The organism is Kitasatospora sp. NPDC022785 (assembly GCF_055561295.1).
The window spans coordinates 1-55,959 of sequence record NZ_JBVHHB010000039.1; the positions used below are offsets into that span (position 1 = coordinate 1).

Annotated in this window: 54 protein-coding genes, 1 rRNA gene and 2 pseudogenes (1 of these 57 only partly in view); 38 read left to right on the plus strand and 19 right to left on the minus strand. The window is 71.9% G+C overall.

Going from position 1 to position 55,959, the window contains the following annotated elements:
* The 9 genes from rrf to pstB all read left to right on the plus strand — a co-directional run.
* Positions 1 to 74, plus strand: a 5S ribosomal RNA gene (gene rrf / locus ACZ3YO_RS37245); the annotation flags it as partial.
* 75 nt (positions 75 to 149) lie between these two features.
* Positions 150 to 1,178: a mycothiol synthase gene (gene mshD, locus ACZ3YO_RS37250; RefSeq protein WP_465578375.1), complete on the plus strand. Its 1,029-nt coding sequence runs from the start codon at positions 150 to 152 to the stop codon at positions 1,176 to 1,178.
* 289 nt (positions 1,179 to 1,467) lie between these two features.
* Entirely contained in the window at positions 1,468 to 3,645 is a 2,178-nt protein-coding gene (locus ACZ3YO_RS37255; RefSeq protein WP_465578462.1) for an RNA degradosome polyphosphate kinase, read from the plus strand.
* Positions 3,646 to 3,868: 223 nt separating this feature from the next.
* Positions 3,869 to 4,954, plus strand: a complete 1,086-nt coding sequence (locus ACZ3YO_RS37260) for a CHAD domain-containing protein (RefSeq protein WP_465578377.1) — start codon at positions 3,869 to 3,871, stop codon at positions 4,952 to 4,954.
* Positions 4,955 to 5,036: 82 nt separating this feature from the next.
* Complete coding sequence (locus tag ACZ3YO_RS37265; protein ID WP_396325444.1) at positions 5,037 to 5,495, plus strand: NUDIX hydrolase; 459 nt, start codon at positions 5,037 to 5,039, stop codon at positions 5,493 to 5,495.
* 227 nt (positions 5,496 to 5,722) lie between these two features.
* The gene (gene pstS / locus ACZ3YO_RS37270; protein WP_465578379.1) at positions 5,723 to 6,856 is read left to right on the plus strand and encodes a phosphate ABC transporter substrate-binding protein PstS; all 1,134 of its coding nucleotides are present in this window, start codon (positions 5,723 to 5,725) and stop codon (positions 6,854 to 6,856) included.
* A 145-nt stretch (positions 6,857 to 7,001) separates the two neighbouring features.
* Positions 7,002 to 7,982 (plus strand): phosphate ABC transporter permease subunit PstC, encoded by a 981-nt coding sequence (gene pstC / locus ACZ3YO_RS37275; protein WP_465578381.1) that lies wholly within the window; start codon positions 7,002 to 7,004, stop codon positions 7,980 to 7,982.
* Complete coding sequence (pstA, locus tag ACZ3YO_RS37280; RefSeq protein WP_465578383.1) at positions 7,979 to 9,055, plus strand: phosphate ABC transporter permease PstA; 1,077 nt, start codon at positions 7,979 to 7,981, stop codon at positions 9,053 to 9,055. The genes pstC and pstA overlap by 4 nt, the downstream gene beginning before the upstream one ends.
* 70 nt (positions 9,056 to 9,125) lie before the next feature.
* Positions 9,126 to 9,902, plus strand: a complete 777-nt coding sequence (pstB, locus tag ACZ3YO_RS37285; RefSeq protein WP_465578385.1) for a phosphate ABC transporter ATP-binding protein PstB — start codon at positions 9,126 to 9,128, stop codon at positions 9,900 to 9,902.
* 141 nt (positions 9,903 to 10,043) lie between these two features.
* Here pstB and ACZ3YO_RS37290 read toward each other — a convergent pair whose 3' ends face one another.
* Complete coding sequence (locus ACZ3YO_RS37290; protein ID WP_465578387.1) at positions 10,044 to 11,039, minus strand: inorganic phosphate transporter; 996 nt, start codon at positions 11,037 to 11,039, stop codon at positions 10,044 to 10,046.
* Between the two features lie 5 nt (positions 11,040 to 11,044).
* A complete protein-coding gene (locus tag ACZ3YO_RS37295) occupies positions 11,045 to 11,665 on the minus strand; it encodes a DUF47 domain-containing protein (protein ID WP_329489086.1) in 621 nt (206 codons plus the stop codon).
* A gap of 385 nt (positions 11,666 to 12,050) precedes the next feature.
* Between ACZ3YO_RS37295 and ACZ3YO_RS37300 the strand changes: the two genes are divergently transcribed.
* Positions 12,051 to 12,458: a metal-sensitive transcriptional regulator gene (locus tag ACZ3YO_RS37300; RefSeq protein WP_465578390.1), complete on the plus strand. Its 408-nt coding sequence runs from the start codon at positions 12,051 to 12,053 to the stop codon at positions 12,456 to 12,458.
* Positions 12,459 to 12,531: 73 nt separating this feature from the next.
* Here the strand turns inward: ACZ3YO_RS37300 and ACZ3YO_RS37305 are convergent, their stop codons facing one another.
* Together ACZ3YO_RS37305 and ACZ3YO_RS37310 are read right to left on the minus strand one after the other, a co-directional pair.
* Positions 12,532 to 12,735: a hypothetical protein gene (locus ACZ3YO_RS37305; protein WP_465578392.1), complete on the minus strand. Its 204-nt coding sequence runs from the start codon at positions 12,733 to 12,735 to the stop codon at positions 12,532 to 12,534.
* A gap of 172 nt (positions 12,736 to 12,907) precedes the next feature.
* On the minus strand, positions 12,908 to 13,816 hold the full coding sequence (locus ACZ3YO_RS37310; protein WP_465578394.1) for an SCO4651 family lipoprotein: 909 nt from the start codon (positions 13,814 to 13,816) through the stop codon (positions 12,908 to 12,910).
* Between the two features lie 159 nt (positions 13,817 to 13,975).
* On the opposite strand from ACZ3YO_RS37310, the gene ACZ3YO_RS37315 reads away from it, so the two are divergent.
* The gene (locus ACZ3YO_RS37315) at positions 13,976 to 14,167 is read left to right on the plus strand and encodes a hypothetical protein (RefSeq protein WP_465578396.1); all 192 of its coding nucleotides are present in this window, start codon (positions 13,976 to 13,978) and stop codon (positions 14,165 to 14,167) included.
* A 67-nt stretch (positions 14,168 to 14,234) separates the two neighbouring features.
* On the opposite strand, the gene ACZ3YO_RS37320 is transcribed toward ACZ3YO_RS37315, so the two are convergent.
* Both ACZ3YO_RS37320 and ACZ3YO_RS37325 read right to left on the minus strand, forming a co-directional pair.
* Entirely contained in the window at positions 14,235 to 14,942 is a 708-nt protein-coding gene (locus tag ACZ3YO_RS37320) for a phosphatase PAP2 family protein (protein ID WP_396325428.1), read from the minus strand.
* A 193-nt stretch (positions 14,943 to 15,135) separates the two neighbouring features.
* Complete coding sequence (locus tag ACZ3YO_RS37325; protein ID WP_465578398.1) at positions 15,136 to 16,341, minus strand: C40 family peptidase; 1,206 nt, start codon at positions 16,339 to 16,341, stop codon at positions 15,136 to 15,138.
* Between the two features lie 239 nt (positions 16,342 to 16,580).
* Here ACZ3YO_RS37325 and ACZ3YO_RS37330 point away from each other — a divergent pair, with 239 nt between their 5' ends.
* The 6 genes from ACZ3YO_RS37330 (at position 16,581) to ACZ3YO_RS37355 (ending at position 24,178) form a co-directional block, all read left to right on the plus strand.
* On the plus strand, positions 16,581 to 16,931 hold the full coding sequence (locus ACZ3YO_RS37330) for a hypothetical protein (RefSeq protein WP_241002623.1): 351 nt from the start codon (positions 16,581 to 16,583) through the stop codon (positions 16,929 to 16,931).
* 167 nt (positions 16,932 to 17,098) lie between these two features.
* Entirely contained in the window at positions 17,099 to 17,914 is an 816-nt protein-coding gene (locus ACZ3YO_RS37335) for a DUF8175 domain-containg protein (protein ID WP_465578401.1), read from the plus strand.
* Positions 17,904 to 19,178 (plus strand): hypothetical protein, encoded by a 1,275-nt coding sequence (locus ACZ3YO_RS37340; protein WP_465578403.1) that lies wholly within the window; start codon positions 17,904 to 17,906, stop codon positions 19,176 to 19,178. The genes ACZ3YO_RS37335 and ACZ3YO_RS37340 overlap by 11 nt, the downstream gene beginning before the upstream one ends.
* A gap of 7 nt (positions 19,179 to 19,185) precedes the next feature.
* Positions 19,186 to 20,760, plus strand: a complete 1,575-nt coding sequence (locus ACZ3YO_RS37345; protein ID WP_396325424.1) for an SCO6880 family protein — start codon at positions 19,186 to 19,188, stop codon at positions 20,758 to 20,760.
* An 18-nt stretch (positions 20,761 to 20,778) separates the two neighbouring features.
* Entirely contained in the window at positions 20,779 to 22,128 is a 1,350-nt protein-coding gene (locus ACZ3YO_RS37350) for an ATP-binding protein (protein ID WP_396325423.1), read from the plus strand.
* Positions 22,129 to 22,384: 256 nt separating this feature from the next.
* Positions 22,385 to 24,178 carry a bifunctional metallophosphatase/5'-nucleotidase gene (locus ACZ3YO_RS37355; RefSeq protein ID WP_465578406.1) on the plus strand — a complete coding sequence of 598 codons (1,794 nt, stop codon included), beginning with the start codon at positions 22,385 to 22,387 and terminating at the stop codon, positions 24,176 to 24,178.
* Between the two features lie 68 nt (positions 24,179 to 24,246).
* Here ACZ3YO_RS37355 and ACZ3YO_RS37360 read toward each other — a convergent pair whose 3' ends face one another.
* The 5 genes from ACZ3YO_RS37360 to ACZ3YO_RS37380 all read right to left on the minus strand — a co-directional run bounded on the left by ACZ3YO_RS37360 (position 24,247) and on the right by ACZ3YO_RS37380 (position 29,948).
* On the minus strand, positions 24,247 to 25,806 hold the full coding sequence (locus ACZ3YO_RS37360) for a sensor histidine kinase (RefSeq protein WP_465578408.1): 1,560 nt from the start codon (positions 25,804 to 25,806) through the stop codon (positions 24,247 to 24,249).
* 73 nt (positions 25,807 to 25,879) lie between these two features.
* Positions 25,880 to 26,653 (minus strand): response regulator transcription factor, encoded by a 774-nt coding sequence (locus ACZ3YO_RS37365; RefSeq protein ID WP_396325420.1) that lies wholly within the window; start codon positions 26,651 to 26,653, stop codon positions 25,880 to 25,882.
* 99 nt (positions 26,654 to 26,752) lie between these two features.
* Positions 26,753 to 27,952, minus strand: coding sequence for a S1C family serine protease (locus ACZ3YO_RS37370; RefSeq protein WP_465578411.1), 1,200 nt, complete (start codon positions 27,950 to 27,952; stop codon positions 26,753 to 26,755).
* 89 nt (positions 27,953 to 28,041) lie between these two features.
* A complete protein-coding gene (locus ACZ3YO_RS37375; protein ID WP_465553619.1) occupies positions 28,042 to 29,094 on the minus strand; it encodes a LacI family DNA-binding transcriptional regulator in 1,053 nt (350 codons plus the stop codon).
* Between the two features lie 122 nt (positions 29,095 to 29,216).
* Complete coding sequence (locus ACZ3YO_RS37380) at positions 29,217 to 29,948, minus strand: response regulator transcription factor (protein ID WP_396325417.1); 732 nt, start codon at positions 29,946 to 29,948, stop codon at positions 29,217 to 29,219.
* Positions 29,949 to 30,672: 724 nt separating this feature from the next.
* Between ACZ3YO_RS37380 and ACZ3YO_RS37385 the strand changes: the two genes are divergently transcribed.
* The 7 genes from ACZ3YO_RS37385 (at position 30,673) to ACZ3YO_RS37415 (ending at position 35,266) form a co-directional block, all read left to right on the plus strand.
* Positions 30,673 to 30,966 (plus strand): MoaD/ThiS family protein, encoded by a 294-nt coding sequence (locus tag ACZ3YO_RS37385; protein WP_465578414.1) that lies wholly within the window; start codon positions 30,673 to 30,675, stop codon positions 30,964 to 30,966.
* Positions 30,967 to 30,971: 5 nt separating this feature from the next.
* Complete coding sequence (locus ACZ3YO_RS37390; RefSeq protein ID WP_465578416.1) at positions 30,972 to 32,330, plus strand: hypothetical protein; 1,359 nt, start codon at positions 30,972 to 30,974, stop codon at positions 32,328 to 32,330.
* A 175-nt stretch (positions 32,331 to 32,505) separates the two neighbouring features.
* The gene (locus ACZ3YO_RS37395; RefSeq protein ID WP_396325414.1) at positions 32,506 to 33,222 is read left to right on the plus strand and encodes an LmeA family phospholipid-binding protein; all 717 of its coding nucleotides are present in this window, start codon (positions 32,506 to 32,508) and stop codon (positions 33,220 to 33,222) included.
* A 221-nt stretch (positions 33,223 to 33,443) separates the two neighbouring features.
* Positions 33,444 to 33,524 (plus strand): Ms5788A family Cys-rich leader peptide, encoded by an 81-nt coding sequence (locus ACZ3YO_RS37400; protein WP_350517234.1) that lies wholly within the window; start codon positions 33,444 to 33,446, stop codon positions 33,522 to 33,524.
* A gap of 233 nt (positions 33,525 to 33,757) precedes the next feature.
* Positions 33,758 to 34,591, plus strand: a complete 834-nt coding sequence (locus tag ACZ3YO_RS37405; protein WP_465578418.1) for a sulfurtransferase — start codon at positions 33,758 to 33,760, stop codon at positions 34,589 to 34,591.
* Positions 34,592 to 34,631: 40 nt separating this feature from the next.
* Positions 34,632 to 34,922: a DUF1416 domain-containing protein gene (locus ACZ3YO_RS37410; protein ID WP_093861460.1), complete on the plus strand. Its 291-nt coding sequence runs from the start codon at positions 34,632 to 34,634 to the stop codon at positions 34,920 to 34,922.
* Between the two features lie 68 nt (positions 34,923 to 34,990).
* Positions 34,991 to 35,266, plus strand: a complete 276-nt coding sequence (locus ACZ3YO_RS37415; protein WP_396325412.1) for a DUF3099 domain-containing protein — start codon at positions 34,991 to 34,993, stop codon at positions 35,264 to 35,266.
* A 14-nt stretch (positions 35,267 to 35,280) separates the two neighbouring features.
* Here ACZ3YO_RS37415 and ACZ3YO_RS37420 read toward each other — a convergent pair whose 3' ends face one another.
* Positions 35,281 to 35,664 (minus strand): DsrE family protein, encoded by a 384-nt coding sequence (locus tag ACZ3YO_RS37420; RefSeq protein ID WP_465578421.1) that lies wholly within the window; start codon positions 35,662 to 35,664, stop codon positions 35,281 to 35,283.
* Positions 35,665 to 35,938: 274 nt separating this feature from the next.
* Between ACZ3YO_RS37420 and ACZ3YO_RS37425 the strand changes: the two genes are divergently transcribed.
* The 3 genes from ACZ3YO_RS37425 to ygfZ all read left to right on the plus strand — a co-directional run bounded on the left by ACZ3YO_RS37425 (position 35,939) and on the right by ygfZ (position 38,054).
* Positions 35,939 to 36,523, plus strand: coding sequence for a heme-binding beta-barrel domain-containing protein (locus ACZ3YO_RS37425; RefSeq protein WP_465578423.1), 585 nt, complete (start codon positions 35,939 to 35,941; stop codon positions 36,521 to 36,523).
* Positions 36,524 to 36,616: 93 nt separating this feature from the next.
* The gene (locus ACZ3YO_RS37430) at positions 36,617 to 37,081 is read left to right on the plus strand and encodes a Fur family transcriptional regulator (RefSeq protein WP_396325409.1); all 465 of its coding nucleotides are present in this window, start codon (positions 36,617 to 36,619) and stop codon (positions 37,079 to 37,081) included.
* Between the two features lie 10 nt (positions 37,082 to 37,091).
* Entirely contained in the window at positions 37,092 to 38,054 is a 963-nt protein-coding gene (gene ygfZ, locus ACZ3YO_RS37435) for a CAF17-like 4Fe-4S cluster assembly/insertion protein YgfZ (protein ID WP_465578425.1), read from the plus strand.
* Between the two features lie 3 nt (positions 38,055 to 38,057).
* On the opposite strand, the gene dtd is transcribed toward ygfZ, so the two are convergent.
* Positions 38,058 to 38,498, minus strand: coding sequence for a D-aminoacyl-tRNA deacylase (dtd, locus tag ACZ3YO_RS37440; protein ID WP_465578427.1), 441 nt, complete (start codon positions 38,496 to 38,498; stop codon positions 38,058 to 38,060).
* 563 nt (positions 38,499 to 39,061) lie between these two features.
* On the opposite strand from dtd, the gene ACZ3YO_RS37445 reads away from it, so the two are divergent.
* The 3 genes from ACZ3YO_RS37445 to ACZ3YO_RS37455 all read left to right on the plus strand — a co-directional run bounded on the left by ACZ3YO_RS37445 (position 39,062) and on the right by ACZ3YO_RS37455 (position 41,039).
* The gene (locus tag ACZ3YO_RS37445; RefSeq protein WP_465578429.1) at positions 39,062 to 39,685 is read left to right on the plus strand and encodes an RsiG family protein; all 624 of its coding nucleotides are present in this window, start codon (positions 39,062 to 39,064) and stop codon (positions 39,683 to 39,685) included.
* 74 nt (positions 39,686 to 39,759) lie between these two features.
* Complete coding sequence (locus tag ACZ3YO_RS37450) at positions 39,760 to 40,719, plus strand: asparaginase (protein ID WP_465578431.1); 960 nt, start codon at positions 39,760 to 39,762, stop codon at positions 40,717 to 40,719.
* A gap of 104 nt (positions 40,720 to 40,823) precedes the next feature.
* Positions 40,824 to 41,039 carry a dodecin gene (locus tag ACZ3YO_RS37455; RefSeq protein WP_396325403.1) on the plus strand — a complete coding sequence of 72 codons (216 nt, stop codon included), beginning with the start codon at positions 40,824 to 40,826 and terminating at the stop codon, positions 41,037 to 41,039.
* Between the two features lie 48 nt (positions 41,040 to 41,087).
* On the opposite strand, the gene ACZ3YO_RS37460 is transcribed toward ACZ3YO_RS37455, so the two are convergent.
* From ACZ3YO_RS37460 to ACZ3YO_RS37475, 4 genes and pseudogenes are all read right to left on the minus strand, one after another.
* Complete coding sequence (locus tag ACZ3YO_RS37460) at positions 41,088 to 41,240, minus strand: hypothetical protein (RefSeq protein ID WP_465578433.1); 153 nt, start codon at positions 41,238 to 41,240, stop codon at positions 41,088 to 41,090.
* Positions 41,241 to 41,272: 32 nt separating this feature from the next.
* Positions 41,273 to 41,491, minus strand: a pseudogene (locus ACZ3YO_RS37465) (iron chelate uptake ABC transporter family permease subunit); the annotation flags it as partial.
* Positions 41,492 to 41,755: 264 nt separating this feature from the next.
* Positions 41,756 to 41,971, minus strand: a pseudogene (locus tag ACZ3YO_RS37470) (biliverdin-producing heme oxygenase); the annotation flags it as partial.
* Positions 41,972 to 42,298: 327 nt separating this feature from the next.
* A complete protein-coding gene (locus tag ACZ3YO_RS37475; RefSeq protein ID WP_148643392.1) occupies positions 42,299 to 42,790 on the minus strand; it encodes an inorganic diphosphatase in 492 nt (163 codons plus the stop codon).
* 76 nt (positions 42,791 to 42,866) lie between these two features.
* Between ACZ3YO_RS37475 and dacB the strand changes: the two genes are divergently transcribed.
* The 6 genes from dacB to folE all read left to right on the plus strand — a co-directional run bounded on the left by dacB (position 42,867) and on the right by folE (position 50,905).
* Positions 42,867 to 44,525: a D-alanyl-D-alanine carboxypeptidase/D-alanyl-D-alanine endopeptidase gene (dacB, locus tag ACZ3YO_RS37480; protein WP_465578436.1), complete on the plus strand. Its 1,659-nt coding sequence runs from the start codon at positions 42,867 to 42,869 to the stop codon at positions 44,523 to 44,525.
* A 133-nt stretch (positions 44,526 to 44,658) separates the two neighbouring features.
* On the plus strand, positions 44,659 to 45,840 hold the full coding sequence (locus tag ACZ3YO_RS37485; protein WP_465578438.1) for a zinc-dependent metalloprotease: 1,182 nt from the start codon (positions 44,659 to 44,661) through the stop codon (positions 45,838 to 45,840).
* A gap of 299 nt (positions 45,841 to 46,139) precedes the next feature.
* A complete protein-coding gene (gene tilS / locus ACZ3YO_RS37490) occupies positions 46,140 to 47,267 on the plus strand; it encodes a tRNA lysidine(34) synthetase TilS (RefSeq protein WP_396325400.1) in 1,128 nt (375 codons plus the stop codon).
* 71 nt (positions 47,268 to 47,338) lie between these two features.
* A complete protein-coding gene (gene hpt, locus ACZ3YO_RS37495; RefSeq protein ID WP_030059589.1) occupies positions 47,339 to 47,893 on the plus strand; it encodes a hypoxanthine phosphoribosyltransferase in 555 nt (184 codons plus the stop codon).
* A gap of 244 nt (positions 47,894 to 48,137) precedes the next feature.
* Positions 48,138 to 50,189, plus strand: a complete 2,052-nt coding sequence (gene ftsH, locus ACZ3YO_RS37500; RefSeq protein ID WP_465578440.1) for an ATP-dependent zinc metalloprotease FtsH — start codon at positions 48,138 to 48,140, stop codon at positions 50,187 to 50,189.
* Positions 50,190 to 50,299: 110 nt separating this feature from the next.
* A complete protein-coding gene (gene folE / locus ACZ3YO_RS37505) occupies positions 50,300 to 50,905 on the plus strand; it encodes a GTP cyclohydrolase I FolE (protein WP_465578465.1) in 606 nt (201 codons plus the stop codon).
* A 30-nt stretch (positions 50,906 to 50,935) separates the two neighbouring features.
* Here the strand turns inward: folE and ACZ3YO_RS37510 are convergent, their stop codons facing one another.
* Together ACZ3YO_RS37510 and ACZ3YO_RS37515 are read right to left on the minus strand one after the other, a co-directional pair.
* Complete coding sequence (locus ACZ3YO_RS37510; RefSeq protein WP_465578442.1) at positions 50,936 to 51,724, minus strand: ferritin-like domain-containing protein; 789 nt, start codon at positions 51,722 to 51,724, stop codon at positions 50,936 to 50,938.
* A gap of 134 nt (positions 51,725 to 51,858) precedes the next feature.
* Positions 51,859 to 53,019 (minus strand): alpha/beta hydrolase, encoded by a 1,161-nt coding sequence (locus ACZ3YO_RS37515; RefSeq protein WP_465578444.1) that lies wholly within the window; start codon positions 53,017 to 53,019, stop codon positions 51,859 to 51,861.
* Between the two features lie 373 nt (positions 53,020 to 53,392).
* Between ACZ3YO_RS37515 and ACZ3YO_RS37520 the strand changes: the two genes are divergently transcribed.
* The gene (locus ACZ3YO_RS37520) at positions 53,393 to 55,228 is read left to right on the plus strand and encodes a phosphatidylglycerol lysyltransferase domain-containing protein (RefSeq protein ID WP_465578446.1); all 1,836 of its coding nucleotides are present in this window, start codon (positions 53,393 to 53,395) and stop codon (positions 55,226 to 55,228) included.
* A gap of 86 nt (positions 55,229 to 55,314) precedes the next feature.
* Positions 55,315 to 55,959: the 5' portion of a dihydropteroate synthase gene (gene folP / locus ACZ3YO_RS37525; protein WP_465578448.1), read on the plus strand. The gene runs 261 nt beyond the window's last position; only the first 645 of its 906 coding nucleotides appear in the window; its start codon is at positions 55,315 to 55,317; its stop codon lies off the right edge, out of view.

Below are 55,959 nucleotides of genomic sequence, written 5' to 3' on the forward strand. Positions count from 1 at the left end.
ACCCGGAAGCTAAGCCTCACAGCGCCGATGGTACTGCAGGGGGGACCCTGTGGGAGAGTAGGACGCCGCCGAACAATCATTCACAAAGAACCCCCGATCCGTCACGGATCGGGGGTTCTTTGCGTTTCCGGTTGACGTATCGTCAGGGCATGGACGATCAGGACGCTCAGCAGGAACGGGTCTACGACGGAACACCGGCGACCGGCGAGGGCGCGGTGGTCGCCCGTGAGGTGCTTTCGCCGGGTGTGCGGGACGGCGCACTGCGCGTCCTGGCGGACGCTCAGGCGGTGGACGGCCGGGAGGCGGTCTCTGAGCAGGGGCGGCTCCGGTTGCGTTCCTCCGACTCCGCCCGCCCCGGGGTAGTCCACCTCGTCCAGCACGAAGGCCGTGAAGCCAAGGGCATCGCCGGCTACGGCCAGCTGGAGGTCCCCCAGGCCGGTGATGCCAACCCCTCCGCCGAGCTGGTGGTCGTTCCGGCCGTGCGCGGCCGGGGCTACGGTCGCCCGCTGGTGGACGCGGTTCTCGCCGAGGCACACCGCGCCGGCCGGGACCACGTGGACTTCTGGGTGCACGGCGGCCACCCGGCTGCCCGCCATCTGGCCGAGCGGTACGGCGCCGAGCTGGTCCGGGAGCTGCGGCAGATGCGCCGGACCGGGCCGCAGACCGAGGAGGTCGCGCTCCCCGACGGCGTCGAGCTGCGGACGTTCCGTCCCGGCGTCGACGACGCGGAGTGGCTGCGGCTGAACGCGTCGGCCTTCGCCCACCACCCGGAGCAGGGCGCCTGGACGCAGCGGGACCTCGCCGACCGGCTGGCCGAGCCCTGGTTCGACCCGGCGGGCTTTTTCCTCGCCACCCGTGGCGGCAAGGTCGTGGGCTTCCACTGGACCAAGGTGCACCCGGCGACGGCCACCGAGCCGGCGCTGGGCGAGGTGTACGTGGTCGGGGTGGACCCGGCGGAGCAGGGCAGCGGCCTCGGCCGGGCGCTGACCGCGGCCGGCCTGCGGCACCTGACCGGCGGCGGCCCGGGTGAGCGGGGGCTGGCGACCGTACTTCTCTACGTCGATGCCGACAATCCGGCCGCTGTGCGGGTATATGAACGACTGGGGTTCATCATTCACGAGGTGGACCTGATGTACCGCGCCGAGTACCGCACGCACCAGGAGCCGAGCGGGGCATAGCGGAGAGCCGGGGCCGGAGGCAACCGGTCGGTCGTACGACACCGGTCCGGCCCCGGCCCCGACCGACTCAGCTTTCCTCCTGGCCATGCGGTGTTTACCGTGGATTCAATTGCTGCCGCGAAGATCACAGGATGAAGTCCGCAGTGTCTCGTTCGTGCAGCGTCGGCGACGCCTGCCGGCCGGTCCCGTGTTGACCGCGCCGGGCGGGTGGGCGTTGGCGCTGGGCGAGAACGAGGGCCCGCAGAGCCTGTCGCGTCCGGACGCCGTCCTGCTGGAGGAGCTGGAGCCCATGAGCATCCCCCGCCCCGTCTCTGCCCCGCTGTCGCCTCCGGCCAGAATGTCCAGTGCCCTGGGGATACCGCCGGAGCTGCCGGCCGCCGACGGGCAGGACCAGGAGGAGCTGCCCCAGGGCCGCTTCCTGGACCGCGAGCGCAGCTGGCTCGCGTTCAACGAGCGGGTCCTGGAGCTGGCCGAGGACCCTGCGATCCCGTTGCTGGAACGGGCCAAGTTCCTGGCGATCTTCGCGAGCAACCTGGACGAGTTCTTCATGGTCCGGGTGGCCGGCCTGAAGCGCCGGATCGCCACCGGAGTGGCCCAGCGCAGTGCCTCGGGCCTTCAGCCGCGCGAGGTCCTGGATCTGATCTGGACCCGTTCGCGCGAGCTCATGGCCCGCCACGCCGCCGCCTTCCAGCAGGAGGTCCTGCCGGACCTCGCCGCCGAGGGCATCGAGCTGGTCCGCTGGCCGGAGCTGGCCGAGAAGGAGCAGGCCCGGCTGCACACCCTGTTCCGGCAGAAGATCTTCCCGGTGCTCACCCCCTTGGCGGTGGACCCGGCGCACCCCTTCCCGTACATATCGGGGCTCTCCCTCAACCTCGCCGTGGTCGTGCGCAACCCGGTCTCGGGCCACAAGCACTTCGCCCGGGTGAAGGTCCCGCAGTCCCTGGCCCGGTTCCTGGAGGCGTCGCCGCAGCGGTACGTGCCGCTGGAGGACGTGATGGGGGCGCACCTGGAGGAGCTCTTCCCGGGCATGGAGGTGCTGGCGCACCACGCGTTCCGGGTGACCCGCAACGAGGATCTCGAGGTGGAGGAGGACGACACCGAGAACATCCTCAAGGCCCTGGAGAAGGAGCTGATGCGGCGGCGCTTCGGCCCGCCGGTGCGGCTGGAGGTCGAGGAGTCGATCGACCCCTACATCCTGGACCTGCTGGTGCGGGAGCTGAACATCACCGAGGCGGAGGTCTTCCCGCTGCCCGGCCCGCTCGACCTGACCGGCCTGTTCGGCATCGCCGACCTGGACCGTCCCGAGCTGAAGTACCCGAAGTTCGTGGCCGGTACGGCGCGCGGGCTGACCGACGTCGAGTCGGCCTCCCAGCCGGACATCTTCGCCGCGATGCGCGAGCGGGACGTGCTGCTGCACCACCCCTACGACAGCTTCTCCACTTCGGTGCAGGCCTTCCTCGAGCAGGCCGCGGGCGACCCGGACGTGCTGGCGATCAAGCAGACGCTGTACCGGACGTCCGGTGACTCGCCGATCGTGGATGCGCTGATCGACGCGGCGGAGTCCGGCAAGCAGGTGCTCGTCCTCGTCGAGATCAAGGCTCGCTTCGACGAGCAGGCCAACATCAAGTGGGCCCGCAAGCTGGAGGAGTCCGGCTGCCACGTCGTCTACGGTCTGGTGGGGCTCAAGACGCACTGCAAGCTGTCGCTGGTGGTCCGCCAGGAGGGGGACACCCTTCGGCGCTACTCGCACGTGGGCACCGGCAACTATCACCCGAAGACCGCCCGGCTGTACGAGGACATCGGCCTGCTGACCTCGGACCCGCAGGTCGGCGCGGACCTCTCGGACCTCTTCAACCGGCTCTCCGGCTACTCGCGCCGCGAGTCGTACCGCCGGCTGCTGACCGCGCCGCGCGGGCTGCGGGACGGGCTGATCTCGCGGATCCACAACGAGATCGCCCACCACCGCGCCGGTCGTCCGGCGTACGTGAAGCTCAAGGTCAACTCGATCGTCGACGAGGCCGTGATCGACGCGCTGTACCGGGCGTCCCGGGCCGGCGTGCCGGTGGACGTCTGGGTGCGCGGGATCTGCGCGATCCGCCCGGGGGTGCCAGGGCTGAGCGAGAACATCCGGGTGCGCAGCATCCTCGGGCGCTTCCTGGAGCACTCGCGGATCTTCGTGTTCGGCAACAACGGCGATCCGGAGGTGTGGATCGGCAGCGCCGACATGATGCACCGCAACCTGGACCGCCGGATCGAGGCGCTGCTGCGGATCACCGACCCGGCGCACCGGGCCGAGCTGTCCGGGCTGATCGACCTCGGGGTGTCGGACGAGACGGAGTCCTGGCACCTGGGGGCGGACGGGGCGTGGACGCGCCACGCCCAGGACGCGGAGGGGAAGTCGCTGCGGCACGTCCAGGACCTGCTCATCGACTCGCGCCAGCGCCGCCGGGCCGCCGCGGCCCGGTGACGGTGCGCCGCTGCCCCGGCGCCCGGCCACGACCACCGACGCGGGCCGCTGAGACCGAGGCCGGCGAGGGCGGCGGCCACTGATGCGTGCCACTGATGCGTGCCACTGACGCGTGCCACTGACGCGAGCCACTGATGCGAGCCGCTGAGCGGTCGGGACCCGCCGCAGCGGTCGGCCACCAGCCCCGGGGGACGGCCCCGGGGGAACGGGGATCTAGCTAGTCATGACCGATGCGCCGATGACGGCCCTGGCGGCCTCGACCGCGACCGCCGGGGACATCCTCTCCAGCCATCTCACCGCCCAGGCCGGCGTGTTCCTGCGCGCGCTGCCGCAGGCGGTGGGCGAGGTCGGCGCCAGACCGGGGACGGCCGTCGTCCCGTCCGTCGGCACGGCCGACCTGCTGCGGGCGGTGCGGCGGATCGGCGGGCTGCTGCACACCTTCGGCGGCACGTTCGAACAGACCTGGGCGCAGGAGTCGCGCACCGAGCTTCGCTGGCTGCTCAACCTGCTGGCGCTGGAGCCGGGGTACGTCCGCCGCTCGGCCCGGCTGCTGGGCGCGCTGGACGCGCTGAGCGGCAGCGAGGCGGACGGCGCGGGGATGCTCGCCGGCCACGCCGGGGTCCCGAAGGCGCGGGCGCTGCTCGACCGCCAGCTGACCCTGGCCCGGACCAGGGCGCACACGTCGGTGCTCCAGGAGCTGCGTTCGGCGCGGCTGCACGCGCTGGCGGACCGGATGACGCTGCTGGTCGCCGAGGCGCCGATGCTGGACGCGGCGGGCGGCCGGGCCGCGGCGGTGCTGCTGCCGCAGGCGGGGGCGGCGTTCACCGCGCTGGCCGCGAGCGCCCGGCAGCTGCCGTTGCAGCGGGCCGCCACTCCGTACGGCGGGGACGGGCTGCGCCGGCTCGGCTCGGTGCCGACGGCCCGGGGCGCGGTGGACGCGGACGCGGCGCTCGCGGCGGACGACGCCCCGTGGCACCGGGTGCGGATCCTGGTGAAGCGGGCCCGGTACGCGTCGGAGGTGTGCGGCCGGCCGGCCGTCGAGCTGGACGAGCTGGACGAGGTGCTGGGCCGGCACCAGGAGGCGGCGGACGCCGCGGTCACCGCGGCCACCGCGGCACGGACGCCGAGGATCACGCCCGCCACGGCGTACGTGCTCGGTGTGGTGCATGCTGATCAACGACTGGAGGTGGAGGCGGCGCGGTACGCCTTCGGCCACCGGTGGCCCGAGCTCCCGTCCGGCCTGGACGGTGGGCTGGAAATTCCCCCGGCCGAGGGCTGGGGGTCCGACCCCGCACCCCGGATGGCATGAGTTGCGCAACCGCCTGAGCACCGAGCAGGCCGATGGCCCCTTCACGAGCAGCAGCCCCGGCGGCGGGCGGTCGCCGGTCGTCCTGGCGGCGGGCGCGGTGCTCTGGCTGCCCGGGCGGCCCAAGAAGAGCGGCCGGCTGGGGCGGCCGCGGATCGCGGTGATCCACCGGCCCAAGTACGACGACTGGAGCCTGCCCAAGGGAAAGCTCGACCCGGGCGAGGGCGTGGTCGAGGCGGCGCTGCGCGAGGTGCGTGAGGAGACCGGGTTCAGCTGCGTCCTGGGGGATGAGCTGCCGGCCCAGCACTACCTGGCACAGGGGCGGCCGAAGGAGGTCAGGTACTGGGCGGCGGTGCCGTCCGCCGGGGCGTTCCGGCCGAGCCGGGAGGTGGACCGGCTGGACTGGCTGCCGGCCGGGAAGGCGCGGGCGCGGCTCACGCACGAGCGGGACCGGGTGCTGGTGGACGCCTTGCTGGAGCTGCTGGGCGCCCGGCCGGTGGCCGGTGGGCGGGGCCGGCCGTCGGTGAAGGAACAGTGGAAGTGATCTCCCCGCGCCCTTGCCGTGACGCAACCGTTACTACCTGACGTAGTTTCCTGCCATCCGTTCGAGGTTCACTCGCCGTTCACTTCCGACCGGCTGTCGTGTCACTTACCCGGCCTAACTTCGGGGATACCGGAGGGCCGCACGGGCCCCGGACCACAGCAAAACCCGCGCTCCGCCGTCTTCGTACGGCCCGCGCGCCGGGCAATGCCACAGAAAGGGACACCCCTGTGAAGCTCCAGCGGAACGGCCGCTCCAAGGCCCTCGCCATCGGTGCCATGGCGCTCGTCAGCTCGCTGTCGCTCGCCGCCTGCGGTTCGGACGAGAACAACAACACCAACGCCGGCAGCGGTTCCAGCGGGTCCGCTCCGGCCGCGATCAACTGTGGCAGCAAGCCCACCGCCCTGCTCTCCGCGGGCTCGACCGCCCAGGGCACCGCGATCGACGTCCTGAAGACCAACTTCGGTGCGGCCTGCAAGGAAGCCTCCATCAACTACGGTGGCGGCGGCTCGGGTGCCGGTGTCCAGCAGTTCAACCAGGGCAAGATCCAGTTCGCGGGCTCCGACTCGGCGCTGAAGCCGGCCGAGGTCGAGGACAGCAAGAAGGTCTGCACCGGCGGCCAGGGCATCAACCTGCCGCTCGTCGCGGGTCTCGTCTCGATCGTCTACAACGTGGACAACGTCGACAACCTGGTCCTGGACGGCCCGACCATCGCCAAGATCTTCGACTCGCAGATCACCAAGTGGAACGACCCGGCGATCGCCGCGCTCAACCCGGGCGCCAAGCTGCCGGACGCCGACATCCAGGCCGTCCACCGCACGGACGACTCCGGCACCACCGAGAACCTGACCAAGTACTTCGCCAAGGTCTCGGGCGGCGCCTGGTCCTACCCGGCCGGCAAGGCCTGGGCGGGCAAGGGCGGCCAGGGCGCCAACGGCTCCGCCGGTGTCGCGGCCCAGGTGAAGCAGGTCAAGAACTCGATCAGCTACGCCGAGCTGTCGTACGCCCAGACCAACAACCTGAAGAGCGCCGCGATCAACACCGGCGCCTCCAAGCCGGTCGAGGCCACCGCCGCCAACGCCGCCACCACCTTCGCCAAGGCGAAGATCGCCGGCACCGGCAGCGACCTCGCGCTGACCCTCGACTACGCGACCAAGGACGAGGGCGCCTACCCGCTGGTCCTGGTCACCTACGAGATCGTCTGCGACAAGGGCAACAAGGCCGACACCCTCGACACCCTGAAGGCCTTCCTCGCCTACGGCATCAGCGACGCCGGCCAGAAGGCCATCGGTGAGAAGGGCTACGTGCCGCTCCCCAAGGAGCTGACCGACAAGGTCAACGCCGTCATCCCGACGCTGGCCTGACCCAGTAGGACCTCCGGTGGAGCGGCCCCGTGAACGAGGGGGGTCGGGGCCGCTCCACCGGGAGCAGAGACCGAGAAGCACGTCCGGGGCACCGCCGCCAGGGTGCCGCCCCCTCGGGGCAGCACCACCAGACCGGAGTAGACCAATGACTTCATCCACCCCTGCCGCCCCGCGAGGCAGGGAACGCCGCAAGCGCGACAGCCGGCTCGGCGACAAGATCTTCATGAATGCCGCGCGAGGCTCGGGCATCCTGCTGCTGGTCGTCATGGCCGCCATCGCAGGGTTCCTGACCTGGCGCTCCGGCATCGCCCTCGGCAAGAACCAGGGCAACTTCCTCACCACCTTCGAGTGGACGCCGGACGCCCCGAAGCCGGTCTTCGGCATCGCCGTCCTCGCGTTCGGCACCATCGTCAGCGCGGTCATCGCGATGGCGATCGCCGTGCCGGTGGCTATCGGCATCGCGCTGTTCATCTCGCACTACGCGCCGCGCCGGATCGCCCAGCCGTTCGCCTACCTGGTGGACCTGCTGGCGGCCGTGCCCAGCATCATCTACGGCCTCTGGGGCGCGCTCTTCCTGGTGCCGCACCTGTACGGACTGACCAGCTGGCTGGACGAGTACCTCGGCTGGACGTACGTCTTCGACCAGTCCCGGACCGGCACCGTGCCGCGCACCCTGTTCACCGTCGGCATCCTGCTGGCCATCATGATCCTGCCGATCATCACCGCGGTGAGCCGTGAGGTCTTCCGGCAGGCGCCGCGGATGCACGAGGAGGCGGCGCTCGCGCTCGGCGCGACCCGCTGGGAGATGATCCGCACCGCGGTGCTGCCGTTCGGCCGCCCGGGCATCATCTCCGCCTCGATGCTCGGCCTCGGCCGCGCGCTCGGCGAGACCATCGCGGTCGCGGTGGTGCTCTCCTCCAACAACGTCCTGTCGCTGCACCTGCTCGACCCGGGCGGCGGAACCTTCGCGCAGAACATCGCGCTCAAGTTCAACGAGGCCCAGCCCTTCGGCCGGGACGCGCTGATGGCCTCCGGCCTCGTCCTGTTCGTGATCACCCTGCTGGTGAACGGTGCCGCGCGGCTGATCGTCGCCCGCCGCAAGGAGTACTCGGGGGCCAACGCATGAGTGCCGCTACGACATCGGTTCCGGCGGACGCCCGCCCGATCGGCCGCCCGCTGACCGCCAACCGGCTGCCCAAGTGGGCCCCGGCCGCCGTCGCCGCCGGCTCGATCGCCCTCGGCTGCGCGATCGGCGTGCTCGGCGGCCTGGAGAGCCACCTGCAGTGGGGTCTGATCTCGGCGCTGCTGTTCCTGGCGGTCAGCTACGGACTCGCCGCCCGGGTCGAGGGCCGCCGCCAGGCCAAGGACAGGTTCGCCACCTCGGTGGTCTGGGTCGCCTTCATCCTGGCCGTGGTCCCGCTGGTCGCGCTGACCGTCTACACCGTCCAGCAGGGTGCCGGGGTGGTGGACGGCTACTTCCTGTCGCACTCCATGAAGGGCGTCCTGCAAGCGGGCCCCGGCGGTGGTATCTACCACGCGCTGATCGGCACCGTGGAGCAGGTCCTGCTGGCCACCGCGATGGCCGCCCCGATCGGTCTGCTGACCGCCGTCTACCTGGTCGAGTACGGCCGTGGCCGGCTCGCCAAGGCGGTCACCTTCTTCGTCGACGTCATGACGGGTGTCCCGTCGATCGTCGCCGGTCTGTTCATCCTCTCCCTGTGGAACATCGCCCTCGGGTTCAACTACTCCGGCTTCTCGGGCGCCCTCGCACTGGCGATCCTGATGATGCCGGTGGTGGTCCGCTCCACCGAGGAGATGCTGAAGCTCGTCCCGAACGAGCTGCGCGAGGCCTCGTACGCGCTCGGTGTGCCGAAGTGGAAGACGATCCTGCGGATCGTCCTCCCCACCGCGATCGGCGGTATCACCACCGGTCTGATGCTCGCGGTCGCGCGCATCACGGGTGAGACCGCCCCGGTGCTGATGCTGGTGTTCGGTGCCGACTACATCAACAGCAACCCGTTCGACGGGCCGCAGCAGTCGCTGCCGATGTACATCTGGCAGCAGTACGCCGTGGTGAACAACGACTACGGCTACGCCCGTGCCTGGGGTGCCGCGCTGGTGCTGATCGCCTTCGTGATGGGGCTCAACCTCATCGCCCGTGGCATCGCACGCTGGCGCTCGCCCAAGGGCGGACACTGAGCCTCCGACTGACGTACGACACAGAATTCATCAGCGGCCCCCGGCCGCGGGCGAGAGAAGACGAAAGATCATGGCCAAGCGCATCGACGTCAGCGGACTGTCCGCCTTCTACGGCACCACCAAGGCCATCGAGGACATCTCGATGAGCATCGAACCCCGTTCGGTGACGGCCTTCATCGGCCCCTCCGGCTGCGGGAAGTCCACCTTCCTGCGCACCCTCAACCGGATGCACGAGGTGATCCCGGGTGCCCGGGTCGAGGGCAAGGTGCTCCTGGACGACGAGAACCTCTACGGCGCCTCGGTCGACCCGGTCGCCGTCCGCCGCTCGGTCGGCATGGTCTTCCAGCGTCCGAACCCGTTCCCGACCATGTCGATCTACGACAACGTGGTCGCGGGGCTGAAGCTCGCGGGTGTGCGCAAGAAGTCCGTCCTGGACGGCGTGGTGGAGAAGTCCCTCAAGGGCGCCAACCTCTGGAAGGAGGTCAAGGACCGGCTGAACAAGCCGGGCGCCGGCCTCTCCGGCGGTCAGCAGCAGCGCCTCTGCATCGCCCGCGCCATCGCGGTCGAGCCGCAGGTCCTGCTGATGGACGAGCCCTGCTCCGCGCTCGACCCGATCTCCACCCTCGCCATCGAGGACCTCATCGGCGAGCTGAAGTCCCAGTTCACCATCGTCATCGTCACGCACAACATGCAGCAGGCGGCCCGCGTCAGCGACCGCACCGCCTTCTTCAACCTGGCCGGGGTCGGCCAGCCGGGCAAGCTGATCGAGCTGGACGACACCCAGCGGATCTTCTCCAACCCGTCCGTGCAGGCGACCGAGGACTACATCTCGGGCCGCTTCGGTTAGTCGGGCCGCTCCTCCCGAGGAGCCCCCGACCCACAGACTGCTTCGCGGTGCTGCATGGCGGTGCCGCCGCGAAGTATGAAGAAGGGCCCGCCCCCGAGATGTGGGGGCGGGCCCTTGTCAGTTCCAGGGGCGTCCGGAGGCTCAGCCCCAGAACAGGTGGATGAACCAGTACACCAGCGCTGCGACGATGGCGGCCGCCGGCATCGTGATGAACCAGCCGAGCACGATGTTCTTCGCCACGCCCCAGCGGACCGCGCGGATCCGCTTGGTGGCCCCCACGCCCATGATCGCCGAGGTGATCACGTGGGTGGTGGAGATCGGCGCCTTGAAGACGAACGACGTGATGTACATGACGGTCGAGGCGGTGGCCTCGGCCGCGAAGCCCTGCGGCGGGTCCAGCTCGATGATCTTGCGACCGAGGGTCCGCATGATCCGCCAGCCACCCGCGTAGGTGCCCAGCGAGAGCATCGTGGCGCAGGAGATCTTCACCCAGACCGGGATGGCGTCGGTGCTCTGGTGGCCCGAGATGGTGAGGGCCATCACCACGATGCCCATGGTCTTCTGGGCGTCCTGCAGACCGTGCGCGAGGGCCATGGCGGCGGCCGAGGCGGTCTGGGCGACCCGGAAGTTGCGCTTGGCGCGGTGCGGGTTGGCCCGCCGGAAGAGCCAGAGGATCGCCAGCATCACGATGAAGCCGCCGACCAGGCCGACGATCGGCGAGACGATCATCGGAATGACGATCTTGTCCAGGACGCCGCTCCAGATCACCTCGGTGCCGCCGGCCAGCGCCGCGCCCACCATGCCGCCGAACAGCGCGTGCGAGGAGGAGGACGGGAGGCCGAAGTACCAGGTGATCAGGTTCCAGGTGATCGCACCGACCAGGGCGGCGAAGAGGATCGCCATGCCCTGACTGCCGGTGGGGGTCTCGATGATGCCCTTGGAGACGGTGTGCGCCACGCCGCTGCCGAGGAAGGCGCCGGCCAGGTTCATCACGGCGGCCATCGCGAGCGCGGCCCGCGGGGTCAGCGCCCGGGTGGAGACCGAGGTGGCGATGGCGTTCGCCGAGTCGTGGAAGCCGTTGGTGTAGGTGAAGAAGAACGCAACGCCGAGGACGGCGATGAGTGCTGCCATGTCCACGAGGGTCAGGACTCCTTGACGGCGATGGTCTCCACCGTGTTGGCGACGTGCTCGAAAGCGTCCGCCGCCTCCTCAAGGACGTCCACGACCTGCTTGAGCTTGAGCACCTCGATGGCGTCGTACTGGCCGGAGAACAGGTGGGCGAGCAGCTTGCGGTGGATCTGGTCGGCCTGGTTCTCCAGGCGGTTGACCTCGATCCAGTACTCGGTGAGGTTGGACATGGTGCGCAGGTTCGGCATCGCCTCGGCGGTGAGCTCGGCGGCGCGCGCCAGCACCTCGATCTGCTGCTCGATCCCCTTGGGCAGGGTCTGGATGTCGTAGAGGACGACCAGGTCGACGGCCTCCTCCATGAAGTCCATGATGTCGTCCAGCGACGAGGCGAGGCTGTAGATGTCCTCGCGGTCGAAGGGCGTGATGAAGGACGAGTTCAGCTGGTGGAAGACGGCATGGGTGGTGTCGTCCCCGGCGTGCTCGGCGGCGCGCATGCGCTCGACGATCTCCGCGCGGGCCGACACGTCTGATCCCAGCAGTTCCAGCAGGAGCTTCGACCCGACGACGAGGTTCTCCGCTGCCGCGGCGAACATGTCGTAGAAGCTCGTCTCCTTCGGGGTCAGGCTAAAACGCACGGAAATCTCCGATGTGCGGGGTAGGGACTGAACGATGCTAGGTGCAACCAAGCGCAATCGTGCAAACGGGGTGGTGGGGGAGGAGCCGGAACCTCCTCTTCCGGTTGCCTGCCGCAGCAGTGGACCCGACCCGCACGCCCATGTGCGGACACGAGCCCCCAGTCTGACGGAACCTCGCCCGGATTGCCCCCGGCGTGCGGGCGGAAGACCGCGGTGTCGGCCCGGAAGGGGGAACCCCTCCGCACACCCCTTTCGGAGCCGCCCGGACACCTCTCCGGTGCGCTCCGGGCCTGCGGACTTGCGCCGGAGGAACACCGGGACCGGCCCCGGTGTTGGACACTGGAGGCCGACGCAGCCACCGAGGCACTCAGACGAAGGCGGGCCGATGACCACGACGGAAGCGCGCACCCAGCCGGACCACGCGCCCGGGGCGGAGCCGGGCGGCGACCAGCCGGTGCCGGCCGCCGCGGAGGCGGCCGACCACCGGGCCGACCAGCACGCCGGCCACGGGCCGCACGGGTACAGCGCGCAGAAGGACGCCCACCTCAAGCGGCTGCGCCGGATCGAGGGCCAGATCCGCGGCCTCCAGCGGATGGTCGACGAGGACGTCTACTGCATCGACGTGCTCACCCAGGTCTCGGCCAGCACCAAGGCCCTGCAGTCCTTCGCGCTCTCGCTGCTGGAGGAACACCTGCGGCACTGCGTCGCCGCGGCCGCCGAGGAGGGCGGCACCGAGCTGGACGCCAAGGTCGCGGAGGCCACCGCCGCGATCGCCCGGCTGCTGCGCAGCTGAGACCCTGGACAGCCGCACCCCGCGCAGCCGCACCCCGGGCGCTTGCGCACGGCGGAGGTACCGGCACCCACTCTCAGTCCCGGCTCCCCGCTTCCGGCGGCCCGTCGGCGGACACCCCGCCGTCGGGCCGGTCCAGCAGCACCTCGTCGATCCGCTCGGTCGGCAGCCGGTCGTCGGTGCTGGCCGTGGCGGCGATCATCAGCTCACCGGCCAGGTCGATCTCGTCGAGGGCCGCGTCGTCGTGGCCGCCGCTGCGGCCGCCCGTGGACGACACCACCTGCACCACCCCTTCAGTGCCCCGCCAGCCCGGGCGGCAGCCACCCGACGTCCAGCCTAGGCACTTCGGAGCCCGCCCACATGGCACGGACGGGCCATCTCGGCGCCGCCGAAACGGGTGGGCCCGACCGCTCCGGGCGGCCCACCGACGCCGGCGGCGCCCCTGCGCCCCGCTACTTCGGGCTCTCCGTGGGCTTCATCGCGTAGATGTCGGAGGCCGGCGGCTCGGCCGCCTCCACCGCCTTGCCGAAGTCGGCCAGCGAGGTGGTGGACGTCACCTTCACCTGGTCCTTCGCCTCCTTGGAGCCGGCGACCCCGGCGAAGGTGAACACCTCGACCACCTTGTGCAGCCGGCCCTGCTCGTCCAGCCAGGCGTCGTACGGGACCTCCTTGACCGTGAAGGTCTGCGCCGCCATCCGCAGCCCGTCCCCGCCCCGGCCGCCGGTGGCCTCGGCCGCCTTGGTCAGGTCGAGGGTGCCGCGGTAGTGCTTCAGCGCCACCCCGCCGGCCGTCTCGGTGCCGACCAGGTCCGCCTTCTGTGCCCCGCGCAGCGCGCCGGTGGCGGAGGCCGGGTCCGTCGCGCCACTGGAGACGAGGTTGCCGTCCGGCAGCTGGCGCACGTCCAGCTTGACCCATTTGCCCTCGGGCACCTTGGCGCCGCTGTTCTGCAGATAGACGGTGCCCGGCAGGACCACCTCGACGATCTTCCCGGTGGTCGCCGCGCCGGGCGGCACCGTCACCTCCAGCCGCCCGATCCGCTTCACGTAGTCGTAGCCGCCGGTGCCGGTGAAGACGGCCTTCTTGTCGGCGGACTCGGTGACCAGCTCGGTGGTGGTGCGCGCGGAGCCCGTCCGACCGGTGATGTCGGCGGCATTGCGGACGGCCGTCACCGGGTCGGCGGAGAGCTGGTCGGGGGCGGCCGCCTTCCGGTCGGCGGAGCCGTCGGAGGCCCCGGATCCGCCGGAGCAGCCGGCCAGCCCGGTGAGGGCGGCGGCGAGGGCGACGGCTCCGGCCGCCGACCGCAGGTGTGGCAGCGGGCGGCCGTGCCGCCGGCCGCTGCGCTGCACGCCGGTGATCTTCATCTCGCGACAACCCCCTCGGGCCCGACTGCCCCGCCGGCCACCACCACCGGGTGGGCAGAGCTCTTGCCGGGCAAACGAGTTGAGGTCCGGGGGGTTACGCGGAACCCGGCGCGCAGCGGGCGTCGCGCGCCGGGGTCCCGGCGGGTTACCGTGAGGCACGTGCACAGTGAGCTGCCGGTTGACCCCGGCACCACCCCGATGCCCGAGCACCGTGTCGCGATCAGCGAGCGCGGTTCCTTCTGTTTCGCGACCTGCAGCTGCGGCTGGTTCTCACCGGCCCGCCGCTCCCGCGACCTGAGCAGACGCGAGGCCGCCGACCACCTGGCGGAGAACGGCGCCGGCGGCTCCTAGCCGTCGGGGACGGCGTTCCGGGAAGGAAGACGGCACCGGCCTTCGGAACCGGCCTTCGGGGCCGGCCTCAGGCCGCCAGGTCGGACTCCGGCGGCTGCTCGTCGGCCCGGACGGGGCCGCGCCCGCCACCGCGCCGCCGTCCGCCGCGCGGGCCGCTCTGCGGGGCCCGGATCAGCGGGGCGGCCGCGGTCCGCGCCAGTGCGTGGCACAGCGGGACCAGCACGGCCATCGCGATCGGTGCCAGCAGCAGGACGACCGCGGTGGCGAGCGCGAAGCCGCCGATCACGTCGGTCGGGTAGTGGACGCCCATGTACATCCGGCAGAAGCCCTGCAGAAGGGCGAGCCCCCCGGCGATCCAGCCGAGCCGGCGGTTCACCAGGAACAGCGCGACCGCGATGCCCATCGACATCGTCGAGTGGTCGCTGACGAAGGAGTGCGTGCCGGCCTTGCCGTCCACCAGCACGTCCAGCCCGGTGTGGTCGACGAACGGGCGCGGGCGGTCCACGATGGCGGCGATCGGCAGGTTGGCCAGCTCGGCGATGGCGACCGAGAGCGGTGCCCAGAGCAGGCCGGCGACGGCCACCGGGGCGTCCGGGCGGCGTCTGGCCTGCAGCCAGCCGACCAGGCCGAGCAGGGCCAGGCCGATCAGGATGCCGTACTCACCGATCCAGGAGACCAGGTGGTCCAGCCACTCCGGGGAGCGCTTGGCCAGGCCGTTGACGGCGTAGAGCAGGCCGAGGTCGGGGTTGGTCGTGTCGGCAAGCGGCGTCGACACGCCGCACCTCCTTCTGGTCCACAGCACCTGGTCGTTCCGGCCGTGGCCCGCCCGTCCCTTCCCGTCCGGGAAGGTGACGCGGGGCCATCGGACACAACGTCATAACCGGGCTGCAGCGTTCCACGGAAACACGCGGTTATCGAAACTTGACTCAGCGTCCACAGTGCACGCACACCCGGCGGTCCGGGGAGGGTTAGCTCTTTGCAGGCGTTTGACCTGGACCTGCCGGGGCGGGGCCGGCCGCGACGGCCGCCCGGGACGCCGGGCCGGCGGCGGGCACCCCCAGGGCGGCGACGGGCGAGGGGGCGGCCGGGGACGGCGTGGGGGTCGGGGCCGGCGTCTCCGGAGCGGTGGCGCCCGGGCGGCTCGGGGCGGTGATGCTGCCGTCAGCGTTGCGCCCCGGCAGCGCCTGCGCGCCGTCCGAGGTCACCCGGGTGGCACCGATGTACTCCCGGGTGTCGATCTTGTCGTAGCGGATCACCGCACCGGTGTGCGGCGCGTTGATCATGTACCCGCCGCCGACGTAGATGCCGACGTGGTGGATGCTCCGCGGATCCGTCAGGTCCGTTGCCCAGAACACCAGATCCCCCGGGCGGAGCTGGTCGCGCGAGGGGTGCTGCCCGGCGTACCACTGGTCGTTGGCCACCCGGGGGAGCGTGATCCCCACACTGGCGTACGCGGCCTGGGTGAGCCCGGAGCAGTCGAACCGCCCGTTCTGCGACGGCAGCCCCTCGCCGCCCCACAGGTACGGGGTCCCGAGCTTGGTCTGCGCGAAGTAGATCGCGCCGGAGGACTGCTGGGAGACCTCGACCGGCGCCGTCGGCGCCGTGAAGCTGCGGGCCATCGCCTGGATGTTCTTCACGTAGCCCTGCGTCTCCTTGTACGGCGGCACCCCGTTGTACCTGGTCACCGCGTACGGGCCGGCGTTGTAGGCGGCCAGCAGGTTGGCCTGGCGGTCTCCCGGCACCTTGGAGACGTCCTTGGCGAGGGCGCAGTCGAACGTGGCCGCCGAGGCGATCGCGTCCATCGGGTCCCAGACGTCCTTCTTGCCGTCATTGTTGCCGTCCGTGCCGTATGTTCCCCACGTCTCCGGCATGAACTGCGCCATTCCCTGTGCGCCCACGCCCGACCGGGCACGCGGGTCGAAACCGCTTTCCTGGTACAGCTGCGCCGCGAGCATCGGCGGCGAGATCTCCGGACAGAGCGCGCCCCACTGCTGGATCGGCGCCTGGTAGGCCGCCGGAACGGTGCCCGGCGAGAGCGCGGAGCGATTGGCCGACTGCTGCGGCGCACCACTCGCCGCATACGTCGCGACCGTGACCATGCAGACGAAGCCGACCGCGACAACTCCCGCAGCGGCGGCGGCCGTACCGGCCTTCCGGAGTACCATCAGCACCATCCCGACGAATCGTCAGTCGAAGTGTCCCGGAAGGCGTTGCTCACCGCAATCATCAGAGATACAAAGAGTGAGCGCTATCCTTCGTACGGTGGACATCCTCGCGTACGTGTCCCATACCTCACGACCAATCCGCGAGAAGCAGCCAAGTCGACATCAGATCTGGCCAAGAATAGGTACCGACCCTTCGCGCGGGCGGGGTCTGGGCCCTTGAATTTGCCTGATCGGGCGGTGAGATGGAAATGAACCTGAGCAGCGTGAACAGCATCGCGATCGGCCACCTGGCCGAGGACCCACCAAAGAAGCCGAATATCGACACCATCATCGGCGGGATCGCCCCGGACTGGGGCCCGTTCGCGAGCCTCGGGTCGGAGGCCCGGGTGATGGTCGAGGTCGTCATGGCCGTGGCGATCCTGGCCTGCCTCGGCATCGCCGTATGGGGCGCGGCCAAGCAGCGCATCGGCGCCACCGCCATGCGCGACAGCTTCGGTGCCGAACAGGGCAAGGGGCTGATCATCGCCGGGCTGACCGGCGTGTTCATCATTGGATCACTCGGCACTCTGTTCACCATTGTGTACGGCATGGCCATCTGACGATCGGACAGGGCGGACGAGGCAGGCGGTGAGCCCGCCCGGCCGTCCGGCCGTCACGATCCGCCGGAGTCCCCGCCGGGAGTCCACCCATCACCCCGCCCTCCGCGCCCGCCCACGGGCGGAGGGGCCCCGGAGCCGCCCCGGCTCCCCGCACCAGGAGGGCCGCCGTGCCGTTGTCCGACGACCAGCCGCACACCCGTACGCGGCTGCCGGTCGGTGAACAGCCCTCCTCCCAGCCGACCACCCGTCAGTCCAGGCCGCTGCGCACCCTGCTGACCGTCCTGGCGGTCGTCACCCTGCTCGTGGTCGCCATCTCCATCGCCAACCGCGGCAAGGCCGACCCCGGCAGCACCGCCGGGCGTTCCGCCGACGCAGCCCCCACCGCCGCCTCCGGCGCCGGACCGGCCCCCAGCGGCGACCAGCCCGTCAGCACCACCACCAACGGCATCGGCAGCGGCTTCCCGCACACCGACCAGGGCGCACAGTCGGCCGCCGCCAACTACGCGGTCGCCATCGGCTCCGCCGACATGTTCCGCACCGACAGCCGCCACGCCATCGTCGCCACCATCACCGACCCGTCCGCCACGGCAGCCCTCCAGAGCCGCCTGGACCAGGGGTTCACGCCCGAGACAGCTGCGAAGTTCGGCGTTGACGCGCAGGGCCGACCGCCCAAGGGCCTCACCTTCGTCAGCCGGACGATCCCGGTCGGCACCAAGAACAGTTCGTACAGCCCGGAGAGCGCCAAGGCCGAGGTCTGGTGCACGGGGCTCTTCGGTCTGGCCGGCGAGCGATCGGTACGGCCGGTCTCGGAGGAGTGGTTCACCTTGACGCTCAGTCTGCGATGGACCGGTGACGACTGGAAGCTCACTGATTTCAGTCGGGTGGCGGGCCCCGCACCTGTCCCGCCGGACCAGCAGGCCGCGACCTCTGAGGAGATCACTGGTGCCGTCGAGCAGTTCGGAGGCTTCCGCTATGCCCGCTGACGGTGGTTCGGGTTCGCTGAAGCGAGGCCTGGGCCGACTGGCCGGCGGCTCGGCGGCAGGACTCCTGTCAGTCGTGTTCACAGCCCAACGAGCCTTCGCCGAACCCACACCCACACCCAGTGCGACCAACACCAGTTGCCCGGGGGTGCCGCTTCCGGGTAACGATGTCTACTGTGCCCCCGGCGGCAGTGGATCCATCCCCGGGAGTTCGACCGTCGGGAGTGTCACCGACCCGCTCGGGTCGTTGGCGAAGGGGTGTGCGCAGGCGGCGGCCTGGGTGGTGCGGAGTCTGTCTGGGGCGATCGACGGGACGACGCAGGTGGACTTCACCAACGCGTCGTTCCTGCAGCAGTACGCGGTGGTGTTCGCCGCGTCCACGATCATCACGCTGGTGCTCTGGCTGCTGGCGGTGACGAAGCGGGCGGTGCGCGGGGCGCCGTTGACGACGGCGGTCTCGGAGGCGATCGGCTTCCTGTGGCTGACCGTGGTGGCGTCGGCGTTCACGCCGCTGATCCTCTACACCGTGGTGAGCGCGACGGACGGGGTCACCAAGGCGATCGCGGTGGGGACGAAGTCGGACACCGGGACGTACCTGGGCGGGTTCGCGGACACCCTGGAGAAGGGGTCGATGGGTGGCGGCCCGCTGATCCTGATCATCGTGTCGCTGGTGGCCGTGCTGGCGGCGGCGGTGCTCTGGGTGGAGCTGCTGATCCGGGCGGCGATGCTGTACGTGGGCGCGCTGCTGGGGACGGCGGTGTACGCGGGGCTGGTGGACAAACAGCTGTGGAAGCACGTGCGCCGCTGGGCGGGGGTGATGCTGGCGGTGGACCTGGCGAAGCCGATCATCGTGATCATCCTCGGGCTGGCGGGCGCGGTGGCGACCGGTGCCGGGGCCAGTGACGACTTCGCGCGGGTGCTGTCGGGGCTGGCGATCCTGTTCCTGTCGATCTTCGCGAGCGCCTCGGTCTACCGTTTCGTGCCGGGCTTCGGCGACGAGATCATGAGCATGCGCAACGCCCGGGCCAACGCGGTGTCGGCCGGTTCGGCGATGATCAACGGGACCGCCAACCTGGTGAAGCAGGGCATCAGCACGCACGGCGACCGCGGCCCGCAGGGCGGCGGCGGGGGCGGTGCGGGTTCGGGCGGCGGCTCGGTCGCGCCGGGGATCGCCGCCCATGCCGCGCGCACCCCGGCGCCGCCGCCGCAGGCCGCACCGCCGGCGTCGGTTCCGATCCGCGACAGCAATCCAGCGAAGGGAGGGTGACGGGTAAGTGAGCAGCGAACCACTCGGTCAGTACGGTGCCCAGTACGCCCAGCCGTACGTGCACCAGCGCCGCACCTACCTGATCGGCAAGGCCCGCCCGAACGCGCCGATCGGCCGCAACCGGGAGTCCGGCGAGATCGTGCTGATCATCTTCGGGGCGTTCCTCGGCATGCTCTGGGGCCTGATGATGCCGGTCCTGCCGCTGCGCATCGCGGGCCTGGTCGGCCTGCCGATGCTGGCGATCGCGGCGGTCTACGTGCCGTACCGGCGCCGGACGTTCTACAAGTGGGTGGAGATCAACCGCACCTACCGCCGGACGGTCCGCAGCGGTCGGGCGGTGTGGAAGTCGGACGCGATGGACGCCGGCACCCGGCTGGACGGCCGCGAGGTCGAGGTCGGGCCGCCGCCCGGGGTCGGGCGGCTGCGCTGGCTGGCGGCGCCTTTCGGGCCGGACGAGGTCGGGGTGCTGATGCACCTGGAGCGGCGCACGGTGACGGCGGCGATCGAGATCGAGGGCCCGGGTGTGGGTCTGCGCGATTCGGAGGACCAGGAGGCGCTGGTCGACCGGTTCGGCACGCTGCTGAAGCACGTCGCCAACGGGGACGGTTTCGTGACCCGGCTGCAGATCCTCGCCCGGACGCTGCCGGCCGACCCGGACGCGCACGCCAAGGACGTGGAGCGACGCGGCGACCACGACGCGCCGCGCTGGCTGCAGGACTCGTACGACCAGCTGCAGTCGATGGTGTCGACCTCCTCGGAGCAGCACCGGGCGTACCTGGTGGCCTGCATGCACTACACCCGTGACCTGGCGGCCGAGGCGCACGCGATGGGCAGGACGGCGACCGGGCGTCGGGCCCGGGACGACGAGGGCCTGGCCGCGGTGATGGCCCGGGAGCTGACCGACATCTGTGCGCGGCTGGCCGAGGCGGACATCCGGGTGCGCCAGCCGCTGGGCCAGGCACGGCTCTCCTCGCTGCTGCACTCGATGTACGACCCGGACCACCCGATCGACCACATCCAGGCGATGTCCCGCCGCAACGCCTGGCCGGCGGAGCTGGACGCGACGCACCCGCAGTTCCTGCAGGCGAAGACCCGGGAGTCGGTGACCCGGGCGCCGTGGTGCCACGCCACCGCCTGGATCAAGGAGTGGCCGCTGACCCCGGTGGGCGTCAACTTCCTGGCCCCGTTGCTGGTGCACACCCCGGACGTGATCCGGACGGTCGCGGTGACGATGGACCTGGAGCCCACCGACGTCGCGATCGAGCGGATGCTCACCGAGAAGACCAACGACGAGGCGGAGGCGAGCCGCGCCGCCAAGATGAACCGTACGGTCGACCCGCGCGACCTGGCCCACACCGGCCGGGTCGACCAGCGTGGTGACGACCTGGCGTCCGGCGCGGCCGGGGTCAACCTGGTCGGCTACATCACGGTGTCCTCGCGCAGCCCGGAGGCGCTGGCCCGCGACAAGCGGACCATCCGTGCCTCGGCCGGCAAGAGCTACCTCAAGCTGGAGTGGTGCGACCGCGAGCACCACCGCGCGTTCGTCAACACCCTGCCGTTCGCCACCGGCATCCGCCGCTGATCCACCTGGAGGCCCCGTATGGCGATCGGCAACCTCACCGACGCGTTCACCAGCCTGATGTTCGGCAAGGTGGAGACCACCCGCCTGCCGGTGCGCACCTCCACCGGCCAGGCGCAGGCGGTCTACCTGCCCACCGCCGCGCCGGGGCTGGGTGATTCGGGCGTGATCATCGGCCGCGAGGTCTACAGCGGCAAGGGGTACGTCTACGACCCCTTCCAGCTGTACGGGCAGCAGCTGCCGGCCCCGCACTGGCTGGTGCTGGGCGAGTCCGGCAACGGCAAGTCGGCGCTGGAGAAGACGTACGTGCTGCGCCAGCTGCGGTTCCGCGACCGCCAGGTGGTGGTGCTCGACGCGCAGGGCGAGGACGGGGTCGGCGAGTGGAACCTGATCGCCAACGCCCTGGGCATAAAGTCGATCCGGCTCGACCCGATGGCGGCCCGGGACGGCGGGGTGAAGCTCAACCCGCTGGACCCGGCGATCACCCAGACCGGCCAGCTGTCGTTGCTGCGCACCATCATCGAGGTCGCGATGGGGCGCGGCCTGGAGGAGCGGGCCGGCTTCGCGCTGAAGGCGGCGCACGCCCATGTGATCGCGACCGTGAGGGATCGCCAGCCGGTCCTGGACGACATCATCAACACCCTGCGCAGCCCCGAGCTGTCCTCGGTGGACTCGCTGGGCGTGGCGGTGGACGAGGTGCAGTCCTGGGGCCTGGACGTGGCGCTGGTGCTGGACCGCCTGGTCGACGGTGACCTGCGCGGCATGTTCGACGGTTCGACCACGGACGGCATCGACCTGGACGCGCCGCTGATCGTCTTCGACCTGTCGCACATCGACCGGAACTCGATCGCGATGCCGATCCTGATGGCGATCGTCGGGGTCTGGCTGGAACACACCTGGATCAGGCCGGACCGGAAGAAGCGGATCTTCCTGGTCGAGGAGGCCTGGCACATCATCAACAGCCCCTTCGTGGCGCAGCTGTTCCAGCGACTGCTGAAGTTCGGGCGCCGGCTCGGCCTCTCCTTCGTGGCCGTGGTCCACCACCTGTCCGACGTGGTGGACGGTGCGGCGGCCAAGGAGGCCTCGGCGATCCTCAAGATGGCCTCCACCCGGACCATCTACATGCAGAAGGCCGAGGAGGCGAGAGCCACCGGCCGGGTGCTGGGTCTGCCCCGCTGGGCGGTGGAGATCATCCCCACACTTTCGCCGGGCATCGCGGTCTGGGACGTGAACGGCAACGTCCAGGTGGTTAAGCACATCATCACCGAGACCGAGCGGCCACTGGTCTATACCGACCGCGCGATGACCGAGGACGCGGTGGCCGAACGGGTGCGTGCGGAGCGGCAGTTGGCGGCCGAGCCGGGCGTCTGACCGGCGCCTCGAAGGATGCGGGGCGGGCCGGACCACTCCCGGGGCCGCCGTCGGAGGGGGCGGGCCGGCCCGCCCGGCAGCCCCGTGCGGCCGGAAAACCGGCGACGATTCGTCAGTAGGTAACCCTGTCGTTACGTTCAGGGTCCTGACAGCTACGCGCGTTGACTCTAGGCTGCACTCGCGCAACGACACCGTCGCCCGCCCGGACCTTCGTCCGCAGCCGGGCGCTCTCTCAAGGTGCAGGGGACCCCTCAGAATGTTCACCGTCAGATCCCGACGTGCGGTGCTGGCCGCGGTCGCCGCAGCCGGCCTCGTCGGCACGGTGGCCGTGCCGACCGCAGCCCAGGCCGCGGACGCCAAGCGGCACAAGACCGTCAACCTCCAGCTGCTGGCGATCAACGACCTCCACGGCAACCTGGAGCCCCCGGCCGGCTCGTCCGGCACCATCAAGGAGATCGACCCGGCCACCGGGCAGGTCGTCTCCACCCCGGCCGGCGGTGTCGAGTACCTGGCCACCGCGCTGCGCCAGGCCCGGATCCCGGCCGACGACTCGATCACCGTCGCCGCCGGTGACATCGTCGGCGCCTCCCCGCTGACGTCGGCGCTCTTCCACGACGAGCCGACCATCGAGGCGATGGACAAGCTCGGTCTGGACGTCACGGCGGTCGGCAACCACGAGTTCGACGAGGGCGCCAAGGAGCTCATCCGCCTCCAGGAGGGCGGCTGCCACCCGGTGGACGGCTGCTACGAGGAGGGGCGCAAGTTCAAGGGCGCCAACTTCAACTACCTCGCCGCCAACGTCACCAACGAGAAGACCGGCAAGCCGATCCTGGCCCCGTACTGGGTGACCAAGTCGCAGGGCGTGAAGGTCGGCTTCATCGGCGCCACCCTGGAGGGCACGCCGAACATCGTGACCGCCGAGGGCGTCAAGGGCCTGAAGTTCGGCAACGAGGTCGCCACGATCAACAAGTACGCGGCCGAGCTGAAGAAGCAGGGCGTCAACTCGATCGTCGCGCTGGTCCACGAGGGCGGCTACCCGGCCAGCAGCACGTACAACTACGACTGCGGCACCGCCGGCCAGGGCATCTCCGGCCCGATCGTCGACATCGCCAAGAACCTGGACCCGGCGATCGGCGCCATCGTCACCGGTCACACCCACAACGCCTACGCCTGCACCATCCCCGACCCGCAGGGCGTGCCGCGCTCGGTGACCAGCGCCGCCTCCTTCGGCCGGCTCTACACCGAGATCGACCTGAAGCTCGACAAGACCACGGGCACCATCGTCCGCCCGTCGGTCAAGGCCGAGAACCACGTCGTGCGCCAGAACGTCGCGAAGGCCCCGGACATGACGGAGCTGATCGCGCACTACTCCAAGCTGGCCGCGCCGATCGCCAACCGCCCGGTCGGCTTCATCGCCTCGGACCTCAACGGCCGCGGCAGCAGCGACCTGGAGAAGCCGCTCGGTGACGTGATCGCCGACGCGCAGCTGGAGGGCCTCGCCCCCGCCGACAAGGGCGGCGCGCAGGTCGCGTTCATGAACCCCGGAGGCATCCGCTCCGACCTGGTCTACAAGGCGAGCGCCGCCGAGGGCGACGGCGTGGTGACCTACGGCGAGGCGTTCACCGTCCAGCCGTTCACCAACATGATGCAGGTCAAGACGCTGACCGGCGCCCAGCTGATCCAGCTGCTCCAGCAGCAGGTGAGCGGCCCGAACAACGCCGCGCCCAAGATCCTCCAGTCGTCCAAGGGGCTGACGTACACCCTGGACATGCGCAAGACCGGCGCCGACCGGGTGCTGGTGGACTCCATCCGCCTCAACGGCGCGCCGATCGACCCGGCTGGCAAGTACCGGGCCGCGGCCAACGAGTTCCTGGCCGGCGGCGGCGACGGCTTCCCGGCCTTCGCGGCCGGCACCGACAAGCTGGTCGGCGCCTCGGACCTGGACGTCTTCACCGCCTACCTCGCCGCGCACAGCTCGGCGGCCTCGCCGCTGAAGGCGCCGGCGCAGGACCGGATCAAGGTCCTCGGCCCGGGCAGCGACATCGACTGACCGAGGCCGGCAGGGACGGGCGGGGCGCTGTCGGGGCGCCCCGCCCGTTCTGCGTTCTGCGGCCCCGGCTACGTGGGCGCCGGCCCTCCCGGCAGCCGGACGGTGGCGAGGGCGCCCGGCCCGCCGTCCTGGGCCGGACCGAGCGAGACCTCGCCGCCGGACTCCCGCACACTCTGCGCGACGATCGACAACCCGAGCCCGGAGCCCGGGAGTTGCCGCGAGGACGGCGAACGCCAGAACCGGTCGAAGACGTACTGCAGCTCGTCCGGCGGAATGCCGGGGCCGTGGTCGCGGACGGTCAGCACTCCCTCCTGGAGGCCGACTTCGATGGTGCCTCCGGGCGGGCTGTACTTGACCGCGTTGTCCAGCAGGTTGATCACCGCCCGTTCGAGGGCGGCGGCATCGCCACGCACGAACCACGGCGCGACCGCGGTCTCGAAGACCAGCCCGGGGCCGCGCAACTTCGCCCGCGCGACCGCCCGTTCGGCGATCTCGTGCAGGGCGACGACTGCCAGGCTGCGGACCGGCTTCGGCGAGTCCGGGCGGGAGAGCTGGAGCAGGTCGCCGATCAGGAGGGTGAGTTCCTGCATCTGCGCCTTCATGTTGCCGAGCAGCTTGGTCTTGGTCGCGGGCGGCAGCGGGCGGCCGGTGTCGTCGCTGCGGATGAGGAGATCGACGTTGGTGCGGAGGGAGGTCAGCGGCGTGCGGAGCTCGTGCCCGGCATCGGCGATCAGCCGGGTCTGGCGGTCACGGGAGTTGGCGAGCGCGGTGCTCATGGAGTTGAAGGAGGCGGAGAGCCGGGCGATCTCGTCGCTGCCCTGCACGGGGATGGTGGTGCCGACCTCCTCGGTCCGGGCGATGTGCTCGACCACGTCGGTGAGCCGGTCGACGGGCTTGAGCGCGGACCGGGCGACGAGCCGGCCCGCGAGGCCGGCGAGGATGATGCCGCCGACGGCCACGCCGCCGAGGATGATGGCGAGTTGGTTGAGGGACTCCTCGACGATGGCCACCGGGTCGGCTACCAGGTAGCCGTACACCTTCCCCTCGTAAGCGAAGGTGGACACGCGGACCCGGACGTCCTCGCCCGTGGTGAACGTCCCGTCGCGGTAGGTGTAGTGGCCGAGCCGGGCGGTCCCTTGCGGTGCCTGCAGATCGGATGACGTGAGGGTGATGGCGTGGGTGGCGCCGGTGGGCAGGCACGGCTGGCCGTCCGGTGAGATCACCTGGACGGACCACCGGGGAGCGCCGACCATGATCCGGCCACCGTTCCCCGGAGCGGTGGCGGCAGCTGCCGCGGTGGCGGCGGCGAGCGCTCCGCTCGGCGTCGGGGCGCACCAGTAGTAGTCCTGGAGCAGCCGCTGCGGCGGCTTCACGCCGGGCGGTCCGTCCTGGATCGGCGAGGGAGCGGCGGTCGCCAGATTGCGGTCCACCTGGTCGTACAGCCGCTGTTCCACGATGAACCAACACGCCAGCGCCGACAACGCGATGGCCACCGCGACCGCCGCGGCCGTCAGGAACGTGAGCCGGCTGCGCAGGGACTGCGCGCGGTACCAGCGGACGAGGCGTTGGCGGCGGGGGACGCGGGGCGGGGCGAGGGGCGGCGGCGGTGGGGTGGCGGTGTCGCTCACGCGCCCTCCTCGCTCCGCCCGGAGGCCCTTTCGTGTGACGCGCCCCTGCTCACGGCCGGCTCACCACGCCCGCTCACGCCGGGGTGCCGGCGGCCGGGCGGAGGGCGTAGCCGACGCCGCGCACGGTCTGGATGAGCCGGGGCATGCCGCCCTGCTCGGTCTTGCGGCGCAGGTACATCACGTACACGTCCAGGGAGTTGGAGGAGGGCTCGAAGTCGAAGCCCCAGACCGCCTTGAGGATCTGTTCGCGGGTGAGTACCTGGCGGGGGTGGGAGAGGAACATCTCCAGCAGCATGAACTCGGTGCGGGTGAGCTCGACCGGCTTGCCGGCGCGGGTGACCTCGCGGGTGGCGGTGTTCATCCGCAGGTCGGCGAAGGCGAGGACCTCGGTGTCGTCCTCGACGGCCGCGGCGCGGGCGGCGGCTTCGGTGGCGAGGGCGTTGCGCCGGAGCAGGGCGCGGACGCGGGCGAGCAGTTCGTCCAGCTCGAAGGGCTTGGCGAGGTAGTCGTCGGCGCCGACGTCGAGGCCGGTGACCCGGTCGCCGACGGCGTCGCGGGCGGTGAGCATCAGGACCGGGACGGTGTCGCCGCGCGAGCGCATCCGGCGGACGGCGGTGAGGCCGTCCATCCGGGGCATCATGATGTCCAGCAGGACGAGGTCGGGCTTGTCGCGTTCGACGGACTCCAGGGCCTCGTACCCGTCCGTCGCGGTGGCCACCTCGTAGCCCTCGAAGGCGAGGCTGCTCTCCAGGGCGTCCCGGAGGGCGGGTTCGTCGTCGACCACGAGGAGCCGGGCGGTGGCCTGTCCTGGCTCGGCGGGGGTGCGGTCGTCGGCGGACGGGGTCATGGGCGGTTGCCCTTTCTCATCGTCGGAGAGCCTGCTGGCGGGGGCGTGCGAGGGCGTGCGGTGGGCGGGTGCGGGGAGCTGCCCGGAGTAATTGTCCGTCTAGACGTTCTGGCCGGCCTGCAGCTTCGGCAGCACCTGCTTGATGTCGTTGATCGGGATGGCGAAGCCGAGGCCGACGCTGCCGGCGCTGCTGGTGCCGGCGGTGGAGCTGGAGCCGCTCGCCGAGTACATCGCCGAGTTGATGCCGATGACCTGGCCGCCGGCGTTGATCAGCGGGCCGCCGGAGTTGCCGGGGTTGAGGGCGGCGTCGGTCTGGAAGGCCTTGTAGGTGGCGGTCTCGCCGCCGCCCTGCGGGGTGCTGCCGCGCAGGCCGGGCAGGTTGGGGAAGCCGAACCCGCCGTTGCCGCTGGTGGTGCCCTCGTCGACCTGGACGGTGACCTCGCGGTTCTGGGCGCTGATGATGCCCGAGGTGACGGTGCCGGTGAGGCCCTCCGGGTTGCCGATGGCGACGACCGGGTCGCCGACGGAGACGGCGGAGGAGTCGCCGAGGGTGGCGGGGGTGAGGTTCCCGGCGCCGCTCGCGGTGATCACGGCGGCGTCCAGGGCCTTGTCGGTGCCGGTGACGGTGGCCCTGGCGGTGGAGCCGTCCTTGAAGGTGACGGTGACCTGTCCGCCGTCGGCCGCGCCGGAGACCACGTGGTAGTTGGTGAGGATCCGGCCGTCCTTGGTGAGGACCACGCCGGTGCCGGTGGAGGTGCCGTTCGCGGTCCTCACGGTGATCTGGACGACGCTCGGCGAGACGGCGGACGCGATGGCGGCGACGTCGGCGCTGCCGTCCGAGCGGGCGGAGACGGGGCTGGCGACGGTGGCGGTGCGGCCGGCCGAGCCGTGCTCGCCGGCGGCGATCGCGCCGCCGGTCACCCCGCCGAGGACGGCGGCGACCGCGGCGACGGCGGTGACCAGGGCGAGCCGGCCGCGGAGGAGGCCTCGCCGGGCCCGGCCGTCGGGCGCGGAGGGCCCGCCGCCCTCGGGCGGGGCGGGGGGCAGGGGAGGCCCGGCGGGCGGGGGAGGGGGCGGGGTCCCGACCGAGGGGGTGTCGGCGGTGGGGTGCCCGAAGGCCTGGTGGCCGCCGGCCGGCTGGTACCCGGGGGCCGCCTGGTGCCCGCTGGTCGCGCTGTCGAGGACGGTGCCCGGGATGACCTGGCCCTGGGCGGGGCCCGGGTACGCCTGAGGGTACGCGGTGCCGTACTCGTACGGGCCGTCGTACTGCTCGCCGTGGTGCTGCTGCCGATCGCTCATGTCGACCAACGTCCGCCCGCTGGATGAGGATCCGATGAGAGCGGGCTCAGAAGGCCCCGAGAAGCCCGTTGACTTCTCATAAAGCCTGGTCAGGCCGGGGTCGGCGCCCCGGTCGGGTCGCAGCCGCAGGAACGGCGGATGACCAGGCGCGACGGGAACTTGCGGACCCGTTCGGTGTCCGAGCCCGGCACCATCAGCGAGTCGTCCAGCACCAGGTCCACGGCGGCCCGGGCCATCGCGTCGCGGTCGGAGGCGACGGTGGTGAGCGGCGGGTCGGCGAGGGCGGCCTCGGGCACGTCGTCGAAGCCGGTCACCGCGAGGTCCTCCGGTACCCGCAGGCCGACCTCGCGGGCGGCCCGCAGCACGCCGATCGCCTGGTCGTCGGTGGAGCAGAAGATGGCCGGCGGGCGCTTCTCCGAGCGCAGCACGCCGAGCGCGACCTCGTAGGCGCCGTAGCGGTGGAAGGGCGCGTCGATCAGGTACGGCTCGGTGGGCAGGCCGTGGGCGTCCATGGCGCGCTGCCAGCCCTCGACGTGGTCGATGACCGGGTCGCCGGGGGCGGGGGACTCGACCGGGCCGCCGAAGCAGGCCACGTACGGGTGTCCGTGCTCCTCCAGCAGGTGGCGGACGACGGCCTCGGCGCCGCCCACGTCGTCGGTGACCACGGCGACGTCGTCGATGGCCTCGGGGCGGCGGTGCAGCAGCACCACCTTGGCGCCCTCCATCGCGGCGAACTCCTCGGCGGCCCGCTGCGAGGGGCCCTGGCTGACCAGGATCAGGCCGGAGACCCGCATGCCGAGGAAGGCGCGGACGTAGTGCACCTCTCGGTCGTCCACGTAGTCGGAGTTGCCGATCAGCACGAGCTTGCCGCGTTCGGAGGCGGCGCGTTCGACGGCGTGCGCCATCTCGGCGAAGAACGGCTGGCGGGCGTCGGGGACGACCATGCCGATCAGGTTGGTGCGGCGGGAGGCCATGGCCTGGGCGACGCTGTTCGGCCGGTAGCCGAGCTGCTCGATCGCCGCGAGGACCTTCTCCTTGGTCGCGGGCGCGACCGGGCGCGGCCCGTTGTTGATGACGTAGCTGACGACCGCGGTCGAGGTCCCAGCCAGTCGGGCTACGTCGTCGCGCGTCACTTTGGCCACGGGGGGAGTCTACGCGTGTGGCGTCCGCCCGGGCAGTGTGAGCTCGGCTACCGGGCGATGTCCGCAGGACAGTCCGGGGCGAATGCGGACAGGCCGGGCGGGGACACCCGCCCGGCCTGCGGTCAGGCCTCCAGCGGGGCCGAGGCGCGCTGGGCCAGGTCGGGCCGCTCGCCCTTGTCCGGCTTCTCGGGCACGACGAAGCGGTAGCCGACGTTTCGCACGGTGCCGATCAGCTGTTCGTGCTCGACGCCGAGCTTTGCGCGCAGCCGGCGGACGTGGACGTCGACCGTCCGGGTGCCGCCGAAGTAGTCGTAGCCCCACACCTCCTGGAGCAGCTGTGCCCGGGTGAAGACCCGGCCGGGGTGCTGCGCGAGGTACTTGAGCAGCTCGAACTCCTTGAAGGTGAGGTCGAGCACCCGGCCCTTGAGCTTGGCGGAGTAGGTGGCCTCGTCGACCGAGAGGTCGCCGTTGCGGATCTCCATCGGGCTGTCGTCCGTGACCACCTGGAGCCGGCCGAGGGCGAGCCGCAGCCGGGCCTCGACCTCGGCGGGGCCGGCGGTGTCCAGCAGGACGTCGTCGATGCCCCATTCGGCGGTGACGGCGGCCAGGCCGCCCTCGGTGACCACCAGGATCAGCGGACAGCCGATGCCGGTGGAGCGCAGCAGCTGGCAGAGGCTGCGGATCTGCGGCAGGTCGCGCCTGCCGTCGACCAGGATGACGTCGGCGCTGGGGGTGTCGACCAGGGCCGATCCCTCGGCCGGTGCCACCCGGACGTTGTGCAGCAGCAGGCCTAGGGCGGGCAGCACCTCCGCTGAGGGCTGCAGTGCGTTGGTGAGGAGGAGCAGAGAACTCATACCCGGTTAGTCCCCTTTCCGGGTCGTCGCGGTCGCGTTGCGGCTGCCGCCACAGCCGGATGGCGCTCGTGCAGGGAGGTGTCGCGCGCGGCACGCCCGAAGAAGGAGGCGGCGGCGGGCGACGGGTGGGGGGTGAAGGACGCCGGGTGCCCACCGGAGGACTCGCCGGCGCGCACGACGGAGCGGCTTTCGCACCAGGGGTCCCGCAACCCCTGAGGCACCGTCTCTGCCCTGCTCATCCCGCGAACCTTCCGGTCTGTCCCGTTCCGGGCGGCGGCCCGGCGCCGGGTGTCCGTACACCCCTGCCGGGCCGGGCACGTCGTTGTGCCGCGAATGGCGGGGCCGTTCCTGCGGTGCGCCGGGGGTGGGCCGACGAATCGCAAGAACGTCCGTACTGGCGTCCTGAAAGCACAAAAGGATCCGGGGGCGACTCTGCCCGGATCCCTCAGGGCACGAGGATAGCCGACCGGCCCCCGCGCCGGGAGGCCCCGAAAGCGGCGGTTCGCTCATTCCGGGCGCGTCCGGGGTGAGCCTGGCCACAGCTCCGGCGGCCCGCCGTCACCCGCCGGGCCAGGGCGGTTGCCGGTCGCGGCGGCGGACACGCCATCATGGGACGCACATCGGCGGCACCGTGCGCGTACACCTTTCGGGTGGTGTCCGGACGCTCCGGTGGCGACCCGGCCGGGGTGTCCGGGCCGGGGCGAGGACGACGAGAGGGGTTGCCATGGGTGCGACCACGGAGCCGGCGGGCGCCGCCGCGGTGAGCGGAACGATCCGCTACTGGGCGGCGGCGAAGTCGGAGGCCGGGCTGGCCGAGGAGCCGTACGAGGCGGCGACCCTGGCGGAGGCGCTGGCCGCGGCCAGGCAGCGGCACGCCGACCGGCCGAAGCTCGTCCGGCTGCTCGGGCACTGCTCCTACCTGGTGGACGGCTCGCCGGTCGGCGGGCGCGACCACGCGACCGTGGCCCTCACCGAGGGCGGCACGGTCGAGGTGCTCCCGCCGTTCGCGGGAGGGTGAGCGGCGTGACGGATCCGAACCACGTGAACGGCGGCCCGGACGGCCGGCAGCAGCAGCCGCCGCACCCGCAGGCACAGCAGTACCCGCAGCAGCCGCACCCGCAGGCGCAGCAGCACCCGCAGCAGCCGTACCCGCAGCCCCCGTACGGGCAGCAGCAGGCGTACAGGCCGGAGCAGGCGTACGCGCCGGAGCCGTATGCGCAGCAGGGGCACGCGGCCCAGCCGCACGCCCCCGGCCAGGGGTACGCGCCGGGGCAGGAACAGTACGGTCAGCCCGGGCAGGAACAGCACGGCCGGCCGCAGCACGGGCAGCACCGGCACCACGGGCAGCCCCCGTACGGGCAGCCGTCCGCGGACGACGCCGCGACGGCCCTGCTGCCTCCCGTCCCGCCGATGGACGATGCGGCGGCCACAACGCTGCTGCCGCCCGTGGTGGTGTCGGGCGCGATGCCGACCGCGGCCCAGGCCCAGGTGCAGGCCCAGGCCCAGGCCTTCGACCCGCCGACCATGACGCTCAAGCGCCCGGCCGCCCCCGCCGCCCACGGCGCGCCGTACGCCGCCGTCCCGGCGCAGCCGGTCCCGGCTGCCGCGGCGCCCACTAGCCCCGCCGGCCCCACCCCGGTGCCCGCGCGGGCACCCCGGACGGGCTCGCCGATCATCGACCCGGGTCTGCAGCCCGCCCTGATCACCGCCGCCGTCGCCGCCCTGCTGGCCGGCGGAGCGGCGCTCGGGCAGGTCACGCTGGCCCTGGTGGTCGCGGCGCTCCAGGTGCTGACGGCGGCCGGCTGGTTCCGCCTCAACGGCATGTGGCCGGCCCGCCAGGGCATCGCGCTGGCCGCGCTGGCCGGCCTCACGGCCGACGTGGCGGTGCTGCTGGCCGACTCGGACGGCGGCGCGGCGGCCGTGGCGGGCACGCTGGGCGGGTTCTTCCTGCTGGTCCTGGTGTTGCAGACGTTCCGGCCCTCGGACCCCAAGGAGCGGTTCTACGCGCTGACCGTGCTCGGCTCGGCCACCGTGGTGACGGTGCTCTGCACCACGCTGCTGCTGGCCGACTGGGTGCCGGCGGCGGTCGGCGCGGTCGCGCTGGCCACCGTGCTGGCGGCCGCGCCGCTGCCCGGCCCCAAGCAGCTGGGCCCGGTGCCGGTGGGGTGGGTGCTCGGCCTGGTCGCGGCCGTGGTGTTCGGCCTGGTCGTGGGCGCGCCGCCGGTGCTGGGCGTCCTCGCGGGCCTCGGCGCGCTGGTCGGCCGCCGGGTCGCCGGGTACGACTTCCCGTCCCGCTTCGTGCACATGACGGCGGGCGTGGCGCTGCCGTTGGCGGTGGCCTCGCCACTGGTCTGGATCGCCACCCGTCTGCTGGCCGGCTGACCCCCGGCCGCTCGCCGCTGCGACGCCCCGCCCCGGAACCATGCTCCGGGGCGGGGCGTCGTACCGTCGTGCGGGGTGCTGCCCCGTGGGGCGTGCGGGACGAGAACGACGATCAGTGCGGGACGAGAACGACGAACAGCAGGACGACAGCGGCAGGCGACGACGGGGGAGAGCGATGCGCGGTTGGCTGAAGGCGACGATCGGCCTGGCGGTGCTCTGCGGGCTGCTGGTGGGCGCCGACCGGATCGCCGTCGGGGTGGCCGAGGACGAGGCCGCCGACCAGATGGTCAAGAGCGGCCGGATGAGCCAGCGCCCGGACGTGTCGATCGAGGGCTTCCCGTTCCTCACCCAGGTGCTGTCGATGAAGCTGGACGACGTCCGGATCTCGGCGGACGGCCTGACCGTCGGCGACGGGACCCACCAGGTGGCGCTGCACTCCTTCAAGGCCAAGCTGGCCGGGGTCGAGGTGAGCGACAGCATGACCAGTGCCACCGTCGACAGCGGCACCGGCACCGGCCTGATCTCGTACGCGGACCTGGCCCAGCTGCTGCCGCCGGCGTCCCAGATGGTGCCGAACGCGGGCAAGCTCCCGTTGGGCTCCGGCACCCGGCTGAGCCTCTCCTACGGCGGTCCGGGCAGGATCAAGGCCTCCCTGGGCCCCCTCCCGATCGGCGAGGGCTCGGTGCACAGCCAGGGCAACACCGTCACGGCGGACGGCTTCAAGCTCAGCGGCATGGCCGGGATGCTGGCGGGCCTGGCCAACCAGCAGGTCGAGCCGGTGAGCTTCACCCTGGCCGCTCTGCCGGCCGGGCTCAAGCTGGCCTCGGTGTCGCCGCAGGAGGAGGGCCTCCAGCTGACCTTCGACGGCAACCACGTCAAGGTCATCGGCTGACCGGAGCCGCACATCCGGTCCGCTTCGTTCCGCTCCGCGAGACGCGCTGTCCAGCGCCGGCCGCGGAGCGGTGTCGTTCCTGCCCCTGTGCGGACCTCCTGACGGTCCCTGGCCGGTTCCCGCCACCCGGTGAATGGCCAAATCTCAACATTCGGATCATTTGGTCTCAGAATTCGATACGCTAATGACAGCGGGCATCCGGTGTCCCTAGCATCGTCGGCATGAAGCGACAGACGGACCTCACGAAGCGGCGGGCGGTAGACCTGTGCCGCGTGGCCGCCTGTCTGTGTCGAATGCGCTAACTCGGCGTCCTGGCAGGGCTGTTGAAGCCCGCCGCCGATTCCCCTGGTGACCTGGCCCGGCTTTTGGGGCCGACCGTCGCCGCTGCCCACCGCAGACCACTGCCCGGCCGCACCGCGCGCCCCCTCTCGTCCCATTATTCGGACAAGAATTCGGACCGGCCGCCGCCGGGCGACCCGCAGCACCCCCAGCAGCAGCACCTTCCGCAAACCGCCCCCGGATGGAGAACATCACCATGAGCCGCAGCGACGTCCTGGTCGACGCCGACTGGGTCCAGGCCCACCTGGACGACCCGAAGGTGGCCATCGTCGAGGTCGACGAGGACACCTCCGCCTACGACAAGAACCACATCCGCAACGCCGTCCGGATCGACTGGAAGAGCGACCTCCAGGACCCGGTCCGCCGCGACTTCATCGACCAGGCCGGCTTCGAGGCGCTGCTCAGCGCCAAGGGCATCGCCAACGACGACACCGTGGTGCTCTACGGCGGCAACAACAACTGGTTCGCCTCGTACGCCTACTGGTACTTCAAGCTGTACGGCCACGGTGACGTCCGCCTGCTGGACGGCGGCCGCAAGAAGTGGGAGCTGGACTCCCGCGACCTGGTCTCCGAGGTGCCGGCCCGCGCCGCGACCGAGTACAAGGCGCAGGCCGTCGACTCCTCGATCCGCGCCTTCCGTGACGACGTGGTCGCCGCCATCGGCAACCTGAACCTGGTCGACGTGCGCTCGCCCGACGAGTTCTCCGGCAAGCTGCTCGCCCCGGCCCACCTCCCCCAGGAGCAGTCGCAGCGCCCCGGCCACGTGCCGAGCGCCCGCAACATCCCGTGGGCCAAGAACGCCAACGACGACGGCACCTTCAAGAGCGACGACGAGCTCAAGGCCCTGTACGAGGCCGAGGGCATCGACCTCGCGAAGGACACCATCGCCTACTGCCGCATCGGCGAGCGCTCCGCGCTCACCTGGTTCGTGCTGCACGAGCTGCTCGGCCAGGAGAACGTGAAGAACTACGACGGTTCGTGGACCGAGTACGGCAGCCTCGTCGGGGTGCCGATCGAGCTCGGCAACTGAGCCTCCGGCTCGAACCGTAAGTCAGAAGGGAAGACAAGACATGTGCGGTGCGAAGGCCGGCGGCCCGGACCTGGCAGGAGTTGACGTGGCGAACGAGACGATCATCCAGGGGTCCGTGACCCGAGACGGCGAGCCGGTCAACGGCTACGTCCGGCTGCTCGACGAGGGCGGCGAGTTCACGGCCGAGGTGCCCACCTCGGCGACCGGACAGTTCCGGTTCTTCGCCCGCCCGGGCAAGTGGACCCTGCGCGCGCTGGTCCCGGGCCAGACCGTGGACCGCCAGGTGGTCGCCTCCCAGGGCAACCTGACCGAGGTCGCGATCGCGGTCTGATCCACCCCCCCGCGGCACAGCACCGAGGGCCCCTGCCGAGCAGGGGCCCTCGGGCATACCGTGGAACCGTGCAGGGACGCCGGCGCCACCGCTACTACTTCGCCATGATGGCCGTCTGCCTCGGGCTGTTCGTGCTGGCCTGGGGCGTGGTGCGGTTCTGGTCCGTGCCGGCCGCGATCGCCATGTGCGTGGTCGCGATGGTCATCCCGCCCGCCGCCGCGGTCTTCGCCAACAAGCGGGACCCGGAGGACGACTGGTGGAACGACCCGCGCTGGGACGATCCGAAGTGGGACGACCCCGGCCACGACCGGGACCGCCCGGACCGGGAGGACCGCTCCTGGTGACCGGGAGAGCGCTCCTAGTACACGAGCGCCTGCACGCCGTCGGCCATGATCTCGCTGACGAAGACCTGGGCGCCCGCGATCCGGACACCCTCGACGGTGTCCTTCTGCTCGATCCCGCGCCGCACCGCGCACTGGGTGCAGAGGGTGACGGTGCCGGCCGTCAGGATCGACTCCAGCAGGTCCGGCAGGGGCGCCGCGTGCGGCAGCTCGAACTCCGCGGCGCGCCCGGGCAGCGCGAACCAGGACGACTCCCCGGTCAGCCAGAGCGAGACCTCGATCCCGCTGGCGACGGCGACCGCCGCCACCGTGAAGGCCTGCGAACAGCGCTCCGGCGCGTCCGCCCCGGCGGTGACCTTGATGACGAGCTTCTTCGCGCTCTGCGATGCGTTCGACGACATGCCGACACCCTAGATCGCCGACGTGGTGGGGCTCACCGAGACCCGTCGACACCCGGCGGATAGAGTGAGCGCGAGCAAAATCCACCACACTGTCGCCGCCCTGGGAGCCCCCCGTGTCCGGTCTGGAAATCTTCTTCGACGGTCTGCTGGCCCTCATGGCCGTGCTGATCACCTGGTTCGCCATCTTCTCGGTGATGAAGCTGTACCAGGGCCAGCGCTGAGCCGGCTGCCGTACGGTTGAAGCAGCCCCATACCGACGACAGCGACCAGGAACATGATCGAGATCCCCTCTGACCTCCACAGGGACGTCGTCCCGCTCGCCTTCCTCCTCGGTACCTGGGAGGGCGCGGGCGTCTACGACTTCCCGGGCACGGAGAAGTGCAACTTCGGCCAGGAGATCGTCATCCGGCACGACGGCCGGCCCTTCCTGGAGTTCCGCTCCCGCACCTGGGTGCTGAACGAGGAGGGCGAGAAGGTCCGTCCGCTGGAGAACGAGCACGCGTTCTGGCGCATCACCAGCAACCACCACGGCACCAGCGGCGCCCGCGGGATCGAGATCTCCTCCGTGCGCGACGACGGCACCGTCGAGATCTGGTACGGCGAGCTGGCCGACGGCAAGCCGCAGATCGACGTCTCCACCGACGCGGTGGCCCGGATCGAGGGCTCGGCGCCGTACTCCGGCGGCAAGCGCCTGTACGGCTTCGTCAACGAGGAGCTGCTCTGGGTCGGAGAGAAGGCCGCTCCCGAGGTGTCGCTGCGCCCGTACATGTCGGCGCAGCTGAAGAAGGTGCTGAGCCCGGCGCAGCTGATCAAGGACATCAACGACCTGCCGGACGACGGCATCGCGTTCTTCCGCTGATCGCATCGGCTCATCGAGCTCATGGGTAGGGACCGGCCCCCGGCCGGTCCCTACACTTGCCTCAGGACCCCCGACCTTGACAGGGACAGCACCGTGGCGGACACCGGCACCACCGACTGGCAGCTCTCCGGCGACTGGAAGGCCGACCTGCGCGAACGCGGCTACCGGCTGACCCCCCAGCGCCAGCTCGTGCTGGAGGCGGTCGACGTCCTCGACCACGCGACCCCGGACGACATCCTCGGCCATGTCCGGCAGACCGCCAGCGGCATCAACATCTCCACCGTCTACCGGACCCTGGAGCTGCTGGAGGAGCTGGGACTGGTCTCCCACGCACACCTCGGCCACGGCGCCCCGACGTACCACCTGGCCGGCCGTCACCACCACCTGCACCTGGTCTGCCGGGACTGCGAGAAGGTCACCGAGACCGGAACCGAGATCGCCCGGCCGCTGATCGAGAGCCTGCGCGAGCAGCACGGCTTCGACACCGACCTCAAGCACTTCGCCATCTTCGGCCGCTGCGCCGACTGCACCGCCAAGCGTGCCGGGGACCAGTCGTAAGCTGGCCGGTATGAAGAGCCCGCTGCTTGCGCTGCCCGGTGCCGTCCCCGCCGAGGGAACCGACGAGGGCGTGGCCGCCCACTACGGTGACATCTTCCGCGAGCAACGCAACCTGGCGCAGGGCACCGGCTTCGTGGACCTCTCGCACCGCGGCGTGCTCACCGTCACCGGCGACGACCGGCTGGCCTGGCTGCACCTGCTCCTCACCCAGCACGTCAGCGCGCTGCCGCCGCAGCAGGCCACCGAGGCGCTGGTGCTCTCCCCGAACGGGCACGTCGAGCACGCGCTCTACCTGGTCGACGACGGCACCACCACCTGGGCGCACGTCGAGCCGGGCACCCAGCAGGCGCTGATCGGCTACCTGGAGAGCATGAAGTTCTTCTACCGGGTGGAGGTCGCCGACGCCACCGCCGACTACGCGGTGGTCTACCTGCCGGCCGGCTCCACCGCCCCGGCGGAGGGCGCGGCGGCGGTCCGCGAGCTGTCGTACGGGCGGGACCTCTTCCTGCCGCGTGCCGAGCTGGCGAAGCTGACCGAGGGCTACGGCCCGGCGGCCGGGATCTGGGCGTACGAGGCGCTGCGGATCGAGGGCCACCGGCCCCGGCTCGGCTTCGAGACCGACCACCGGACCATCCCGCACGAGGTGGACTGGCTGACCACCGCGGTGCACCTGCAGAAGGGCTGCTACCGCGGGCAGGAGACGGTCGCCCGGGTGCACAACCTGGGCCGGCCGCCGCGCCGCCTGGTCTTCCTGCACCTGGACGGCACCGAGGAGGTGCTGCCCCCGCACGGGACGGAGGTGCGGCTCGCCTCGGATCCGGACGGCCGGGCGCTGGGCGTCGTGACGTCCTCGGCGCGCCACCACGAGCTGGGCCCGGTCGCGCTGGCCGTGGTCAAGCGGAACGTCCCGGTGGACGCGGTGCTGCTGGCCGGGACGGTGCCGGGGACGCAGGACGTCATCGTCCCGCAGTAGGTCTCAGACCTCGACGAGCACGGTGAACGGGCCGTCGTTCACCAGCGCCACCCGCATGTCCGCGCCGAACCTGCCCGTCTCCACCTTGGCGCCGAGCGCGCGCAGCCCGGCGACCACCTCGTCCACCAGCGGCTCGGCGACCGGCCCGGGGGCGGCGGCGTTCCAGGTGGGGCGGCGGCCCTTGCGGGCGTCGCCGTAGAGCGTGAACTGGCTGATCACCAGCAGCGGGGCGGCCAGGTCGGAGCAGGACTGCTCGACGCCGTTCTCGTCCGCCTCCAGCACCCGCAGGGTCCAGAGTTTGCGGGCCAGCTGGGCGGCCTTGGCGGGGGTGTCGTCGTGCGTGACACCGACCAGGACACAGAGCCCGGGCCCCTCGATCGCGCCGACGGTCTCTCCGGCCACGGTCACCCGGGCCTCGGTCACTCGCTGCACCACTGCTCGCATGCGGCCATTGTGCCGGAGCGGGCCGGGCCGCCCGCAGGGCCCGCGGGTGGTCCGCGAGGGTTCGGGAGAGGCCGCGGGCAGGCCCCGGAGGATGGCCTCGGGGCAGTGTCGGGGGCAGGGGTGAGACCCGGCGCGTGTGGCCATGGTGCGCGCCGGGTGGTGCGCGCCTGCGCCTCTTCGGGCGCCGCTCTTCCTGCGGAAAGCCTTGGTCATATCAGCCACCTCCGTTCGCCAGGGGGCCGTTCGGGTGCACAGGCGGTGCACCGGCGGTGGGTGGGGTGGCACGCTGGGGAACCGTACGAGGGGTCCGGGGCGCCAGAGGTCCGCCGCACCGGGCCCGGTTCGGCCGGGCGGTCGAGTCGATAGGTCAGGCGTTCTGGTGGTGTCGCCCCGGCGGGTGGCACCACCCGGGGGCGGGAACCTTCGGGGGCGCCCCGGCGTGCCAACGGACGGGTACGCGCGGTGGGTGCGCGCGACGGCCCGCCGGGGGAACGGGCCGGACCTGCGGCAGGCGACGGGGTGCCGCGAGCGGGCGGGATCGGACGACGTCAGGTGGTTGGTTGATGGACGCGAGCAGCGCGGCGCAGGGCCGGTCGGGGCGGGTGCCCGGGGGCACGGAGCCGGCGGGGGACACCTCCCGCCCGGCGGCGGGCAAGGAGGGCGAGCCCGAGCTGGAGCGGCTGGGCCTGGCGCAGCTGCGGACCCTGCGCCGGGAGACCCTGGAACAGGAGGCCGACCTCTCCTATCTGCGGCGGCTGCTGCACGGGCGGATGGACATCCTCCGGGCCGAGCTGGACCGCCGGCCCGGCACCGCCGTCCGCACGGCGGCGGGGGGCGAGATCCCGGTGGGCGGAGCCCTGCTGGACCGGCTGCCGGCCATCCTCACCGACGCGCCGTCCACGGTGCGGCGCTCCGCCCGGCACGTCACGCTGGGGCCGCCGCGCGGCCAGCAGTCCCAGCTGGAGGCGGACGAGCTGATGGGCGACGTCCAGCTGGCCGACCTGGCGGCCCACCCGGAGGCGGCGCTGCTGGCCGCGCTGGACCGGCTGCGGGCACACGAGCGCGAGGTGTCCGGCCGGCGGCAGCGGCTGCTGCGGACGGCGGACGGCTGCAGTGCCGAGATCACCCGCAGGTACCGTGATGGGGAAGCGCGGGTCGAGGACCTGCTCGCGGGCGGCCCGCTCTGACCGGGTGAGGGCGTCCGGGGGTGGGGAGGCCCGGCTCGCCCCCGGCTCACCCTCGCCCCCGGAAGGCTTCCGCCATGTCCCACTCCGCCGCCCTGCCCGTCCTCGCCGAGGTCATACGCTCGGGCTTCACCGAGGGCCGGCACCACGGCTCGCTGGTGCTGCTCGCCGCCGACGGCTCGGTCGAGTTCGCCCTGGGCGCTCCCGAAGCCCCGGTCTTCCCGCGGTCGTGCGCCAAGCCGTTCCAGGCGGTGGCCACGCTGCGGGCGGGGCTGGCGATCGGCGGTGAGCTGCTGGCGCTGGCGGCGTCCAGCCACTCGGCAGAATCGTTTCACCGCGACGGCGTGAGGCGGATCCTGGCCGGTGCCGGACTGGACGAGTCCGCCCTGCAGACCCCGGCGGACCTGCCGCTGGACGAGACCGAGGCCGAACTGCTCCTGAAGTCCGGCGGCGAGCGCGCGCCGATCCTGATGGACTGCTCCGGCAAGCACGCCGGCTGGCTGGCCGCCTGCGTCGCCAACGGCTGGCCGACCGCGAGCTACCTCGACCCGGCGCACCCGGTCCAGCAGCTCGCCCGCGAAGCCCTCCAGGAGGCCACCGGCGAGACGCCGGCACACGCCGGGGTGGACGGCTGCGGCGCGCCGCTGCTGGCCGTCAGCCTGACCGGCCTGGCCCGCGGCTACCGCGCGCTGGTGCTCGCCGAGGAGGGCACCCCGCAGCGCCGGGTGGCCGACGCGATGCGTGCCCACCCCGAGTTCGTGGCCGGCACCCGCCGGGCCGACACCTGGCTGATGCGGGCGGTGCCGGGTGCGCTCTCCAAGATGGGCGCCGAGGCGGTCCAGGTGGTGGCGCTGCCGGACGGCCGGGCGCTCGCCTTCAAGATCGACGACGGTGCCGAGCGGGCCCGCGGTCCGGTCCTGGCGTCCGCACTGGGCCGGCTCGGCGTGGTGGCGGCGGACGACACCCTCGACCGGATCGGCGCAGCCCCGCTGCTCGGCGGCGGCGTGCCGGTGGGCGAGGTCCGGGCGGCGTTCTAGGACCCCGGGCGCGCCCGCGAACTCCCCGTGGCGGCCGCCGGGGTGCGGAGCGACCGGAGGCGGTGCACGGTGGACCGGGGGCCGTCGCAGAGAGGGAGTCCGCCATGAGTGAGCACGTGTACCGGGTGACCGAGATCGTCGGGTCCTCGACCGAGTCCATCGACGCCGCCATCAGCAACGGGGTCGAGCGGGCGTCCCGGACGCTGCGCAACCTCGACTGGTTCGAGGTGACGCAGGTCCGGGGCCACCTGGAGGACGGTCGGATCAAGCACTACCAGGTCGGCCTGAAGATCGGCTTCCGGCTGGACGACGAGGGCTGAGCCGGCGGGGGAGGAGCCGGCGGGAGCCGGGCCGGTGAGGGCGGGGCCTCAGCCCCGCTCCGGCAGCACCAGTGGGACGCCCGTGCGCAGGTGCGGCAGCACCTCGACCGGGTGGCCGTACACCTCGCTGAGCAGCGGTGCGCGCAGCACCTCGCCCACCGGGCCGGCCGCGACCATGGCGCCGCCGCTCAGCAGCACCACCCGGTCGGCGTAGGCCGCCGCCAGCGAGAGGTCAGCGCGACGACGGTGATCAGCACCAGCCGCATCCGCTCGACGTCCACACCGAGGTGGCGGGCCGGTCGTTCGCCGAGCGCCAGCAGGTCCAGCTTCCACGCGTACAGCGGGGCGACGGCCAGCCCGGCTGCGGCGAACGGCAGGACGGCGAGCACCTTGCCCCAGGAGGCCTGGGAGAGCGAGCCGAGCTGCCAGAAGGTGACCTGGCTGATGGTGGCCGCCCCGCCGCCGAGGCTCCGGCGCGGCCGGCGGAGCCTCGCTGACCACCACCGGCAGCACCGGCCTCGGCGGCGTGCCGGCGTCGACCGGCTCGTCCGCCCCGGTGGTGCCGCTGCTGGCCACCGCCGCCGGGCTGCTGCTGGCCGGCGGCGGCGCCACCGTGCTGGTCCGCCGCCGGAGCCCGCAGGCCTGAGCCGGCACCGCAACGGCCCAGCCCCGACGAGTGGTGGCTCGCCGGGGTCGGGCCGTGGCTGAGGAAACGTTTACGCAGTCAGCGGGTAACGCGCATCCAGGTCGCGGAAGATCGCGCCGTTGAGCTCGAAGGCCCGCTTGCACTCCTCGACCACCCGGCGGCGCCCGACCTCGTCCAGCGCCAGCCCGGCCGCGTCCAGCTTGGCCCGGTAGTCCCGCTTGAAGGCGGCCGGGTTGCCGACCTCCTCGAAGACGTAGAACCGCACGCCGTCGCCCCTGCGCTCGAAGCTGGAGAACGGGACGGGCTGCTCGGGCGTGGGCATGCGGCTTCCAGGGATCGAAATCGGCCCGACTAATTATAGTTAGCCTAACCTAAGTCACCATCATGCCGACAGAGTGTCGGCAATCCCGTGTACAGGCCGGGCCCCACGCCCCGGACCCGGACGCACGCCCCAGCTCGGGACACGGCCCCGGACCCGGACGCACGCCCCAGCCCGGGACACGGCCCCGGACACGGCGAAGGCCGGGGCCCGCGGACCATTCCGCGCACCCCGGCCTCCGACTGCCTCGACCTACCTCGAACTGCCCTGGGCGAACGAGATCGGTACGTCGGCTCAGTGACCGCCCTGCTCCGCCAGTCGCTTGATCGACGCGGTGACCTCGGCCTCGGCCTCGGCGCGGCCGACCCAGTTGGCACCCTCGACCGACTTGCCCGGCTCCAGGTCCTTGTAGACCTCGAAGAAGTGCTGGATCTCCAGGCGGTCGAACTCCGACACGTGGTGGATGTCCTGCAGGTGCTCCCAGCGCGGGTCCGTCGCCGGGACGCAGAGCAGCTTGTCGTCGCCGCCGGCCTCGTCCGTCATCTTGAACATGCCGATGACGCGGCACTTGATCAGGCAGCCGGGGAAGGTCGGCTCCTCGAGGATGACCAGGGCGTCCAGCGGGTCGCCGTCGTCCGCGAGGGTGCCCTCGACGTAGCCGTAGTCGGCGGGGTACCGGGTCGAGGTGAACAGCATCCGGTCAAGACGAAGGCGACCGGTCTCGTGGTCGACCTCGTACTTGTTGCGAGAGCCCTTAGGGATTTCGATAAGGACGTCGAATTCCAACGGTTCCTCCAAGGTAGGGACTGACAGAATCCAAGTGTCTCCTACGGGAGTGAGTGCTCAGGAAAGGGGCCGGTCGGTGGGCGCAGGGGTCGGGGCGGGGTACCGCCGCAGGGGGACGGCCGCGGGGCTGTTCGGGGCGGCACTGCTGGTCGCCGGGGCGGTCCTCACCTCGGGTGGTGGGGCGTACGCGCAGCCGTCCCCGCCGCCCGGCGGGCAGAGCGCCACCGGCCGGGGCGAGGGCGACGACCGGGACGGCGGACACGGCGACAAGGGCGGAGGCGGAAGCAGCGGCGACAAGGGCAACAACGGGGGCAAGGGCAAGGGGCGCACCGGTGCCACCGAGACGCCCCGCCCGGCCGGAACCGCCGCCGGCAACGGGCCGGTGGCCCCCGCCGCCGACCCCACCACCGCCACCGGTGCCCCCGCCTCGCCGGCCACCGGCCACCCGGCCCCCGCCCCCGCCGGGGCCGTGCTGGCCTTCGCCGAGGCCGGGCCGACCGCCGGGCTGCCCACCGGCCAGGGCCTCCAGCAGGCGCTCGCCACCGTGCTCGGCGACCGCAACCTCGGCACCGTCAGCCTCGCCGTCGCGGATGCCGCCGGCGGCCGGCTCCTCTACGGCTCGGGGGAGAACACCCCCGCCACGCCCGCCTCCACCACCAAGCTGGCGACCTCGGTCGCGGCGCTCTCGCTGATCCCGGGCGACACCCGGCTGACCACCCGGGTCGTCAAGGGCGCGGACCCCGGCGCGATCACCCTCGTGGGTGGCGGCGACCCCACCCTCACCGCGCTGCCCGCCGACCAGGTGCAGATCGCCGGTCTGCCCGCCGACGCCGACACCGCCCCCGCCTCGCTGGACGCGCTGGCCCGGCAGACCGCCGCCGCCCTCAAGGCCACCGGCACCACCACGGTCAAGCTCGACTACGACCTCTCGCTGTACTCCGGCAACCCGCAGCACAAGAACCACGACGCCACCAACATCGCGCTCGTCACCTCGCTGATGGTGGACGAGGGCAAGGTCGACCCGAAGAGCAGGGAGGACGCGCCCGCCCGCGTCGCGGATCCGGCCTCGTCGGCCGCCGACGCCTTCGCGAGCCTGCTGAAGGCCCAGGGCATCACGGTCGACGGCAGGGCGAAGCCCGCCACGGCACCCGCGGCCGCCACCGCGCCCGTTCTCGGCCGGGTGGACTCGCCGACCGTCGCCCGCCTGGTCGAACGGCTGCTGACCACCTCCGACAACACCCTCGCCGAGGCGATCGCCCGTCAGGCCGCGCTCGCCGCCCACCAGCCGGCCAGCTTCGAGGGCGCCGCCACCGCGGTCACCCAGGAGCTCGCCCGGCTCGGCGTGCCGACGGCCGGCGTGATCCTCAACGACGGCAGCGGGCTGCACCCGGGCAACGCGATCCCGCCGGCCGTCCTGGTCCAACTGCTCTCGCTGGCTGCCTCGGAGCAGCACCCGACGCTGCGTCCGGTACTCACCGGCCTGCCCATCGCCGGGTTCACCGGCACCCTCGGCAAGCGCTTCGGCTCCGGCTCCGGCGCCGCCGAGGCGGCCGGCCTGGTCCGCGCCAAGACCGGCAGCCTCAGCGGCGTCAACACCCTGGCCGGCACGGTGGTGGACGCCGAGGGCCGGCTGCTCTCCTTCGCCGTGATGACCAGGACCAACGCCCCCGCCGACACCGCCCGCGCGGCCATGGACCGCATCGTCGCCCGCCTCGCCGCCTGCGGCTGCCACTGACGGCCCGGCAGGTCGCCCCCGGACGCGATCCCGGCGGCCGGGCGCCGTTCGCACGGGCCCCGTCCGGTTCCGCCCCGCAGGCCGTCGGCACCTGTGGCTCCCCCGGATGGGCGGGAGCACGTACGGTGAGGGCATGACGAGCGCGAGCGGCGGTGCTGACATGGTCGACTGGAATCTCGCGGTCGCAACCGCGACCAGGCTGGTGCGGCCCGGGCCGGAGGTGAGCCGCGCCGAGGCGGCGGCCGTCGTGGCCGAGCTGCGCCGGCACGCCCTGGAGGCCGAGGAGCACGTCCGGGCGTTCACCGGCATGCGCTCCAGCAGCCTCGCGGAGGCCGCCGCGACCCCGGTGCTGATCGTGGACCGCCCCGGCTGGGTGCGGGCCAACGTGGCGGGCTTCCGCACGATCGTCCAGCCGCTGGTGGAGAAGCTCCAGGCCCGCCGGGCGGGCAGCGCGGCCGCGGGTGTCCTCGGCACGGTGGGGGAGAAGGCCACCGGGATCGAGGTCGGAGCCCTGCTGGCCTTCCTGTCCACCAAGGTGCTCGGCCAGTACGAGACCTTCGCCCCGGCCGAGCCCTCGCTGGAGGCGCCGGACAGCCCGGCCGCGCTGTTCGACAAGCCCCGGCTGGGCCCCGACGGCCCCGGCCCTGGCCGGCTGCTACTGGTGGCGCCGAACATCGTGCACGTCGAGCGGGAGCTGGACGTCGACCCGGCCGACTTCCGGCTCTGGGTCTGCCTGCACGAGGAGACCCACCGCACCCAGTTCACCGCGGTGCCGTGGCTGCGCGACCACATCCAGTCCGAGGTGCAGTCCTTCCTGTCCGAGACGGACGTCGACCCGGGTGCGCTGCTGGACCGGCTGCGGGACGCGGCCGGCTCGCTCGGCGGCGGCCTGCCGGGCCTCGGCGGCCGCGGAGACGCCGGACAGGCCTCCACCGGCCTGCTGGAGATCGTCCAGTCGCCCGCACAGCGCGAGATCCTGGGCCGGCTGACGGCCGTGATGTCGCTGCTGGAGGGTCACGCGGACGTGGTGATGGACGGCGTCGGCCCGGCGGTGGTGCCGAGCGTCGCGGAGATCCGGGAGAAGTTCCAGCAGCGCCGGGACCGGGGCGCCAACCGGCTGGACCTGGTGCTGCGCCGGCTGCTCGGCATGGACGCCAAGCTCCGCCAGTACCAGGACGGCGCGGTCTTCGTGCGCGGCGTGGTGGACGAGGTCGGCATGGACGGCTTCAACCGCGTCTGGACGTCGCCGAACACGCTGCCGACCAAGGACGAGATCCACGACCCGGCGGCCTGGGTGGCCCGCGTCGCCCGCTGACGCGCGCGGCGCGGCGAGCCCCATCGCGGCGAGCTACATCGCGCGGGACACGCCGAGGGCGGTCGAGGGCGGTCAAACCCGTTCGTACGAGTGGTCCAGTCGTGCAGATGGCGGGTGAAGATACGTTTCTCCATTCACCCGAACGTGGGACGGTGGTCGTACCGGTGGCGCGGGTGGCGTAGCGGGTGCCTCCTTTCTGCCACCATCTGTGAGCGCCCGGTAACAGGGTGCTCACGGATGCGCGGTCCCCGCCGCGCCCACCGCCGTCCTGTCCCCCCTCCGCCAAGGAGCCGTCCGCCGTGGGCCCACACCCCGCTGTCGCCGCGATACGCCTGGCCGTACGCCGCACGCTCACCGACCTCGCCGCCGAGGCCGGCACCACCTTCACCGCGCCCGTGCGCGAGCCCCGCGAGCGCCCGAGCGGGGCGCCGCTGGTCGGCGCCGCCGTCGGGACCACCCTGATCGGCAACGCCCACCGCCACCCCTCCGGGCTTCCGCGCACCCCGGCCGCGCCCGGTTCGCCGCTGGTCCTGGTCGCCGTCAGCGGCGGCGCGGACTCCATGGCGCTGGCCATCGCGGCCGCCTTCGAAGCCCCCAAGATCGGCCTGCGGGTCGGCGCCGTCACCGTCGACCACGGCCTCCAGACCGGCTCCGCCGACCGCGCCGCCCAGGTCGCCGAGCGGCTCCGCTCGCTCGGCCTCGACCCGGTCGAGGCCGTCCCGGTCCGGGTCGGCCGCGCCGGCGGCCCCGAGGCCGCCGCCCGGGACGCCCGCTACGCGGCCCTGGACGAGGCCGCCGAGCGCCACGGAGCGGTCGCCGTCCTGCTCGGCCACACCCGCGACGACCAGGCCGAGACGGTGCTGCTGGGCCTGGCCCGCGGCTCCGGCTCCCGCTCGCTGGCCGGGATGCCGGCCCAGAAGGGCCGCTACCGCCGCCCGCTGCTGGAGCTGGACCGGGCCGCCACCCGCCAGGCCTGCTCAGCCCAGGCGATCCCGGTCTGGGACGACCCGCACAACTGCGACCCCGCCTACACCCGCTCCCGGGTGCGCCACGAGGTGCTGCCGGTGCTGGAGAAGCACCTCGGCGGCGGCGTGGTCGAGGCGCTGGCCCGCACCGCCCGGCTGTTCCGGGACGACGCCGACGCGCTGGACCAGTGGGCCGCGCTCGCCGAGCGCGACCTCCGGACGGGCGAAGGCACGCTGGACGCCGCCAAGCTGGCCGAACTGCCGCCCGCGGTACGCCGCCGGGTGCTGCGCCGGGCCGCGCTGCGGGCGGGCTGCCCGGCGGGGGACCTCTTCGCGCGTCACCTCGAAACGATCGACCTGCTGGTCACCGGTTGGCGCGGCCAGGGGCCGCTGCACCTACCCGGGGGCGTCGAAGCCACCCGCAGGTGTGGCACGCTGGTCTTTCGGCGGCAGGGCGACTGACGGGCAGGCATGCTCCCGGGGCGCCGGGCCGCCGGCCATCCAGACCCCGAACGTTTGAGGACGTATCCCCGGTGGACCAGAACGACATGGGCGCTGACCTCGCGAAGGTGCTCATCAGCAAGGACGAGATCGACGCCAAGCTCCTGGAGCTGGCCGAGCGCATCGACCGGGACTACGCAGGCAAGGACCTGCTGATCGTCGGCGTCCTCAAGGGGGCCGTGATGGTCATGGCGGACCTCGCCCGCGCCCTGCACTCGCAGGTCACCATGGACTGGATGGCGGTCTCCTCGTACGGGATGGGCACCAAGTCCTCCGGCGTGGTGCGGATCCTCAAGGACCTCGACACCGACATCGCCGGGCGGGACGTCCTGATCGTCGAGGACATCATCGACTCGGGCCTGACCCTGTCCTGGCTGCTCGGCAACCTGGGCTCGCGCGGCCCGGCCTCGCTGGAGGTCTGCACCCTGCTGCGCAAGCCGGACGCGGCCAAGGTCGAGATCGACGTCAAGTACGTCGGCTTCGACATCCCCAACGAGTTCGTGGTCGGCTACGGCCTCGACTACGCGGAGAAGCTGCGTAACCTCCCCTTCATCGGGACCCTCGCCCCGCACGTCTACGGCGGCTGAGAAAAAAACGGTCCCGGGGCCCCGTTCGGGCTACGGGCGGGAACAGTACGCCGTTCCCGCCCGTTGGATCGAGGGGAAATAGAAATACGTCGTGTCGCTGTGCTCCCGCCACGGGTGGGTCGGACTGCGGTACGGTCCAATAAAACCGCTCTTCACATGAGCACAGACCGGATGCGCCGGCGGCCCTCGAGCCCCGCGGCGCCGTTGAGTGGCAGGAGGGACGGGGCGGCAACGCCCCGCATGGATGGACGTCAAGCGATACTTCCGTGCGCCGATCATGTGGATCGTGCTGGCCGTCCTCGCCGTCATCGTGCTGATGCAGGTCGTTTCTGACTCGAACGGCTACAAGACGGTGGACACCGGGCAGGTCGTCGCAGCGATCGATGCCAAGCAGGTCAAGTCGGCGCAGATCACCACCGGTGACTCGAACACGATCAAGATCCAGCTGAAGGACGGCGCCAAGCTGTCCGACGCCGGCACGGGCAAGCCCCCGTCCGGCAGCAAGTTCCAGGCCTCGTACATCGGCGACCAGGGTGTCAATCTCGCCGAGAAGCTCCAGGCCCAGATCAACGACAACGACCAGAGCACGCTCTCCGACGGCTACACCGTCAGCCCGGAGAAGCAGAGCACCTTCGTCAGCCTCCTGCTGTCGATGCTGCCCATCGTGATCATCGTGCTCGTCTTCCTGTTCCTGATGAACCAGATGCAGGGCGGCGGCTCGCGCGTCATGCAGTTCGGCAAGTCGAAGGCCAAGCTGCTCACCAAGGACACCCCGAAGACCACGTTCTCGGATGTCGCGGGTGCGGACGAGGCGGTCGAGGAGCTCCACGAGATCAAGGAGTTCCTGCAGGAGCCGGCCAAGTTCCAGGCCGTCGGTGCCAAGATCCCCAAGGGTGTGCTGCTGTACGGCCCGCCCGGTACCGGTAAGACCCTGCTGGCGCGCGCCGTCGCGGGCGAGGCCGGGGTGCCGTTCTACTCGATCTCCGGCTCCGACTTCGTCGAGATGTTCGTGGGTGTCGGCGCCAGCCGCGTCCGCGACCTCTTCGAGCAGGCCAAGGCGAACGCCCCGGCGATCGTCTTCGTCGACGAGATCGACGCCGTCGGCCGGCACCGCGGTGCGGGCCTCGGCGGCGGCCACGACGAGCGCGAGCAGACCCTCAACCAGCTGCTGGTCGAGATGGACGGCTTCGACGTCAAGGGCGGCGTGATCCTGATCGCCGCGACCAACCGCCCCGACATCCTGGACCCGGCGCTGCTGCGCCCGGGCCGCTTCGACCGTCAGATCGCGGTCGAGCGCCCCGACCTCCAGGGCCGACTGGACATCCTCAAGGTGCACCAGAAGGGCAAGCCGATCGCGCCCGACGTCGACCTCTCGGCCGTCGCCAAGCGCACCCCCGGCTTCACCGGCGCGGACCTGTCGAACGTCCTCAACGAGGCCGCTCTGCTGACCGCCCGCTCGGACAAGAAGCTGATCGACAACAACATCCTGGACGAGGCGATCGACCGCGTCGTGGCCGGTCCGCAGAAGCGCACGCGGATCATGTCCGACAAGGAGAAGAAGATCACCGCGTACCACGAGGGCGGCCACGCCCTGGTGGCGGCGGCGTGCCCCAACAGCGACCCGGTGCACAAGATCACGATCCTGTCCCGCGGCCGGGCCCTCGGCTACACCATGGTGCTGCCGGACGAGGACAAGTACTCCACCACCCGCAACGAGATGCTCGACCAGCTGGCCTACATGCTGGGCGGGCGTGCGGCGGAGGAGCTGGTCTTCCACGACCCGACCACCGGTGCCTCGAACGACATCGAGAAGGCCACCGCCACGGCGCGGGCCATGGTCACCCAGTACGGCATGACCGAGCGCCTCGGCGCGATCAAGTTCGGCTCGGACAACTCGGAGCCGTTCCTCGGTCGTGAGATGGGACACCAGCGCGACTACTCGGAAGAGGTCGCCGGGCTGGTCGACGAAGAGGTCAAGAAGCTCATCGAGAACGCGCACAACGAGGCCTGGGAGATCCTGGTCGAGAACCGCGACGTGCTCGACAACCTGGTCCTGGAGCTCCTGGAGAAGGAGACCCTCAACAAGGAGCAGATCGCCGAGATCTTCTCGACCATCGTCAAGCGCCCGGCCCGGCCGGCCTGGACGGGCTCGTCCCGTCGGACGCCGTCCACCCGGCCGCCGGTGCAGTCGCCGAAGGAGCTGGCGCTCACCAACGGCGCCGCCGCCACCGACACCGCTCCGGTGGACGTGGTGAAGCTCCCGCCGCTGCCGGCGGAGCCGCCCGCGGAGGGCTGATCCAGCGTCTGGACAGTACGGAATGGATGCCGCGTCACCGGGGTTTGTACCCTGGAGGCGCGGCATCCGTGCTGTTCAGCCAGTCGTTCCCACTAGTTAGCGAGGCCCGCATGATCGACCCGGTGACGCTCGACGGTCCGCCCGCCGTCGGGACCTTCGACCAGAAGCGGGCCGAGAACGCCATTCGCGAGCTCCTGCTCGCCGTGGGGGAGGACCCGGACCGCGAGGGCCTGCTGGAGACGCCGGCCCGGGTCGCCCGGGCCTACAAGGAGATATTCGCGGGCCTCTGGCAGGAGCCCGAGGACGTCCTCACCACCACCTTCGACCTCGGCCACGACGAGATGGTGCTGGTCAAGGACATCGAGCTGACGTCCGTCTGCGAGCACCACCTGGTGCCGTTCCGGGGCGTGGCGCACGTCGGGTACATCCCCTCGGCCAGCGGGAAGATCACCGGTCTGTCCAAGCTGGCCCGACTGGTGGACGTCTACGCCCGCCGCCCGCAGGTGCAGGAGCGGCTCACCAGCCAGGTCGCCGACGCGCTGATGCAGATCCTCGAACCGCGCGGGGCCATCGTCGTGGTCGAGTGCGAGCACATGTGCATGTCGATGCGCGGCATCCGCAAGCCCGGCGCCAAGACCATCACGTCCTGCGTGCGCGGCCAGCTCCGTGACCCGGCCACCCGGGCCGAGGCGATGAGCCTCATCATCGGGCGGTAGCAGCGGGGCACGGGCAGGGGCAGGGCACGCTCAGAGCGCCCCCTGCCCGGCGTGCGGCGGGGCCGGGGTGCCCAGGGCGTTGCGGCGTTCGGGCATCCGCAGCCTCACCATCCGCCGCCAGCCGAACGCCAGGTCGTAGAGGTAGAGCGCGTGGACGCCGGCCGTGACCACGGCCAGCTGCCAGCGCGGCCAGCGGAGGATCTTCGCCATCCGGGCGGTCACCGCGAGGCCGACGTCCCGGTGGGTGCGGATCTCGCCGCGCGCACTGGTCTCCAGGGTGTGCCGGATGTACGGGCCGTGGCCCTCGGCGGCCAGCCGGATCAGCTCTTCGTGGCAGTAGGCGAGGTGGTTGTCCTCGTCGGCGGAGATCATCCGCATCGCCCGGCCGAGGTCGGGGTTGTCCCCGTACACCTTGACGAGCTGGCGCATCTGCTCGGCCGCGCGCTGCTCGGTCACCCGGCTGTGCACCAGGTAGGTGATGATCTCGCGTTCGGCGAGCGGGACGTCGCTGTTCAGCCGCTCGTGCGAGAGGCCGACGCCCTGACGCTCCAGCAGCATGCAGTAGTCGGCCTCGGCGGGGACGTCCACCTTGGGCAGGCCGCGCTTGTTCAGCAGCTGCGTGAAGATCCTGCCGTGCTTGCGTTCGTCGGCGCCGTGCCGGGCGATCTTGGGGGCGAGGACCGGGTCCCGGGTGAGTGCGGTGATCCGTTCGTTCTCCCAGCCGCCCTGGTCCTCGCCACCGGCCGCGATGCTGCAGAACAACTGGTAGGCCTCGTCGTTCCGGTAGATCTCGTTGAAGAGCGATCGGGTGCTGAGCAATGGAGCCTCCTGCTCGGATCCGGGCCGGCGCCGGCCGGTCTGCCGGGCGGCCGCGATACGTTCCCGCGGGGCGCCGGACGCCTCACCCGACCAGCCGGTAATCACTCACCCGGCGGCGAGGTGCCGGGCGGCGGTCAGGTCCATGTGAGCCGGGCGCCCATCCACTCCAGGGCGGCGGGCAGCTCGCGGCGCCAGCTGTCGAAGTTGTGGCCCCCGTCGTCCAGGTAGAGCGATTCGACCTTGAACTGCGGGTTGGCCGCCGACACCTGCCGGGCCAGCTCGACGAACTTCACCGTCTCCGGATAGTCGGCCTCCTTGCGGCTGCTGATCACCATCAGCGAGAGGTTCGGCGCGGGGAGGTTCTGCAGCCGCCAGTTGAGGTCGCTGTGGTCGGCCAGCCCCTTGTCCCCGCCGAAGAGGTTGCCGCCGGTGAACTGGTCCTCGGCCACCTTGAAGTCGCCGTGCATGCCCACCCCGTTGCCGAAGACCTCCGGGTAGCGCATCGCCAGCCGCATCGCGCAGCTGCCGCCGGTGGAGAAGCCGAGCACGCCCCAGGACGAGGCGGAACGGCTGACCCGGTAGGTGGCGCGCAGTGCCTCGGGCACGTCGTTGGCGAACCAGGACTCGGTGCGCGCCCCGCCGGGGACGTCCACGCACTCGGTGTTGCGCGGCGGGGCGACGGTCGGCCGGGCCATCACGATGATCGCGGGCGCCATCTTGCCGGCCTTGCGCAGCTCCCAGGCGGTCTGCGGGACGGGGAGCTCCTTCATCAGGTTCAGGCTGGTGCCGGGGAAGCCGGAGATGCCCAGCAGGACAGGAAAGCGCACCATGGCGAGCTTCGGGTCGAAGTACTCCGGCGGGAGGTAGACGAACATCTGGTCGGAGAGGCCGGTCTCCTTGCCGGTGACCCGGACGGACTCGACCTTGCCGACCTCCTCCGGCGGACCCTTGGGCAGGTCGGTGATCTCCTCCATGCCGCCCTCGTTGCTGGGCTGGACCAGCTCGTCGGAGACGGGGGTGCCGCCGTGGTGGTTCTCGTTGCTGGTGAGCGCCAGCTTGGCGCTGCCGGGGCTGAGCAGGTCGTCCCAGGAGGTGTAGAAGCCGAAGGAGTTGTTGACCGAGAGCGCCAGCACCGCCAGCACCGAGACCTGAGTGACGGTCATCAGACCGACCCGGCCGATCACCGGCAAGGGGCGCTGGCGGGCCAGCCGGGGCCAGAGCCAGAGCGTGGCGAGCAGGGCCGTCGCGCCGAGTGCGAGCAGCGAGTTCACCAACGCGTCGCTGGTCAGTTCCATGCCGTCGGCCTTCCGCTGGGACACTGTCGGGCAGGCTTCATCGTCTGGCGGTCCGTCAGTTCCGGCCATCGCGGCTAGGCTGTCCGGACGTCGGGGCAGGCCAGGAGGCCGGGGGTGATCCCGCGCAACCGACGCCCTAGAATGCGGCGTCCACCGTACGTACCGCGTATGCGGGGGCCCGTCGCGCCACGCGGTGCGGGGCCCCGGCTCCCACCCTCGGCTCAATCGCAGCGCACGCCGAACACCGGTTTACCTTCTGTTTCCGGATGTTTGGTGTGCACATTGCCCGACGAAGGAAAAGGCATGAAGGTCCATCACAACTCCTCCCCCGGAGTGACAGGACTGCGCTCCGCAGCCTCTACGCTGAGCTTCCATGAGCGTTCCCGTGTCCGTTGAGCCGAGCCCCGAGCAGCCGCCCCGCCGCCGCGGCCTGCAGACGCTTCGTACCCAGGCGGCCGCCGTCCCGAGGGCCTGGCTCCCCGGTGCGGTCGGCTACGCGTGCCTCCTGATCGGGCTGGTGGACATCGCCAGCGCGGTGTTCCCCAGGCTGCGGCACACCAGGGTGCACGACTTCACCGGGCAGCTGCCCGGCGGCACCACCACCCTGGCCACGGCCGGCACGCTCATGGTCGGCCTGCTGCTGGTGCTGCTCGCCCACGCCCTGCGCCGCCGCAAGAAGCGGGCCTGGCGCGCGGTCTGCGTGCTGCTGCCGGTCGGCGCGGCGCTGCACATCCTGCGCTGGCACCAGATCGGCCCGGCGGTCGTCTCGCTGGTGCTGTTCGCGGTGATGCTGGTCCACCGGCGCGAGTTCTACGCCAAGGCCGACCCGCGCACCCGCTGGCGGGCCGTGGTCAACCTGGCCGTGATGGGCACCATCAGCGTGCTGATCGGCCTGCTGATCGTCTCCACCCGGACCAAGTACGAGATCGGCCACCCGGGTCTGTTCCACCGCCTGGAGCACGTCGGGTACGGGCTGTTCGGCTTCGAAGGACCGGTCGGCTACACCTCGGACAGGGTCTCCGACCTCGTCGCCTACCTGCTCGGCGGGATGGGCCTGATCACCGCCTTCACCACCGCGTACCTGGCGCTGCGGCCGGAGAAGCCCAAGCCGGAGCTGACCGCCGAGGACGAGGAGAAGGTCCGCGGGCTGCTCGACCGGCACGGCGAGCGGGACTCGCTCGGCTACTTCGCGCTGCGCCGCGACAAGAGCGTGCTGTTCTCGCCCACCGGCAAGGCGGCGATCTCGTACCGGGTGGTCTCCGGCGTGATGCTCGCCTCCGGTGACCCGGTCGGCGACGTCGAGGCCTGGCCGGGCGCGATCAAGGTCTTCATGGCCGAGGCCCGCGAGCACGCCTGGGTGCCGGCCGTGATGGGCTGCAGCGAGGTCGGCGGCGAGGTCTGGACCCGCGAGGCGGGGCTGGACGCGCTGGAGCTCGGCGACGAGGCGATCGTCGACACGAGCACCTTCTCGCTCTCCGGCCGGGCCATGCGCAACGTCCGGCAGATGGTCAAGCGGATCGAGCGCAACGGCTACTCCTGCCAGGTGCGCAAGGTCGCCGACCTCACCGCGGACGAGAGGTACCGGATCGCCGACGCCGCCGCCCGCTGGCGCGGTACCGACACCGAGCGCGGCTTCTCGATGGCGCTGGGCCGCTTCGGCGACCCGGGCGACGACGCCTGCGTGGTGGTCACCGCCCACAAGGCGCCGGAGGAGGGCGAGAGCGGCGACGACCTGAAGGCCGTGCTGCACTTCGTGCCGTGGGGGCCGGACGGCATCTCGCTGGAGCTGATGCGCCGTGACCGCGCCGCCGACCCGGGCCTGAACGAGCTGCTGATCGTGGCCGCGCTGCAGGCCGTGCCGGCGATGGGCATCCGCCGGGTCTCGCTCAACTTCGCGATGTTCCGCTCGGCGCTGGCCCGCGGTGAGCGGATCGGTGCCGGGCCGGTGCTGCGGGCCTGGCGCGGGCTGCTGGTCTTCCTCTCGCGCTGGTTCCAGATCGAGTCGCTGTACAAGTTCAACGCCAAGTTCCAGCCCGAGTGGGAGCCGCGCTTCCTGGTCTTCCCCAACACCCGCGACCTGCCCCGGATCGGCTTCGCCGCGATGCAGGCCGAGGCCTTCATCACGCTCGGGATGCCGCGCTTCGGCCGCAAGCCGCAGCGGCACGGCCTGATGCCGGCGCCGCGCCCGGAGGTCACCGAGGCCGCCTGAGCCGCGCCGCACCACTGATCGGGCCCCCACCGGGAAACATCCGGTGGGGGCCCGGTTCGATAATGGCCGGTTCGATAATGGGGAGTATGAGCGATTCGCTGTCCTTCTCCCTGCCGGCCGGACTACCGCGGCTCGACCGCTGCGCCGTGATGGGCGTGGTCAACGTGACCCCCGACTCCTTCTCCGACGGCGGGATGTGGCACGACCCCGCCCGCGCCATCGCGCACGGCCTCGCGCTGCGGGCCCGCGGCGCGGACCTGGTGGACGTCGGCGGCGAGTCCACCCGCCCGGGCTCGCAGCGGGTGCCCGAGGAGGAGGAGCTCGGCCGGGTGCTGCCGGTGGTCCGTGAACTGGCCGACGCCGGGCTGGTGGTCTCCGTCGACACCATGCGCGCCTCCGTCGCCGAGCAGGCCGTGGCGGCCGGCGCCCGGATCATCAACGACGTCTCCGGTGGCCTGGCCGACCCGGCGATGGCCCGGGTGGTGGCCGAGACCGGCGCCCCGTTCGTGGTGATGCACTGGCGCGGGCAGTCCGCCGCCATGGACGAGCTGGCGGTCTACGGCGACGTGGTGGCCGATGTGGTCGGCGAGCTGACCGCCCGGGTGGACGCGCTGCTGGCGGCCGGCGTCAAGGAGGAGCAGCTGATCCTGGACCCGGGCCTGGGTTTCGCCAAGACCGCCGAGCACAACTGGGCGCTGCTCGGCCGGCTCGACGCGCTCACCGGCCTCGGC

Coding starts and splice junctions, on each gene's coding strand:
- mshD (WP_465578375.1), top strand. CDS start 150: ATGGACGATCAGGACGCTCAGCAGGAACGGGTCTACGACGGAACACCG.
- ACZ3YO_RS37255 (WP_465578462.1), top strand. CDS start 1,468: ATGAGCATCCCCCGCCCCGTCTCTGCCCCGCTGTCGCCTCCGGCCAGA.
- ACZ3YO_RS37260 (WP_465578377.1), top strand. CDS start 3,869: ATGACCGATGCGCCGATGACGGCCCTGGCGGCCTCGACCGCGACCGCC.
- pstC (WP_465578381.1), top strand. CDS start 7,002: ATGACTTCATCCACCCCTGCCGCCCCGCGAGGCAGGGAACGCCGCAAG.
- pstA (WP_465578383.1), top strand. CDS start 7,979: ATGAGTGCCGCTACGACATCGGTTCCGGCGGACGCCCGCCCGATCGGC.
- pstB (WP_465578385.1), top strand. CDS start 9,126: ATGGCCAAGCGCATCGACGTCAGCGGACTGTCCGCCTTCTACGGCACC.
- ACZ3YO_RS37300 (WP_465578390.1), top strand. CDS start 12,051: ATGACCACGACGGAAGCGCGCACCCAGCCGGACCACGCGCCCGGGGCG.
- ACZ3YO_RS37310 (WP_465578394.1), bottom strand. CDS start 13,816: ATGAAGATCACCGGCGTGCAGCGCAGCGGCCGGCGGCACGGCCGCCCG.
- ACZ3YO_RS37325 (WP_465578398.1), bottom strand. CDS start 16,341: ATGGTGCTGATGGTACTCCGGAAGGCCGGTACGGCCGCCGCCGCTGCG.
- ACZ3YO_RS37330 (WP_241002623.1), top strand. CDS start 16,581: ATGAACCTGAGCAGCGTGAACAGCATCGCGATCGGCCACCTGGCCGAG.
- ACZ3YO_RS37340 (WP_465578403.1), top strand. CDS start 17,904: ATGCCCGCTGACGGTGGTTCGGGTTCGCTGAAGCGAGGCCTGGGCCGA.
- ACZ3YO_RS37350 (WP_396325423.1), top strand. CDS start 20,779: ATGGCGATCGGCAACCTCACCGACGCGTTCACCAGCCTGATGTTCGGC.
- ACZ3YO_RS37355 (WP_465578406.1), top strand. CDS start 22,385: ATGTTCACCGTCAGATCCCGACGTGCGGTGCTGGCCGCGGTCGCCGCA.
- ACZ3YO_RS37365 (WP_396325420.1), bottom strand. CDS start 26,653: ATGACCCCGTCCGCCGACGACCGCACCCCCGCCGAGCCAGGACAGGCC.
- ACZ3YO_RS37370 (WP_465578411.1), bottom strand. CDS start 27,952: ATGAGCGATCGGCAGCAGCACCACGGCGAGCAGTACGACGGCCCGTAC.
- ACZ3YO_RS37380 (WP_396325417.1), bottom strand. CDS start 29,948: ATGAGTTCTCTGCTCCTCCTCACCAACGCACTGCAGCCCTCAGCGGAG.
- ACZ3YO_RS37385 (WP_465578414.1), top strand. CDS start 30,673: ATGGGTGCGACCACGGAGCCGGCGGGCGCCGCCGCGGTGAGCGGAACG.
- ACZ3YO_RS37395 (WP_396325414.1), top strand. CDS start 32,506: ATGCGCGGTTGGCTGAAGGCGACGATCGGCCTGGCGGTGCTCTGCGGG.
- ACZ3YO_RS37400 (WP_350517234.1), top strand. CDS start 33,444: ATGAAGCGACAGACGGACCTCACGAAGCGGCGGGCGGTAGACCTGTGC.
- ACZ3YO_RS37405 (WP_465578418.1), top strand. CDS start 33,758: ATGAGCCGCAGCGACGTCCTGGTCGACGCCGACTGGGTCCAGGCCCAC.
- ACZ3YO_RS37410 (WP_093861460.1), top strand. CDS start 34,632: ATGTGCGGTGCGAAGGCCGGCGGCCCGGACCTGGCAGGAGTTGACGTG.
- ACZ3YO_RS37420 (WP_465578421.1), bottom strand. CDS start 35,664: ATGTCGTCGAACGCATCGCAGAGCGCGAAGAAGCTCGTCATCAAGGTC.
- ACZ3YO_RS37425 (WP_465578423.1), top strand. CDS start 35,939: ATGATCGAGATCCCCTCTGACCTCCACAGGGACGTCGTCCCGCTCGCC.
- ygfZ (WP_465578425.1), top strand. CDS start 37,092: ATGAAGAGCCCGCTGCTTGCGCTGCCCGGTGCCGTCCCCGCCGAGGGA.
- dtd (WP_465578427.1), bottom strand. CDS start 38,498: ATGCGAGCAGTGGTGCAGCGAGTGACCGAGGCCCGGGTGACCGTGGCC.
- ACZ3YO_RS37445 (WP_465578429.1), top strand. CDS start 39,062: ATGGACGCGAGCAGCGCGGCGCAGGGCCGGTCGGGGCGGGTGCCCGGG.
- ACZ3YO_RS37450 (WP_465578431.1), top strand. CDS start 39,760: ATGTCCCACTCCGCCGCCCTGCCCGTCCTCGCCGAGGTCATACGCTCG.
- ACZ3YO_RS37455 (WP_396325403.1), top strand. CDS start 40,824: ATGAGTGAGCACGTGTACCGGGTGACCGAGATCGTCGGGTCCTCGACC.
- ACZ3YO_RS37485 (WP_465578438.1), top strand. CDS start 44,659: ATGACGAGCGCGAGCGGCGGTGCTGACATGGTCGACTGGAATCTCGCG.
- ftsH (WP_465578440.1), top strand. CDS start 48,138: ATGGACGTCAAGCGATACTTCCGTGCGCCGATCATGTGGATCGTGCTG.
- folE (WP_465578465.1), top strand. CDS start 50,300: ATGATCGACCCGGTGACGCTCGACGGTCCGCCCGCCGTCGGGACCTTC.
- ACZ3YO_RS37515 (WP_465578444.1), bottom strand. CDS start 53,019: ATGGAACTGACCAGCGACGCGTTGGTGAACTCGCTGCTCGCACTCGGC.
- ACZ3YO_RS37520 (WP_465578446.1), top strand. CDS start 53,393: ATGAGCGTTCCCGTGTCCGTTGAGCCGAGCCCCGAGCAGCCGCCCCGC.